Source organism: Pseudomonas sp. PA-5-4B (genome assembly GCF_021606215.1).
Lineage (GTDB): Bacteria > Pseudomonadota > Gammaproteobacteria > Pseudomonadales > Pseudomonadaceae > Aquipseudomonas > Aquipseudomonas edaphica.
The window spans coordinates 1-56619 of the sequence record NZ_WKDB01000013.1 but is presented as its reverse complement, the minus strand read 5'-3'; the positions used below and the strand labels follow the sequence as shown (position 1 = coordinate 56619).

Annotated in this window: 56 protein-coding genes and 1 tRNA gene (1 of these 57 only partly in view); 20 read left to right on the top strand and 37 right to left on the bottom strand. The window is 59.9% G+C overall.

Going from position 1 to position 56619, the window contains the following annotated elements; genetic code table 11:
* The 10 genes from GIW28_RS08925 to GIW28_RS08880 form a co-directional block, all read right to left on the bottom strand.
* Positions 1–494, bottom strand: partial view of an amino acid ABC transporter ATP-binding protein gene (locus GIW28_RS08925; protein ID WP_017135747.1) — the 5' portion only. 283 nt of this gene lie to the left of the window's left edge; only the first 494 of its 777 coding nucleotides appear in the window; the start codon lies at positions 492–494; the stop codon falls past the left edge of the window.
* The gene (locus GIW28_RS08920; protein WP_065930871.1) at positions 491–1150 is read right to left on the bottom strand and encodes an amino acid ABC transporter permease; all 660 of its coding nucleotides are present in this window, start codon (positions 1148–1150) and stop codon (positions 491–493) included. Before GIW28_RS08920 ends, GIW28_RS08925 begins: the two co-directional genes overlap by 4 nt.
* Positions 1131–1796 (bottom strand): amino acid ABC transporter permease, encoded by a 666-nt coding sequence (locus GIW28_RS08915; protein WP_003187615.1) that lies wholly within the window; start codon positions 1794–1796, stop codon positions 1131–1133. Before GIW28_RS08915 ends, GIW28_RS08920 begins: the two co-directional genes overlap by 20 nt.
* Before the next feature lie 532 nt (positions 1797–2328).
* A complete protein-coding gene (locus GIW28_RS08910; RefSeq protein WP_236447112.1) occupies positions 2329–3111 on the bottom strand; it encodes a MetQ/NlpA family ABC transporter substrate-binding protein in 783 nt (260 codons plus the stop codon).
* A 124-nt stretch (positions 3112–3235) separates the two neighbouring features.
* A complete protein-coding gene (locus GIW28_RS08905) occupies positions 3236–4174 on the bottom strand; it encodes a sigma 54-interacting transcriptional regulator (protein WP_069786395.1) in 939 nt (312 codons plus the stop codon).
* A 48-nt stretch (positions 4175–4222) separates the two neighbouring features.
* Positions 4223–4804, bottom strand: coding sequence for an alpha/beta hydrolase (locus tag GIW28_RS08900; protein WP_058422586.1), 582 nt, complete (start codon positions 4802–4804; stop codon positions 4223–4225).
* A 309-nt stretch (positions 4805–5113) separates the two neighbouring features.
* On the bottom strand, positions 5114–5515 hold the full coding sequence (locus GIW28_RS08895) for an ExbD/TolR family protein (RefSeq protein ID WP_169986689.1): 402 nt from the start codon (positions 5513–5515) through the stop codon (positions 5114–5116).
* A gap of 1 nt (position 5516) precedes the next feature.
* On the bottom strand, positions 5517–6239 hold the full coding sequence (locus GIW28_RS08890; protein WP_085985974.1) for a MotA/TolQ/ExbB proton channel family protein: 723 nt from the start codon (positions 6237–6239) through the stop codon (positions 5517–5519).
* A 51-nt stretch (positions 6240–6290) separates the two neighbouring features.
* A complete protein-coding gene (locus GIW28_RS08885) occupies positions 6291–7103 on the bottom strand; it encodes an energy transducer TonB (RefSeq protein WP_176991677.1) in 813 nt (270 codons plus the stop codon).
* Between the two features lie 284 nt (positions 7104–7387).
* Entirely contained in the window at positions 7388–8239 is an 852-nt protein-coding gene (locus GIW28_RS08880) for a LysR family transcriptional regulator (RefSeq protein ID WP_177032335.1), read from the bottom strand.
* A gap of 109 nt (positions 8240–8348) precedes the next feature.
* On the opposite strand from GIW28_RS08880, the gene GIW28_RS08875 reads away from it, so the two are divergent.
* Complete coding sequence (locus GIW28_RS08875; RefSeq protein ID WP_236446107.1) at positions 8349–9548, top strand: CynX/NimT family MFS transporter; 1200 nt, start codon at positions 8349–8351, stop codon at positions 9546–9548.
* On the opposite strand, the gene GIW28_RS08870 is transcribed toward GIW28_RS08875, so the two are convergent.
* Positions 9519–11834, bottom strand: a complete 2316-nt coding sequence (locus GIW28_RS08870; RefSeq protein WP_236446109.1) for a TonB-dependent receptor — start codon at positions 11832–11834, stop codon at positions 9519–9521. The genes GIW28_RS08875 and GIW28_RS08870 overlap by 30 nt on opposite strands.
* Before the next feature lie 155 nt (positions 11835–11989).
* Here GIW28_RS08870 and GIW28_RS08865 point away from each other — a divergent pair, with 155 nt between their 5' ends.
* Positions 11990–12934 carry a LysR family transcriptional regulator gene (locus GIW28_RS08865; protein WP_169986699.1) on the top strand — a complete coding sequence of 315 codons (945 nt, stop codon included), beginning with the start codon at positions 11990–11992 and terminating at the stop codon, positions 12932–12934.
* Positions 12935–13124: 190 nt separating this feature from the next.
* A complete protein-coding gene (locus GIW28_RS08860; protein WP_099549542.1) occupies positions 13125–14732 on the top strand; it encodes an alkaline phosphatase family protein in 1608 nt (535 codons plus the stop codon).
* A 139-nt stretch (positions 14733–14871) separates the two neighbouring features.
* On the opposite strand, the gene GIW28_RS08855 is transcribed toward GIW28_RS08860, so the two are convergent.
* On the bottom strand, positions 14872–15777 hold the full coding sequence (locus GIW28_RS08855) for a TauD/TfdA dioxygenase family protein (protein WP_236446187.1): 906 nt from the start codon (positions 15775–15777) through the stop codon (positions 14872–14874).
* A 181-nt stretch (positions 15778–15958) separates the two neighbouring features.
* Here GIW28_RS08855 and GIW28_RS08850 point away from each other — a divergent pair, with 181 nt between their 5' ends.
* Complete coding sequence (locus GIW28_RS08850) at positions 15959–16879, top strand: LysR family transcriptional regulator (protein ID WP_236459097.1); 921 nt, start codon at positions 15959–15961, stop codon at positions 16877–16879.
* Positions 16880–16977: 98 nt separating this feature from the next.
* On the opposite strand, the gene GIW28_RS08845 is transcribed toward GIW28_RS08850, so the two are convergent.
* Positions 16978–17979, bottom strand: a complete 1002-nt coding sequence (locus GIW28_RS08845; protein ID WP_236446148.1) for an ABC transporter substrate-binding protein — start codon at positions 17977–17979, stop codon at positions 16978–16980.
* 279 nt (positions 17980–18258) lie between these two features.
* On the opposite strand from GIW28_RS08845, the gene GIW28_RS08840 reads away from it, so the two are divergent.
* On the top strand, positions 18259–19845 hold the full coding sequence (locus GIW28_RS08840) for an ABC transporter permease (RefSeq protein ID WP_236446151.1): 1587 nt from the start codon (positions 18259–18261) through the stop codon (positions 19843–19845).
* A complete protein-coding gene (locus tag GIW28_RS08835) occupies positions 19842–20657 on the top strand; it encodes an ABC transporter ATP-binding protein (protein ID WP_017136703.1) in 816 nt (271 codons plus the stop codon). The genes GIW28_RS08840 and GIW28_RS08835 overlap by 4 nt, the downstream gene beginning before the upstream one ends.
* Here the strand turns inward: GIW28_RS08835 and GIW28_RS08830 are convergent.
* On the bottom strand, positions 20644–21714 hold the full coding sequence (locus GIW28_RS08830) for a fatty acid desaturase (RefSeq protein ID WP_026013676.1): 1071 nt from the start codon (positions 21712–21714) through the stop codon (positions 20644–20646). The two genes, GIW28_RS08835 and GIW28_RS08830, sit on opposite strands and share 14 nt — an antisense overlap.
* Positions 21715–21815: 101 nt before the next feature.
* Between GIW28_RS08830 and GIW28_RS08825 the strand changes: the two genes are divergently transcribed.
* Positions 21816–22820, top strand: coding sequence for an AraC family transcriptional regulator (locus GIW28_RS08825; RefSeq protein ID WP_099549546.1), 1005 nt, complete (start codon positions 21816–21818; stop codon positions 22818–22820).
* Positions 22821–22905: 85 nt separating this feature from the next.
* Here the strand turns inward: GIW28_RS08825 and GIW28_RS08820 are convergent, their stop codons facing one another.
* Both GIW28_RS08820 and GIW28_RS08815 read right to left on the bottom strand, forming a co-directional pair.
* Positions 22906–23265: a response regulator gene (locus GIW28_RS08820; RefSeq protein WP_017136700.1), complete on the bottom strand. Its 360-nt coding sequence runs from the start codon at positions 23263–23265 to the stop codon at positions 22906–22908.
* 38 nt (positions 23266–23303) lie between these two features.
* Positions 23304–23990: a Crp/Fnr family transcriptional regulator gene (locus GIW28_RS08815; protein ID WP_169986705.1), complete on the bottom strand. Its 687-nt coding sequence runs from the start codon at positions 23988–23990 to the stop codon at positions 23304–23306.
* Between the two features lie 83 nt (positions 23991–24073).
* Between GIW28_RS08815 and GIW28_RS08810 the strand changes: the two genes are divergently transcribed.
* A complete protein-coding gene (locus tag GIW28_RS08810; protein ID WP_017136698.1) occupies positions 24074–24601 on the top strand; it encodes an Mpo1 family 2-hydroxy fatty acid dioxygenase in 528 nt (175 codons plus the stop codon).
* A gap of 122 nt (positions 24602–24723) precedes the next feature.
* Here GIW28_RS08810 and GIW28_RS08805 read toward each other — a convergent pair whose 3' ends face one another.
* The 6 genes from GIW28_RS08805 to dibA form a co-directional block, all read right to left on the bottom strand.
* The gene (locus GIW28_RS08805) at positions 24724–25704 is read right to left on the bottom strand and encodes a sulfate/molybdate ABC transporter ATP-binding protein (RefSeq protein WP_017136697.1); all 981 of its coding nucleotides are present in this window, start codon (positions 25702–25704) and stop codon (positions 24724–24726) included.
* Positions 25705–25707: 3 nt separating this feature from the next.
* On the bottom strand, positions 25708–26580 hold the full coding sequence (gene cysW / locus GIW28_RS08800; RefSeq protein ID WP_138451201.1) for a sulfate ABC transporter permease subunit CysW: 873 nt from the start codon (positions 26578–26580) through the stop codon (positions 25708–25710).
* A gap of 13 nt (positions 26581–26593) precedes the next feature.
* On the bottom strand, positions 26594–27412 hold the full coding sequence (cysT, locus tag GIW28_RS08795) for a sulfate ABC transporter permease subunit CysT (protein ID WP_236446152.1): 819 nt from the start codon (positions 27410–27412) through the stop codon (positions 26594–26596).
* Between the two features lie 170 nt (positions 27413–27582).
* Positions 27583–28593, bottom strand: a complete 1011-nt coding sequence (locus GIW28_RS08790) for a sulfate ABC transporter substrate-binding protein (protein WP_003170959.1) — start codon at positions 28591–28593, stop codon at positions 27583–27585.
* Between the two features lie 75 nt (positions 28594–28668).
* On the bottom strand, positions 28669–28851 hold the full coding sequence (gene oscA, locus GIW28_RS08785) for a sulfur starvation response protein OscA (RefSeq protein ID WP_003170956.1): 183 nt from the start codon (positions 28849–28851) through the stop codon (positions 28669–28671).
* Positions 28852–29150: 299 nt separating this feature from the next.
* The gene (gene dibA / locus GIW28_RS08780) at positions 29151–31064 is read right to left on the bottom strand and encodes a phosphodiesterase DibA (RefSeq protein WP_236446154.1); all 1914 of its coding nucleotides are present in this window, start codon (positions 31062–31064) and stop codon (positions 29151–29153) included.
* Positions 31065–31230: 166 nt separating this feature from the next.
* Here dibA and desA point away from each other — a divergent pair, with 166 nt between their 5' ends.
* Together desA and GIW28_RS08770 are read left to right on the top strand one after the other, a co-directional pair.
* Positions 31231–32415: a delta-9 fatty acid desaturase DesA gene (gene desA, locus GIW28_RS08775; RefSeq protein WP_017136693.1), complete on the top strand. Its 1185-nt coding sequence runs from the start codon at positions 31231–31233 to the stop codon at positions 32413–32415.
* Between the two features lie 323 nt (positions 32416–32738).
* Entirely contained in the window at positions 32739–33740 is a 1002-nt protein-coding gene (locus tag GIW28_RS08770; RefSeq protein WP_236446156.1) for a sensor domain-containing diguanylate cyclase, read from the top strand.
* A 167-nt stretch (positions 33741–33907) separates the two neighbouring features.
* Here the strand turns inward: GIW28_RS08770 and GIW28_RS08765 are convergent, their stop codons facing one another.
* The 11 genes from GIW28_RS08765 to GIW28_RS08715 form a co-directional block, all read right to left on the bottom strand.
* Entirely contained in the window at positions 33908–35110 is a 1203-nt protein-coding gene (locus GIW28_RS08765) for an HDOD domain-containing protein (protein WP_099549553.1), read from the bottom strand.
* Between the two features lie 139 nt (positions 35111–35249).
* Complete coding sequence (gabT, locus tag GIW28_RS08760; RefSeq protein ID WP_012721619.1) at positions 35250–36527, bottom strand: 4-aminobutyrate--2-oxoglutarate transaminase; 1278 nt, start codon at positions 36525–36527, stop codon at positions 35250–35252.
* Positions 36528–36709: 182 nt separating this feature from the next.
* Positions 36710–38152, bottom strand: coding sequence for an NADP-dependent succinate-semialdehyde dehydrogenase (gene gabD, locus GIW28_RS08755; protein WP_169986709.1), 1443 nt, complete (start codon positions 38150–38152; stop codon positions 36710–36712).
* Positions 38153–38446: 294 nt separating this feature from the next.
* Positions 38447–38761, bottom strand: coding sequence for a RebB family R body protein (locus tag GIW28_RS08750; protein ID WP_003187551.1), 315 nt, complete (start codon positions 38759–38761; stop codon positions 38447–38449).
* 50 nt (positions 38762–38811) lie between these two features.
* The gene (locus GIW28_RS08745) at positions 38812–39126 is read right to left on the bottom strand and encodes a RebB family R body protein (protein WP_005783676.1); all 315 of its coding nucleotides are present in this window, start codon (positions 39124–39126) and stop codon (positions 38812–38814) included.
* A gap of 83 nt (positions 39127–39209) precedes the next feature.
* Entirely contained in the window at positions 39210–39533 is a 324-nt protein-coding gene (locus GIW28_RS08740) for a hypothetical protein (protein ID WP_099549554.1), read from the bottom strand.
* Between the two features lie 40 nt (positions 39534–39573).
* Positions 39574–40200, bottom strand: a complete 627-nt coding sequence (locus GIW28_RS08735) for a hypothetical protein (protein ID WP_169986711.1) — start codon at positions 40198–40200, stop codon at positions 39574–39576.
* 82 nt (positions 40201–40282) lie between these two features.
* Complete coding sequence (locus GIW28_RS08730) at positions 40283–40855, bottom strand: hypothetical protein (protein ID WP_099549556.1); 573 nt, start codon at positions 40853–40855, stop codon at positions 40283–40285.
* A gap of 18 nt (positions 40856–40873) precedes the next feature.
* Positions 40874–41101 (bottom strand): RebB family R body protein, encoded by a 228-nt coding sequence (locus tag GIW28_RS08725; RefSeq protein WP_003187543.1) that lies wholly within the window; start codon positions 41099–41101, stop codon positions 40874–40876.
* A gap of 103 nt (positions 41102–41204) precedes the next feature.
* A complete protein-coding gene (locus tag GIW28_RS08720) occupies positions 41205–41747 on the bottom strand; it encodes an RNA polymerase sigma factor (protein ID WP_017136685.1) in 543 nt (180 codons plus the stop codon).
* An 87-nt stretch (positions 41748–41834) separates the two neighbouring features.
* Positions 41835–42551 (bottom strand): Crp/Fnr family transcriptional regulator, encoded by a 717-nt coding sequence (locus tag GIW28_RS08715; protein WP_099549558.1) that lies wholly within the window; start codon positions 42549–42551, stop codon positions 41835–41837.
* Positions 42552–42746: 195 nt separating this feature from the next.
* Here GIW28_RS08715 and GIW28_RS08710 point away from each other — a divergent pair.
* The 10 genes from GIW28_RS08710 to GIW28_RS08665 all read left to right on the top strand — a co-directional run bounded on the left by GIW28_RS08710 (position 42747) and on the right by GIW28_RS08665 (position 50800).
* Positions 42747–42823, top strand: a tRNA-Arg gene (locus GIW28_RS08710).
* Between the two features lie 167 nt (positions 42824–42990).
* Positions 42991–44226: a tyrosine-type recombinase/integrase gene (locus GIW28_RS08705; protein ID WP_065895900.1), complete on the top strand. Its 1236-nt coding sequence runs from the start codon at positions 42991–42993 to the stop codon at positions 44224–44226.
* Positions 44227–44716: 490 nt separating this feature from the next.
* On the top strand, positions 44717–44965 hold the full coding sequence (locus tag GIW28_RS08700; protein WP_236446158.1) for a helix-turn-helix domain-containing protein: 249 nt from the start codon (positions 44717–44719) through the stop codon (positions 44963–44965).
* A 92-nt stretch (positions 44966–45057) separates the two neighbouring features.
* Positions 45058–45318, top strand: a complete 261-nt coding sequence (locus GIW28_RS08695) for a helix-turn-helix transcriptional regulator (RefSeq protein ID WP_236446159.1) — start codon at positions 45058–45060, stop codon at positions 45316–45318.
* A complete protein-coding gene (locus GIW28_RS08690) occupies positions 45315–45620 on the top strand; it encodes a hypothetical protein (protein ID WP_116079672.1) in 306 nt (101 codons plus the stop codon). Before GIW28_RS08695 ends, GIW28_RS08690 begins: the two co-directional genes overlap by 4 nt.
* A gap of 527 nt (positions 45621–46147) precedes the next feature.
* Positions 46148–46432 (top strand): hypothetical protein, encoded by a 285-nt coding sequence (locus GIW28_RS08685; RefSeq protein WP_236446163.1) that lies wholly within the window; start codon positions 46148–46150, stop codon positions 46430–46432.
* On the top strand, positions 46429–46701 hold the full coding sequence (locus GIW28_RS08680) for a DUF3077 domain-containing protein (protein WP_236446166.1): 273 nt from the start codon (positions 46429–46431) through the stop codon (positions 46699–46701). Before GIW28_RS08685 ends, GIW28_RS08680 begins: the two co-directional genes overlap by 4 nt.
* Positions 46698–49586, top strand: coding sequence for a DUF927 domain-containing protein (locus tag GIW28_RS08675; RefSeq protein WP_236446168.1), 2889 nt, complete (start codon positions 46698–46700; stop codon positions 49584–49586). The genes GIW28_RS08680 and GIW28_RS08675 overlap by 4 nt, the downstream gene beginning before the upstream one ends.
* 98 nt (positions 49587–49684) lie before the next feature.
* A complete protein-coding gene (locus tag GIW28_RS08670) occupies positions 49685–50527 on the top strand; it encodes a chromosome segregation protein SMC (RefSeq protein WP_236446169.1) in 843 nt (280 codons plus the stop codon).
* 27 nt (positions 50528–50554) lie between these two features.
* Positions 50555–50800, top strand: a complete 246-nt coding sequence (locus tag GIW28_RS08665) for a hypothetical protein (protein ID WP_236446171.1) — start codon at positions 50555–50557, stop codon at positions 50798–50800.
* Positions 50801–51203: 403 nt separating this feature from the next.
* Here GIW28_RS08665 and GIW28_RS08660 read toward each other — a convergent pair whose 3' ends face one another.
* The 4 genes from GIW28_RS08660 to GIW28_RS08645 form a co-directional block, all read right to left on the bottom strand.
* The gene (locus GIW28_RS08660; RefSeq protein ID WP_236446175.1) at positions 51204–51605 is read right to left on the bottom strand and encodes a hypothetical protein; all 402 of its coding nucleotides are present in this window, start codon (positions 51603–51605) and stop codon (positions 51204–51206) included.
* Positions 51592–52005, bottom strand: coding sequence for a hypothetical protein (locus tag GIW28_RS08655; protein WP_236446178.1), 414 nt, complete (start codon positions 52003–52005; stop codon positions 51592–51594). Before GIW28_RS08655 ends, GIW28_RS08660 begins: the two co-directional genes overlap by 14 nt.
* 116 nt (positions 52006–52121) lie before the next feature.
* Positions 52122–54434 carry a TonB-dependent siderophore receptor gene (locus GIW28_RS08650; RefSeq protein ID WP_236446180.1) on the bottom strand — a complete coding sequence of 771 codons (2313 nt, stop codon included), beginning with the start codon at positions 54432–54434 and terminating at the stop codon, positions 52122–52124.
* Between the two features lie 309 nt (positions 54435–54743).
* Positions 54744–55595 (bottom strand): AraC family transcriptional regulator, encoded by an 852-nt coding sequence (locus tag GIW28_RS08645; RefSeq protein WP_236446183.1) that lies wholly within the window; start codon positions 55593–55595, stop codon positions 54744–54746.
* Positions 55596–56619: the final 1024 nt, after the last annotated feature.

Genomic DNA, 56619 nt, shown 5'->3' with positions numbered 1-56619 from the left:
TCATCAAACAGCATGACCTGCGGGTTCATGCACAGCGAACGGACGATGGCGATGCGTTGCTGCTGGCCGCCGGAGAGCTGTCGCGGGAAGGCGTCGCGCTTGTCGGCAAGTCCCACACGCTCCAGCAGGTTCTCTGCTTGCTCACGGGCTTCACGCGGGTCGCGCTTTTGCACCTTCAGCGGGCCGAGCAGGATATTGTCGAGCACGCTCATGTGCGGGAACAGGTGGTAGCTCTGGAACACCATGCCCACGTCCTGACGCACCTGGCGCCAGTCGGTGTGTTTGTCCAGTAACTCCTTGCCGGCAAAACGCAGGCTGCCGCTGTGGGCGACTTCCAAGCCATTCAGGCAACGCAGCAACGTGCTTTTGCCGCAGCCGCTGGGGCCAAGGATCACCACCACTTCGCCACTCTGCACGCTCAGGTCGATGCCCTTGAGCACCTGCGCCTCGCCGAAGAATTTGTTGAAACCCTGGAACTCGATCAATGCGCTCATGCCTGGCCCCAGCGCCGTTCCAGCACCTTGGAGGCGGCCGACAACGGGTAGCAGATAAAGAAGAAAAACAGGAACAGCACGCCGTAGATCAATACCGACTCGTAGGTGCGCTCGATGATTTGCTGGCCGACCTTGATCACATCCACCACGCCGATCAGCACCGCCAGCGAGCTGGTCTTGATGATGCGCGTATAGACGTTGATGGTCGGCGGCGTCATGCGTTTGAGGGCTTGGGGCAGCAGTACGTAGCCGTACAGTTGCGGGTCGGATAAACCAATCGACAACCCCGCCTCGCGCTGGCCGCGTGGCAGCGAATGGAGCGCGCCACGCACCACTTCGCCCACCTCGCTGGCGCCCCATAGCGACAGCACCAGCACCGCGCACCAGAAGCTTGGAATGCTCAGGCCAAAGAAAATCGGCAGCCCGAAAAACAGCAGGTACAACCACACCAGCACCGGGATCGCGCGAAACAGCTCGAGATAAACCCGCAGCACCGCGTTAATCACCTTGTTATTCAAGGTGCGCAATACGCCATACAACACGCCGCCGACAGTGCTGAAGGCGATGCTCAAAAATGAAATCGACAGGGTTTGCGCCGCGCCCTTGCCCAATTGCGGCAACGACACCCACAACAACTCAAGACCCGAACTGGCCATGCTGGAGCCTCCTTTCCAGGCGGCTGAGCAGCAGCGACAGCGGCAAGAACAGCAACACGCAAATCAGCGTCAGCACGGCGAGCATTTCGTAGGTCTTGTAGTAGAGCGCGATGTAGCTCTTGGTGGTGTAGAGAATCTCCGGCACCGCCACGGCGGACACTACGGTGGTCTCTTTGAGCAAAAAGATGAAATTGGCAAACAGCGCCGGCAGGCTGAGGATACCGGCCTGGGGCAGGATCACATGACGCAGCAATTGCCAGTCCGACAGGCCGATGGACTTGCCCGACTCGATCTGCGCCAGCGGCACCGCTTCCACGCCGGCGCGCAGCACTTCGGTGAGGTAGGCGCCGCCGAGGAAGGTCATGGTGATGATCGCCGCCCAGAACCCGGAGATATTGAAGCCCAGGGCCGGCAGTGCGAAGTACACGAAAAACAGTTGGATCAGCAGCGGTGTATTACGCGCCAGTTCCACATACAGCGCCACCAGGCGCGACAGGTAGGGCGTGCGAAACACCAGCAGTGCGGCGTTGATCAGCGCCACCAGCAGGGAGGTGGCAATGGCGATCAAACCCACTTGCAGCGTGACCCCCACGGCTTTGAGAAACGCCGGCAAGGTGCTGAGGATAAAAGCAAAATCGAAGGTCATCTTGAGTCCATGACGCCGCAGGGGTAATGCGGCGGGCGCTGTCCGTTCCGGCATGGGTAACGCCGGGTAGCGCGAACTTTAAAGGCATAAAAAGTAAAATTTAAATACCCAAATAGCATATTGATATCACCCAAAAAGATAACCCGCGGATTCGCGGGTTTGGCGGGCTGCGGCTATGGTTGCTGGGTCTGTGTTTCGAGGGAATGAATAATGAACGAAGCGAAACCGATTGATCCGCAGGAACTGGTGAAGTGGCTGGTGGCGTTGCGTCGGGCGATCAATAGCCGCGAGCTCTGAGCCACTGAAAACCCAAATGTGATCGTTCCCACGCTCTGCGTGGGAATGCAGCACAGGACGCTCTGCGTCCGCTCGTGACGCGGAGCGTCACAGGAGGCATTCCCACGCGGAGCGTGGGAACGATCAATCGCAGGCAAGCCAGCTCCCACAGGATTTGATTTTGTTTCAGGCATAAAAAAACGCCGACGCTGCAGTAGCCGTCGGCGTTCAAACCTTGAAGGGGGTTTGGTTTACATCAGAACGCAGGCACTACCGCGCCGTTGTACTTCTTCTCGATGAAGGCTTTGACTTGCGGGCTGGTCAGGGCCTTGGCCAGTTTCTGGATGGCGCCGCTGTCCTTGTTGTCCGGGCGCGCCACCAGGAAGTTCACGTACGGCGACTTGGCGTCTTCGATGATCAGCGCGTCTTTGGCTGGGTTCAGGCCAGCTTCCAGGGCGTAGTTGGTGTTGATCACATCCAGGTCAACCTGGTCCAGCACGCGTGGCAGCAGCGCCGATTCCAGCTCTTTGAATTTCAGGTTTTTCGGGTTGCTGGCGATGTCTTTCGGCGTAGCCAGTGCATTGGTCGGGTCTTTTAGCGTAATCAGACCGTTCTTTTGCAGCAGCAACAGGGCGCGGCCAGCGTTGGAGCCTTCGTTAGGGATGGCCACGGTGGCGCCATCTTTGAGTTCAGAAATGTTCTTGATCTTTTTCGAGTAACCGCCGATGGGCTCAACGTGCACACCAATCACGGTGACCAGGTTGGTGCCCTTGCCCTTGTTGAAGTTTTCCAGGTACGGCAGGGTCTGGAAGTAGTTGGCATCCAGACGCTTCTCGGCAACCTGGGTATTGGGTTGCACATAGTCAGTGAAGACTTTGATTTCCAGGTCCACGCCTTCTTTAGCCAGGGTCGGCTTGACCAGTTCAAGGATCTCCGCGTGCGGGATCGGGGTAGCCGCTACCACCAGTTTCTCGTTGGCCTGGGCGAAGCTTGCAGTCAGGGCAGCCGCCAGTGCGGTAAACAACAGAACCTTTTTCATGCAGTGTCCTTATCGAAATTCCGGGGCGTCTCTGACGACCGTTTTTATGGTGTGCCAGCGAAGTGCTATCGCGGCGTGGGATGGACAATACCTAGATTTTTTATTCCCGAACAATATCTTTTATTCACGTTGATATTCCATTTTGTTCATGTTGCGGCTGCTCATTTAGAAAGCTGAGCAAGGTTTGCTGTTCCGCGGCGCTGGCACTCGCGAAGATCCGCCGCAGTTGTTCCAACGGAGAACCGGCGGCGGGCAGGTTCAAATGCTCGGGCAAAATCTCATCGCCACTGCTTACCAAGAGCGCAAAGTGAATAACGTTTTCCAGCTCGCGGGTATTGCCCGGCCAGCTGTGATGCTCGAGCACACGCTGGGCGGCATCACTGATCAGCGGCACCGGCAGGTCGAGGCGCTGGCTGTAGATGCCGAGGAAATATTCAGCCAGGGACAAAATGTCGCCCACCCGCTCACGCAGAGCCGGCAGGTCCAACTGGCCTTCGCTCAGGTAATGGAACAGGCGTTCATGAAACTTTCCGGCGGCCACGGCCTGGGCCAGGTCGATACTGGTGGCGGCGACCAGCCGCACATCCACCGGGCTTGGCTGATGAGCGCCGACACGGGTGACTTCGTGGTTTTCCAGGGCGGCGAGCAATTTCACCTGGATCGGCAGCGGCAAATCGCCGATCTCGTCCAGGTACAAGGTGCCGCCATTGGCCGAGCCAAACCAGCCGGCGCGGCTGCTGGCTGCTCCGCTATGGCTGCCGGCGGCATAGCCGAACAATTCGGCATCCGCGTAGGTAGGGCTGATGGCGCCGCAATTGACCGACACAAACAAACCCGTGCGGTCGCTGCCCCGGTGAATATGCCGCGCCAGCAGCTCTTTACCACTGCCGGTCTCACCGCGAATCAACACCGGCAACGCACGCGGTGCGAGGCTTTCCAGTTCTTCACGCAGCTGGCGTGAACGCGGGTCGACAAACACCAGCGCCTTGGCGCGGATGCTCAGCGGGCTTTTTTCAGCATCGGGAAAGGTCAGCAACGGCTGGCCGAAGGTGTCATGACTCATGGCAGGCTCCCGCCCCAAATCCGCTCAGGGACGGGGCGTTGAAAAAATTTATGCACGGCGCCGGGCGTGATGCTCAAGGCGGTTTTGCAGGCGATAGAGGTAGGCAAAACCCTGCTCCCAGCGTTGGTGGCCGGACTTCACATTGATATGCCCGGCTCCGGACAAAATGCCGGCCTCGGCGCCCCAGTTGCGGGCCAGCTCCAAGGCGCGGGTGGCGCTGACGGCACTGTCGTTGTCGGAACTGACCACTTGGCTGGGAAACGGCAACAGGTGCGTGGGAATCGGTGCAAAGTTACGCAGGGCGGGGGCACAGGCGGGGCGTTCGACATCCGCCGGCGCCACCAGCAAGGCGCCGCGCACCTGGCGTAGAAAATGCACCGGCGCCGTGGCCGCCCAATGGGCGACCGTGATGCAACCCAGGCTATGGGCAATGAGAATCACCGGCGTGCTGTCGGCGGCGATGGCCTCCGCCAGTGCCGCCACCCAGTCTTCGCGACGCGGGGTAAGCCAATCGGCCTGCTCCACACGCGCACTGTTGGGCAGGCTGTTCTGCCAATGACTTTGCCAATGATCTTCTGGCGATCCTTGCCAGCCCGGCACGATCAGATAACGAATCGACTCGCTGTGCATGGGTGTGCCCTCCTGCAGCGTTTAACGTTGCTGGTCAGTATAGGGACGAGGGTTATATTCGTTAAGGAATAAGAAGCTATTTATTAATAACCAAAATATCAATCACACGGATACTTAAAAATGTGGGAGCTGGCTTGCCTGCGATAGCGGTGGGTCAGTCGATACATCTGTAACTGAGAGACCGCTATCGCAGGCAAGCCAGCTCCCACATGGACCGGGTTGCACAGTGGAAATCAGGTAAATACCAGGCAAAAAAAAGGCCGCACCCTGCCAAGGAGACGGCCAAAAAATTGTCGAGGCTTTTGAAACTTAACGTGCAGTAATCACCGACAGCTTGGTGATGCCTGCGCGCTCGATAGACGCCATGGCTCGCGCCACTTCGCCGTAATTCACACCATCATCGGCCTGCAGTTGCACCCGCACTTGCGGGTCCTTGGCCTTGGCCGCCTGCAGGTTGAACTCGAGCAGGTCGGGCTGGATTTCGTCCTTGTTGATAAACAATTTGCCGGCGCCGTCGATGCTTACCACCAGCGGGTCTTTCTGCTCCACCGGGGCTACGGCCTGGGTCTTGGGCAGGTTGATCGGGATCGAATTGGTCAACAACGGCGCGGTGACGATAAACACCACCAGCAGCACCAGCATCACGTCCACCAGCGGCGTGACGTTGATCTCGCTCAGCACCTCATCACTGTCTTGCGTGGAGAAGGCCATTTCAGGACGCCTCCTTCACTTTTTGCGCGGTGCCTGCCGCGCTTTTGGTCAGCGTAGGGTGCAGCAGCACGCGGAAGGAATTCTTCTGCGCCAGGCTGTAGAAGTCGTGAGCGAAGTCATCCAGGTCCGCCGCCGTGAGCTTCAGGCGACGCAGGAAGTAGTTGTAGACCAGCACCGCCGGCACCGCGACCGCGATACCCACACCGGTGGCGACCAATGCCGCACCAATCGGGCCGGCCACGGTTTCCAGGCTGGCCGAGCCGGCAGCGCTGATGCCTTTGAGGGCTTCCATGATGCCCCACACGGTGCCGAACAGGCCGATAAACGGCGAGGTGCTGCCAATACTGGCGACCACGGCCAGGCCGGTTTCCAAAGAGCGGCGCTCACGCACGATCTGCTGGCGCAGGGCACGTTCAAGGCGGTCCTGGTGATTGATGGCCTGGCTCAAGTCTGCCGCGTGCGGGGCATCGCCGACCTGGATCGCGGCATAACCGGCCTGGGCTACACGGGCTGCGGCGCCGGGCTGGGTCTCGGTCAGCTCAGCGGCGGAATCGAGACTCGACGCCGCCCAGAACTGTTTGTGAAACTTGCGATCCTGCGCTTTGAGGCGCCCGAACTGCACGCCCTTCAACAACGCCAGGCCCCAGGTGGCGACCGAAAAGACCACCAGCAGCCAGATCACCGCGCTTTCGATGGATTCAAGTGGAGATGCTAATGCCATGATGTTTTCCCTCTGTGCAGGTGGCGGCGTGTCCAACACACCGCTGCCGAATAGTTAGTGAATCTTGAAATCGATCGGAACGCTGACCCAGCCGTCCTGGGCCACATCGCCCTGCTTGGCCGGCACGAAGCTCCAACGCTTCACGGCGGTCAATGCGGCGTCGTCGAGTTGCTGGCGACCGCTGCTTTTCTGGACCTGGACCTCACCCGGCTTGCCGCTGGCCAACACATGCACGCGCAACAACACCGTGCCTTCCCAGCCACGGCGCTGGGCCAGTGACGGGTACTCCGGCGCCGGGTTCTTCAAGTACGCGGCGTTGGCCGAAGCAGGTGTCACCGGCGCAGGTGAAGGTGCCGGTGGCGCTGCTGGCGCTGGAGGCGCAGGCTTCGGTGGCGCAGGCGGTTGCTCGACCGCTTTTGGCACAGGTTTGGGTTCAGGTTTTGGCACCGGCTTCGGCTTGGGTTTTGGAACAGGTTTGGGCGGCGCTGGTTTGGCGGCCAACTCATCGACCACCGGCGGTGGTGGCTCCACCACAGGCGGTGGCGGCGGTACAGGCGCAGGCGGCTCCACCACCGGCGGCGCGGGTTGGGAAAATTCGATCGTCATCGGCGGGATTTCCGGCGGCACAATCGGCAACACCGGCGTGGGCTTCTGGCTCACCCAATAAATCACCGCACCGTGCAGGGCCAACACCAGCAACCCCAGCAGAATCCCTTCACGACGACTCGAAAAACGCTTCGGGGTTTTCTGCAAACGCAATTGCCCCAACGGCGCGCGGTGCGGCCGGCCAAGGTCGACCAACTCACCACCCGGTGCCTGGCGCCACTGCGCCTCGGGTGCACTGGCGGCGGTCTGGACATTGCCCATTGATTCACTCCCTACGGTTTTCAAACCAAAAAACCGACAGGCCTGCCAAAGCGGCCGTCGAGGGCTGAATCATCGGGGTTAGACGCTTATCTCTTAAAGTAATCTTTAAAGTTATACATAGATCTAAATTGAATAAACGAAACACCCTGAAACGCCAAAGCCACGTTGGCCGTGGCCTGTGGCGAAGGGGTTGTTTTTGAATGCTTTAGAGGCATAAAAAATATTCAGTAAACGCATGGATTTTGGCGAGCCCGCTCGCCACAAAAAAACATTCGTCGAACGCTTCAAGATGGATTGTTGGCGCATAAATCGAGCAATTGCCGCTGCAACGTTTGCCCCGCTGCCCCCAGGCCGCTGCGGCCATACAGCGCAAGGCGCACGCCCTGGACCATGGGTAAACCACTGTCGTCACCCAGTACCACATGCCCAGGCTGCACCACCCGTCGCGGCAACAGGCTGATGCCCAGCCCCGCCGCCACCGCCGAACACACGCTGGCCAAACTGGCGCTGGAATAGCCGATACGCCAACGCCAACCGCCGACTTCCAGGTGGTGGAGCATTTCATTGCGGTACAAGCCGCCTACCGGAAACGCTACCAAGGGCAGCGGGTCGCGCCCAATCGACGGCATGCTGCGGCTGTCTACCCAACACAGCGGTTCCGGCCACGAGGCCAGGCAGTCATCGCTGTCGCCCATCTGCTTGACCAGCAACACGTCGAACTCACCGGCGCGGTATTGCCGCTGCAGTTCCGGACCGAGACCGCTGGTGACTTCCAGCCGCACTCGCGGATAGGCCACCACGAAGGCCGACAGCAACGGCATCAGGCGCTCGGCGGCAAAGTCCTCCGGCACGCCGAGGCGCAACACGCCGTCGCTTTGCTGGTTGATCAACACATCGGCGGCCTCCTCATGCAGCGCGAGGATGCGCCGCGCGTAGGCCAGCAAACGCTCGCCCTCGGCGGTGGGCACCACGTGGCGTTGATCGCGGTCGAGCAACTGGCATGCCACGGCGTCTTCCAGGCGACGAATCTGCTGGCTCACGGTGGATTGGGTCAGGTGCAAGCGCTCGGCAGCGCGAGTGAAATTGCCGCAATCCACCACGGCGATAAAACTGCGCAGCAACACGGGATCGAACATGTTTTTCACCATTGCGTTTGCCACTGGTTGGCATGGTTATATTTAATTTCAGAATACTCTGGCGGCTCGCCATACTTCACGCCTCTTTTGCGCAGACGACAGGCCGTGCATGACGCTCAACCATTCATTCGCAGGAAAATTGGCCGGCTGGGGCCTTTTGGTTGTACTGGGCCTGAACCTGCGCCCCATCCTCAGCTCCATCAGCCCCTTGCTCGGCGAAATTCGTCAGGCCACCGGGCTGAGCTTCCAAAGCAGCGCCCTGCTCACCAGCCTGCCAGTGGTGTGCATGGGCCTGGTGGCGCTGGTCGGCGTGCGCGTGGAAGCGCGTCTGGGCGAGCGGCGCGGCATTGCCCTTGGCTTGATGATGATTCTGCTGGCGTGCCTGGCGCGCTGGTTGATGGGCCAGGCGTCGGCGCTGCTGGTTACCGCGTTGCTGGGCGGTGCCGGTGTGGCGCTGATCCAGGCATTGGTGCCGGCAATGATCAAGCGCGAATTTCATCACCGCGTGCCGGTGGCGATGGGTGTGTACTCAGCCTCGTTGATGGCTGGCGGCGGGCTGGCAGCGTTGCTCAGCCCGCTGGTGGCCACGCATTTTCAGCAATGGCAGGCAGGGCTCGGCGTGTGGCTGTTACCCGCGCTGGGGGCGTTACTGTTGTGGGCCTGGCTGCCGTTGGGCGCGGCGAGAAACCTGCAAATCGCGCCTGCATTCAAGGGGCTGCGCAATCGTCGAGCCTGGCTGTTGGCGTTGTATTTCGGGCTGGTGAATTGCGGCTACATGAGCATGGTGGCGTGGCTGCCGGCCTACTACCAGCAACTGGGTTGGGGCGTGTTGCCGAGCGGTTCGTTGCTGGCGTTCATGACTATCTTCCAGGTGACCGCTGCGCTGTTGATGCCGGTGCTGGCCCAGCGCGGTATCGACCGTCGCCCACTGCTCGGCATCAGCCTGTTGGCACAGACAGTCGGCTACCTCGGCCTGATCCTCGCACCGCTGGAGTACCCGCACCTGTGGGTCGCCTTGTGCGGGTTTGGCCTGGGCGCGTGTTTCGCCCTGAGCCTGCTGCTGACCCTGGACCACCACCGCGACCCGCGCCAAGCCGGGCAACTGGCGGCTTTCGTGCAAGGCGTAGGTTTTTTGATCAACGCGATTTCGCCGTGGCTGACCGGCTGGCTGCGCGAACTTACCGGCAACTTCGTCAGCGCCTGGGTGGTGCTGACGGTCACGGTGCTGGCGATGCTGGTGGTGACGCGGGTGTTCAGCCCGGCCACCTATCGCATTGGCTCAGAAGTCGTAGCGCCCAGTCACGCCTAGGGTGCGCGGCGTGCCCAGCAAGCCTTCGTAGCCGCCATTGCCGCCCGTCCACAGGGTGGTGTAGTAGGTTTTGTCGAAGGCGTTTTTCAGCCACAACGACACATCCCACTGCCCTTGCTGGTAGTTGCCGCGCAGGCCGGTAGAGAGGTTGACCACCGCGTAGGCCGGAATCTGCCCATAGTCGGAATCCTCCACCGTGCCCACCGCTTTGGAGCGGAATGCGTAGCTGGCGGTCACGTAAGGTTCGAAGCCGTTATCCAGGTTCCACTTGTACTCGCCGTTGGCGTTGGCGATCCACTTGGACGCGCCCACCACTTGGTGGCCGCTCAGGTCGCAGGAGGCCGGCGCACCCGGACGCAAGCTGACCTCCGGTGGGCACGGCGCATCTTTGTAAGACAGGTAACTCACATCGTTGAACGAGCCATTAATGTTCAACGTCAGGCCTTGGATCGGCACCAGCGTGCTTTCCACTTCCACGCCGCGTGAGCGCACCGAACCTGCGTTGGTCAGGTATTGCACGCGGTTTTCCTGGTCGTAGGCGTTGGTCTGGTAGCCGTTGACCTGGGTCCAGAACAGGTTGGCATTAAGTTGCAGGCGGCGGTCCCACAGCGTGCTTTTAAACCCCAACTCGGCGTTGTTGGCGCGCTCGGTGCCCACCAGCAGTGAATCGGCCCCAGCCGTCGGCGCAGAACCCACCACCAAATTCACCCCGCCGGACTTCTCGCCATGGGACAACGTCGCATAGCCCAACAAATTATCGTTGAAGTGATAACTCAGGTTGAGCAGCCCCGACGGCGTAGCGCTGTACTGGTTGAGATCGCCGGAGTCATACGCGCCGGTGCGCCCGCGCCGCGCCGTGGCAGCGGCGCCGGTGACCGCAGCGCCACCCACGGGTGCATTGCGGCTGACCCAGGCGCTTTTTTCTTCGTAGGTGCCGCGCACACCGGCGGTGAAATCCAGGCGTTCCGTGAGGTGCCAGGTGCCTTGGGCGAACAGGGCAAAGCTGTCGGTGCGAATATGCCCGTTGCCGACAGTGCTCACATCATTCAGCGCGCCGGTCGGCGTGCCATTCCAGATATCCGCCTTGGGCCCGTAATAGGCGAAGGATTTGTTATCCAGCGAGTTGCCGAAGTAATAGGCGCCCAGCACATAGTCGAAGAAACCGCCGGTGGGCGAGGCCAGGCGGAATTCCTGGGACCACTGCTTATCCTCTACCGACACGCCAGCGTTATACGACGCCGGCACGTTGAGGCCGTCGTCATTGCGCGGGGTGAAATTCCACCAGCGATAGGAGCTGACCGAGGTCAGGGTGAAGTCACTCGGCAACGTCCAGTTGGCTTCCAATGAAGTGCCGCCCTGGAACACGGTGACATGCTGGTCGTTGTCCAGGTTGACCTTGCGATGGGTGCCATCCACCAGGGTCGCGCCCGCCGCTGCGGCCCGGGATTGATAGAGGTTGGTGCCATTGATGGTCGGCCCCGTGCTGTACAGCACGCGGGTGCCGGCGCTGGAATCTTCTTCGTTGTAGTCGCCGATCCAGCGCAGGTTGAAGGTGTCGCTGGGCTTGTACAGCAACTGCCCGCGAAAGCCCTGGCGTGAGCCGCCGTTAAGATCATGGCCGTCGTATTCGTTCTTGATGTCGCCATCGCTGCGTGTGCGATAGGCCGAAAAACGCCCCGCCAACTCGTCGGTGAGCGGGCCGGAAATCGTGCCCTTGGTCTGGAAATAACCGTCCTCGCCCAACGAGGTTTCGATGCTGCGCTCCGGGGTAAAACTCGGCGCGCGCGTGCTGATATTGATCACGCCCGCCGTGGTGTTCTTGCCGAACAAGGTGCCTTGCGGGCCGCGCAAGACTTCGAGCTGCTCGATGTCCATCAAGTCGAACACCGCCATGCCCGGCCGCCCAAGATAAACGTTGTCGATATACAGCCCCACGCTGCCTTCCAGACCGTCGCTGGCCGGGTTGTTGCCCAACCCGCGAATCGACACGCTGGACTGACGCGCATGCATATAAGCGACGTTGACGCTGGGCACCAGTTGCTGCAAATCCTGAATGCGGTAGACCCGCTGGCTCTCCAGCGCCTGGCCGCCGATGACGCTCATGGGCGTCGGCACTTCCTGCGCGCTTTCGGTACGCCGCCGTGCGGTCACAGTGACGGTCTCAAGCTGGCCGCTGGCGTTTTCGCCCTTGCCGGCAGGCGCAGGTGTTTCGGCGGCCTGGGTCGGCGACCAACTGGTGCTGCCGGCCACCAACATGGCCAGGGGCAAGGACTTCAACAGACTCATAAGCGGCTCCGAAACCTGGAAATATTGTTCATCCAATATTCCAATAGGTTATTTATTTATGTTTTTACGAACATTTACTGCATAAGAGATAGCCTTTATAAGGAGTCGACCTAATGCATAGCCAATGCATTTCCCGGATATTTTTGATGTGAAAAATGCATATCGACTTGCGCCAACTTCGCCACTTCATTGCCCTTGCCGAACAACGCAGTTTTGTCGCGGCGGCGTTGGCCGTGAACCTGTCGCAGTCGGCGTTCAGTCGCAGCATCCAGGCGCTGGAACACAGTGCCGGTTGCCAGTTGGTGGACCGTGGCCGCAAGGACCTGGCGCCGACCAAACAAGGCCAGGTGCTGCTCGAACATGCACGGCGCCTGGTCAGCGGCGCCCAACAACTGGCCAACGAGATCAGCCAGTTCAATGGCCTGGAAGCCGGTGAACTGCGCTTCGGCTGTGGCCCGGCGCCCGCTGCCGGGTTGATCCCGCGTGCCATCGGCAGTTTTATCGGGCGCTACCCCAAGGCCCGCGTGCAGTTCCAGGTGGATGACTGGCAAAGTTTGAGCAAGCGCCTGCTCAGCGAAGAGTTCGAATTTTTCGTCGCCGACACCCGCCACTTCGAAGCCAACCCGGACTACCACACCCACCGCCTGCGTGCGCGGCGCTGGTACTTCTGCTGTCGCGCCGGGCACCCGCTGGCCAAGCGCGAAAGCGTCAGCGCCGGCGAGCTGATGAGCTACCCGCTGGCGGTGACGATTCGCCCGCCGAACCTGCGCAAGGTCATCGTCGACCTCAGCGGCCGGCCGGATTACCTGCCCAATGTGGAATGCGAAAACGGCTACAGCCTGATGGGCGTGGTGCTGCGCTCGGATGCGATCGGCATCGTCAGCGCCAACAGCGATGTGCTGCACATGGCGCGGGGTGAGTTGGTGTGTTTGAAGATTGATGGGCTGGCGGAGGACTTGGAGGAGCGCTATACGCGCTACGGGATTGTCAGTCGGGCGGGGTATCGGCTGTCGCCGTTGGCGGAGGCGATGATTGAGCAGATCAAGCAGATCGATGAGCTGGATGAGGATGTGTGTGCCCTGGAAAATCTCGCTGTCTGAGCGGGCGTTATCGCAGGCAAGCCAGCTCCCACAGGGGTACGCATTTCAAGTGTGGGAGCTGGCTTGCCTGCGATAGCGCCAGTAGCAACACCCATGCATTCCCTGCATAAAACCCAGTCCTCAAATGCACTTGCCAGCCCACCACCCGAACAGCGAAAACCTTCACCTGTCCTCAGTCCGGTGAAGCCTCATGTCCAACTCCCAACCCGTGCGCAACGTGCTCTACATCATGTGCGATCAACTGCGCCGCGATTACCTGTCGTGCTACGGCCACGCGCATTTGCACACGCCCAATATCGACCGTCTCGCCGCCGCTGGCGTGCGCTTCAGCCGCGCCTACACCCAAGGCACCATTTGCGGGCCGTCGCGGATGTCGGCGTACACCGGGCGCTATGTCAGCAGCCATCAGGTGGCCTGGAACGCGGTGCCGTTGCCCTTGGAAGAGCTGACCATCGGCGACTACCTGCGCCCCCATGGCATCCGCACCGCGCTGGTGGGCAAGACCCACGCCACGCCGAACCTTGAGGCCTTGCAGCGCCTGAATATCGACCCCGACAGCCAGCAGGCCGAGCCTTTCAATGAGGTGGGTTTCGACGCTTATTTGCGCCATGACGGCATCTACCCCGACAGCCCCCTGTTCGCGGAAAAACGCGAGTCCGCGCCCTACACTCAGTACCTGCGCGAGCACGGCTACGACGGCACAAACCCGTGGCATGAATGGGCCAACGCTGCAGCCGGTGAAAACGGCGAAGTGCTCAGCGGCTGGCATATGCGCAACGCGGGGCTACCCGCACGCGTCGCCGAGGAGCATTCGGAAACCGTCTACACCACCGACCGCGCCATCGACTTTATCGCTGAACAAGGCGAGCAGCCGTGGTGTTTGCACCTGTCTTACATCAAGCCGCACTGGCCCTACATCGCTCCGGCGCCGTACCACGCGCTGTATGGCGCCGAGCATATCCAGGCGCCGATTCAGCCTGCGCAAACCAGTGATCATCCGGTCTACCAGGCTTTCCGTCAGCATCAGGAAAGCGTGAATTTTTCCCGTGATGAAGTGCGGCTCACAGTGGTTCCGACCTACATGGGCCTGATCAAACAAGTCGATGATCAACTCGGGCGTCTGTTCGATTTTCTGCAAAGCAACGGCCGCTGGGATGACACATTGATCGTGTTCACCAGTGACCATGGCGACTTCCTCGGCGACCACTTCCTCGGCGAAAAAGAGTTTCTGCTGGAGCCTGCGGTGGGTATTCCACTGATCGTGCGCGACCCGCGTGCCAGTGCCGATATCAGCCGTGGCGCGGTGGATGAGCGCCTGGTAGAAACCATCGACGCCCTGCCAACGTTCCTCGATGCCCTGGGCTTGCCGGCCGCAGACCATCGCCTTGAAGGCCGCTCGCTGATCCCGCTGCTGCACGGCGAACCCATCACCTGGCGCAACTACGCCATCGCTGAATACGACTATGCCTTCCAGGCCCCAGCCCGTGAGCGTTTGGCGCAGCCCATCGACCGCTGCCGCATGACCATGGTGCGCAGTGAGCGTTGGAAATACCTGGCCTATGACGGCTTTCGTCCACAGCTGTTTGACCTGGAAAATGACCCGCAGGAAGTACACGACTTGGGCGAGGACCCGGCGTATGCGGCGGTGCGCGAGACGCACTTGGGGTATTTGTTCGAATGGCTGCGTGGGTTGAAGCGGCGTACGACCATCAGCCATGCGGAGGTTGATTCGCGTGGCCAGTGGTTCCGGTACGGTGAGCCTGAGGCGGAAAAGGTAGTGAAAATCGGCGTCTGGTAAACACACAAAAAACTAATGTGGGAGCTGGCTTGTCGAATCGTCGCACCGCTGCGATAGCATCGCCTCGGTGTGACTCATACACCGAGGTGCCTGCATCGCAGGCAAGCCAGCTCCCACATTGTTTAATCTCCAACCTGGCTTAGAGGCCTTTGGTGGTCTGGCTGCGCTGCCCTTGCACACTCACCGGCACATCGCCCTTGAGCGTCACTCGACGCACGATGCGTTCCTGGGTGCCGTAGTCGTCCACCGCGTAATGCTGAGTGGCGCGGTTGTCCCAAATCGCCACGTCGCCGGTGTTCCAGCGCCAGCGCACGGTGTTTTCCAGGCGGGTGACGTGGCCCTGCAGCAGGTTGAACAGCTGCGCCGATTCGGTCTGGGAATAGCCTTTGAGCCGTTTGACGAAGTGCCCCAGCAGCAAGGTTTTTTCACCGCTGACCGGATGTACACGCACCACTGGGTGCTCGGTTTCATACACGGTGGAAGTAAAGATTTTGCGGTACTCCTCAAGCTTTTCCAGCGACACATCCGGCTTGCGCCCGGCGTAGTCGTACTCGTTGCTGTGCACGGCCCACAGGTTGTCGGCGAGTGCGCGCAGGTCGGCGCTGAGGTCGTTGTAGGCGGCGGCCGTGTTGGCCCACACCGTGTCGCCACCGGATTTTGGCGCCAGTACCGACCGCAGGATCGATGCCTTCGGGTAGGCGTCGACGAAGGTCACGTCGGTGTGCCAGGAACTGGCGCGCTGGCCACGGGCACCGTCCAGCTCCAACAGGAAGCGCGTGCCGTCGCGCACCGGCACCGTCGGGTGTGCGATCGGCTCGCCGAGCAGGTGCGCGAAGGCTTCCTGGCTCTGGTCATCGAGGTGGGTTTGCTCGCGGAAAAAGATCACTTTGTACTGCACCAGTGCGTGCTGGATGGCCTCGACGGTGGCGGCATCCAGGTCACCGGAGAGTTTGATGCCACGGATCTCGGCGCCGATGCGGCCAGCCACCGGGTGGATGTCGAGCGCCTGGGCGACGGGTTGAACAGCTAATGCGGCGTTGCTCATTGTGATGACCCTCATGTGCCTGCTGATGGTGGGATGCTTTCCTGCAACGCTCTATTCATATGCAATTTAGATCTAGCAAATGAATCAATGCTTCGTTGACGGAATAAGAGCTTGCATTTAAAACCTCAGCTCCCACGGTCGCAAATGCCTTCGACCTATTTTTCAAATGCCGGGAAAGCATATGGATCTTCGCCAACTTCGGTACTTCATCGCCCTCAACGAACACCGCAGTTTCGTGCGCGCAGCCGACGCCATGGGCATCACCCAACCGGCGTTCAGCCGCAGCATCCAGGGGCTCGAACAGGAGTTCGGCTGCGTACTGGTCGACCGTGGCCACAAGGACTTGCGCCCTACGCCAGAAGGCCAGGTGGTGCTGCAACATGCCTTGACCCTGGTACACGGCGCTGCGCTGCTGAGCAGTGAAGTCACGCGCATGACCAAGCTCGACGCCGGCGACCTGCGCTTTGGTTGCGGCCCGGCGCCAGCAGTAAAACTGGTGCCGGACGCGGTGGCGCGTTTTATTGGCGCGCACCCGAAAATCCGCACCAGCTTCCAGGTGGATAACTGGGAGAAACTCAGCCGCGCCTTGAGTCGTGAAGAGATCGAATTCTTTATCGCCGATATCCGCCAGTTCGAGGCCGACCCGAACTTCCAGACCCGCGCATTGACGCCCAAGCGCGGCGTGTTTTTCTGCCGCCCAGGCCACCCGTTACTGGCCAAGGACAGCCTGTCGACCAACGACATGTTCGACTACCCGCTGGCCTCGCCGCTGATCTCTCAGGGCATTCGTAAACTGCTGGCGAACCTGAGTGGGCGCATGGACTTTTCACCCAGCATTCAGACTGAACACTTCCCGGCGCTGGTAAAAATCGTGCTGCAATCGAACGCCATCGGCGTGGGCACCGAGGAAGCTTTTGCCGAGGACATCGCACAGGGTTCGCTGGTGCTGCTGCACTGGCGCAACCTGCCGCAGAACATGGAGACCATGAGCGCGCGTTGTGGGATTGTCAGCCGCACGGGAGCGAGGTTGTCGCCGGCGGCCAAGGCGATGATCGAGACATTGGTGGAGGTCGACAGGCAGGAGGTGAGTGTGGCGGTTTGACGGGCCTCATCGCAGGCAAGCCAGCTCCCACAGTTGGAATGCATTCCCCTGTGGGAGCTGGCTTGCCTGCGATAGCAATATCCCAGCCACCAAAAACCTCAGAGCCCCGCCGCCGCCAGGTTCGGCGCCACCCAGTCACTCACCTGAAACGACTTGCGAATCAGCCGCTCCTTGGACGCCAAATCCACCGCGCCCTGCAACTTGCCGAGGAACACCGGGTCCAGCGTCGCCGGGAAAATCTCGCTGAGCTGCTGGTCTTTCAAGTCGTTGGTCAGGATCACCGGTGGGTAACTGGCTCGCCCCGACACTAGCTCGATATAGGCCTGCTTGTTGCTGTCGGTGGTCAACCACTGCACCGCTTGCCGCTGGGCCTTGAGCAACTTGGCTACCGCGTCGGGGTGTTCTTCGACGAACTGTTTGCTGCCCACCAGCACCGCCTGGACGCTGCCGGCGCCGCCGAGGTCCTTGGTGGTGAGCGGTATTTCCGCCAGCCCTTTGGCCTGCAACGCCGTCAGGTTCGAACCGCCCCAGGTCGCATCAATCTGCTTGGCGGCCAATGCCGCGCCCGCCGCGTTGAAATCCAGGTTGATGACCTTCAGGTCCTTTTCATTCAAGCCCTGGCTGGCCAATGCACTGTCGAACGACAACTGGCTGGCCGTGCCACGGAACACCGCCACACGTTTGCCCTTGAGGTCTTGCAGGGTCTTGATCCCCGAGCCCGGCACCACGCCCAGGTACTGCTTGACGTCACGTGCCGTGGCGCTGAGCAAACGCGTGTCCAGCCCATTGGAGCGACCGATGATCGCCGCCAGATCGCCCAGGTAGGCCAGGTCCACCTGGCCATTGGCGAAGGCTTCATTGATCACAGGACCTGCGCCCTTGAAGTAATTCCACTGAATCTTGATGCCTTGGTCGGCAAAGGCCTTTTCGAAGATCTGCTGCTCGCGCAATACATCCGTTATACCGCCGCCGCTGTGCTGGCTGCCGGCACTCAGGTCGGGCACGGCGATGCGGATTTCCTTGAGGTCGGCAGCGTGTACCAACCCGGCCAGCGCGGTGCCCGCGAACAGGCTGATCAGACGTTTGAAGGGCAGTTTCATAAGCGCAGCTCCTGGTGGGCGACGGTCGCCTGGGGAGCAGAAAGTAGGCACAGCCCGAGCAAAACTTTAAATACTATAAATTCACAATTTAATAGCTTTTTGGACTATGCGAGCAGAAACGCTGGCTCCAGCGGCGTATGCATAAACAGCATCAAAAATATTCTTCGAATGCATTGGATGCGTGCCAGGCAGAGGCTTTAAATGATTTTTCTTATCTCACAATCATCTTGATTCCGTTTTTATAAGATCGAAATCACATAACGCCGAGGGAGGTCCGCTATGGCCCGCACTTCACAGTTGAGCCTGCCTCTTTCAGCCCCCGCTCCGCGCTGGCCCTTGCTCGGTGAGCGTCTGCTGCCCTGGCTGTTGCCGCTGGCACTGTTTGCGCTGTGGTGGTTGGCCAGCCGTAATCAGTGGATGAGCGAACAAATTTTGCCCGCGCCGTCGCTGGTGTGGAGCAGCGCCGTAGAGCTGGCCGGCGGCGAGCTATGGAGCAACCTGGCGATCAGCTTGCAGCGCTTGTTCTGGGGGCTGTTGGCCGGTATCGGCGCGGGAGCCGTATTGGGTGCGCTATTAGGTTTCAGCGCGCGCGCCGAACGCCTGGTGTTCCCCACGTTCAGCGCGTTGTCGCAAGTGCCGACCCTGGCCTGGATCCCATTGTTCATGGTGTTTTTCGGCATCGGCGAGACCTTGAAACTGGTGGTGCTGGTGAAGGCGATTGTGGTGCCCGTTACCTTGCACACACTGGTCGGTGTGCGTGACGCGCAACCCAACCTGCGTGAAGCCGCCCGCGTGCTGCGCCTGCCCACGCACCTGCTGATTCGTCGGCTGATCCTGCCCGCTGCGTTGCCAGCCTTCATGGCCGGTGTGCGCCTGGCGCTGGCGGCGGGCTGGACCTCGTTGCTGACCGTGGAACTGCTGGCCTCCAGCGAAGGCATCGGCTACCTGATGGTCTGGGCACGCCAGTTGTTCATGCTCGATATTGTCTTCGTGTGCATCGTGGTCATCGGTGTGCTGGGCGTGGTGATGGATCGCGGCATCGGCTGGCTGGACCGCAAATGGGCGCACTGGCCGCACCCGGCCACTGCGCAGATTCGCCGCGGCCCGCGTTATGAGGGGTGGCAACGCCTGCAACCGTGGTTGTTGCCGCTGCTCTTGCTGGCGTTGTGGCAGGTGGCGACGGATCTCGCTTGGGTGGACCCGAATATTCTGGTCAGCCCATGGGCCGTGCTGCAAACCACCGGCGCGGGTGTGCTGGATGGCAGCCTGTCCGGCGCCTTGGGCAAAAGCCTCGGCCGCACGCTGGGAGGCTTGTTGCTCGGCGCCAGCCTGGGGTTTGCCATGGGTTTGTGGCTGGGTTTGTCGCGACGCAGCGAGCGAGTGCTCGGGCCGACGCTGGCCGCGCTGCGCCAGATCGCGATTTTCGCCTGGGTGCCATTACTCACCGCCTGGTTCGGCCTGGGTGAATTGGCCAAGTCGGTGTTTATCGCCCTGGCGGCGTTTTTTCCGCTGTTTATCGCCACCCAACGCAGCGTGTTGAACCTGTCTCCACAGCTGCGCGAAGCCGCGCAAGTGCTACGCCTGAACCTGTTCCAGCGCCTGCGCCGTCTGGTGCTGCCGGGCGCGGCGGCGGGGATCTTCGCCGGCCTGCGCCTGAGCCTGATCTATGCCTGGCTGGGCACCATCGGCGCGGAATATTTCATGCCATCCAACGGCGGCATCGGCAGCCTGATGATCGGCGCCCAACAGCTGCTGCGAATGGATTTGATCATGAGCGGCATGCTGCTGGTGGGCCTCACCGGCGCCACGCTCAACCTTATCGGCCAACGCATCGAAACCCGCGCCACGCGCTGGAGACACGCATGAACGCACCTATCGTCAGCTTCAACCATGTGGGCAAGACCTTTGACGTCGACGGCTTTGAGCTGGAGGCGATTCGCGAATTCAACCTGGACATTGCCGAAGGCGAGTTCGTGGCGATTGTGGGTTCCAGTGGCTGCGGCAAATCTACGCTACTGCGCCTGCTGGTGGGGCTGGATACGCAGTTTCGTGGCGAGATCCGGGTGGACGGCCATGCCGTAAAGGGCATCGGCGGCGAACGCGGCATCGTGTTCCAGGAGCACCGGTTATTCCCCTGGCTGACCGTCGCGGAAAACATCGGCCTGGGCCTGGTCAACGAGCCGTTGAGCGAGGCCGAGCGCAACCGGCGCATCGGTGACTTTATCGAATTGGTGGGCCTTACCGACTTTACCCGCGCTTATCCGCATCAGCTGTCCGGCGGCATGGCGCAACGTGTGGCAATCGCCCGTGGCCTGGTGGCCAGCCCGCGCATTCTATTGCTCGACGAGCCGTTCGGCGCCCTCGATGCGTTGACCCGCCAGCAGATGCAGGACGAGCTGTTGGCAATTCGCGCCCGCGCCAAAATCACCACGGTGCTGGTGACCCACGATGTGGAAGAAGCGATTTTCCTAGCCGACCGCGTGGTGGTGATGGAGCCGCGGCCAGGGCGCATCAAACAGGTGGTGGACATCGCCCTGCCCCACCCACGCCAACGCAGCAGCTTCGAGTTCCACCAACTGCGCGAAGAGCTGCTGCATGAACTGATCAGCGACGGCCACTATCAGCCGCCGCTGCGCGAACAGATTCGCGACCTGCCGCTGGCGTTTATTGCTTGCTGAATGCCAGCTCAGCGTCCGGCCGTTCCTGGCGCTCAAGCCGATTGGCGCGGGTAAACGTGCCGATATCATTGAAGCGCACGCCCATCTCGCGCATCACCTTGTGGGCCACCTTGGCGGTCATCTGACGGATGTAGAACGGCTCCTTCACCACAAAATGGTGGATGCCGTGAGTGCTGCCGAAGTTGAAGCAAAACGCCTGCAACGGCCACATCCACCACGGGTTGAGCACCTGGGTTTGCTGGATCACGTTGCCCAGTTCCACATCGCCGTAATAGTGCATGTTGGAGCTGACAAAGTGCAGGCAAAAGGTGCGCAGCACGTTAGGACCGATGATCACCACGGCGGCGATATCAATCACCTGCATCATCTGCAAGGTACCGGCGGACCACTGGATTGGCGCGCCCATCAGGCTGGCGATGCCATTGGCGGCATGAAAGCCCAGGAACACATACCACGCGCCCCAATGCAGCAGCGCCAGCGGTGCGTACACCAGCAGCGAGCGTTTGAGGATCTTGAGTTTGTGGCTCCAGGTCTTGGCCCGCAGCATGCGGATAAACGCCGACATCACGTTATCGCCCACCATCAGCAACCGCGCGAACCCCCACGGCTCGCCATTGGTAATGGCGCGCTCTTCCATATCGGTTTCGGTGCCGGACACCTTGTGGTGGTTAAGGTGCAAATGCCGGCGTATCCACGGGTTGATGGTGCTCGGCCGCGCCAGCCACACCAGGCCCATCATCAGGTTGTGTGGCACACGTTGCTTGCGAAAGTACATGCTGTGGATCAGGTCGTGTTCCAGCTCGTGGGTCAGCGAAGCGAGGAAAGCGTTGAGCAGCAAACATGCCCACCAAGCCATATGGCCGGTGATATAGAGCGCCGCCGAGCCGAGCATGCCGAGCAAGGCAAAGGCCAGGATGCCCGCGCCCAACGCATCCTGATGCAGCAGCCAGGGGTGCTGTTGGCGCAACCGCACGCCCTCGGCGAGCACCACTTCGCGGATTTTTGCCGAGCGCTGTTGCGCATTCATCTGTTGGGGACTTGCAGAAGTACCGTCCATGCTCCCATCCTCTTGTTAAGTGATACGTCCATCCTGCCCCAAGCGATCGGGCGGGACGCTAGCCCCGGACGCCAACCTGTTGACCGCAAGCGCCAATCACCATGACTGAACCCACGTCTCTCGCCAGTTGGACCCGCGCCCTGCGCAAGCAGCTCGACGCCCTCAACCTGGACAGCGCCGCGCTGTGCATCGAGGCCGGGCTCGACCCGCAGCAGATGGACGACCCCAACGCACGCTACCCGCTGTCGGCCACCACACGCCTGTGGGCGCTGGCAGTGCAGGCCAGTGGCGACCCGGCGATCGGCTTGCGCGTGTCGCGGTTTGTGAGCCCGACCACCTTTCATGCGCTGGGTTATGCGCTGGTGGCCAGCGGCAGTTTGCGTGAGGTGTTCGAGCGCATCGTGCGGTATCACCAAGTGGTCAGCGATGCCCTGACGCTGGAGCTTAGCCGAGAGGGTGAGCGTTACCGCTTTCGTCTGCTGCAACCTGCGGACAGTCCGGCACCGGCGCCAGAAGCGATTGATGCGTTTGCAGCGATCTATGTGCGCACCTGCCGTAATCGCCTGGGCCGTGATTACGCGCCGTTGGCGGTGTACCTGCGGCGGCCGGAACCGGTGGATCCAAAACCCTGGCACACGGTGTTTCGCGCACCGGTGTTTTTCGATGCCGAGGAAGACCGACTTGAATTTTCCGCCCAGGACTTCGACAGCCACCTGGACGACGCCAACCCCGAGTTGGCCGAGCACAATGAAACCGTGCTCAAGCGCACCCTGGCCCAGCTGCAACCGCTGACCTGGGAACGCAAGGTGCGCAGGGCGATCGAGGAACAATTGCCGGAGGGCGAGCCGAGTGCCGAGCGCATCGCCCAGGCGTTGCACCTGAGTCTGCGTAGCTTGCAGCGGCATTTGGCGGATGAAGGCTGTCGGTTTGATGCGTTGCTCAATGAGTGCCGCGAGAACCTGGCGCTGCTGCACCTGCGCGATCCGCACTGCTCATTGGCCGAGATCAGTTATTTGCTTGGGTTTGCCGATACCAGCAGTTTCAGCCGAGCGTTCAAGCGCTGGACGGGGATGACGCCGGGGCAGTTTCGCGATGGGTTGCGTTAGGTAGGGCCTCATCGCGGGCAAGCCCGGCTCCCACAGGGCAATGCATTCCAACTGTGGGAGCTGGCTTGCCTGCGATAGCGGTGGCTCAGCGACCACGCCGCAAGAGTTTTTTCACCCGCGCCACCAGCACCTTGGCATCAAACGGCTTGAGCAAATAATCATCCTCATGCAGTTCCAACCCACGCAAGCGGTCTTCAATGCCACCGGGCGTGGTCAGGAACAGCACGGGTGTCTCACCCTTCAACCGAATCGCCTGCTGCAACTTCCAGGCATTCAGGCCCGGCAGCATCACATCCAGGATCACCAGGTCGTACTCGGTGCTTTCCACGAAACGCAACGCCGCCATGCCATTGGCCGCGACTTCGACGCTGTAACTGGCCTCGTTCAAGCCCTGGGCCATCCGCTGTGCCTCTTCGGATTCATGTTCCACTAACAGCACGCGCATAACACACCTCGATTAATCAGGCTTGCAGGCTAACACCCTCAGGTGTGCGCCGCCTCACGCAGTCGCCGGGCGTCGAGGATTTCGATCTCGCCGTAGCCCAGGCGCACGATGCCTTGGGCCTGCAGGTCCTTGAGCAAGGCGTTGGTGGTCTGGCGTGACAGGCTCAGCATGGCGGCCAGGTCTTCCTGGGGCAGTTGCAGCACGCTTTTTGAAGACTCGGCCTCGCCGTAACCCTCGACGATCATCAACAGACGATGGGCCAGGCGCACCGACGCCGGCATCAGGCTCAATTGCTCGATATTGATAAAACTCAGGCGCAGCTTCTGGCTCATCAACAACGCCAGGTCGCGCCAGTACTGCGGGCTTTCATTGAGGATACTGAGCAACGCCTGTTGTGGCACCTGCAGCAGCGTGCACGGCCCGACGGCGCAGGCGTCGTGGGTGCGTGGCAGGCCGTCGAACAGGCAAATCTCACCCAGCCAGAAGGGTGACTCCACCAGGCTCAACAGTGCTTCCTTGCCGTGCTCATTCACCGCGCTGATGCGCAAGGCGCCGTCGAGCACCGCGTACAGGCCACAGGGTGGGTCGCCACGCTTGAACAGGTACTGCCCCGCCGCCAGCTGCCGCTGCCGGGCGTGGGCCAGCAGGCTATGCTGAAAAGGCTCAGGCAGGTGGCTGAACCAGTGGCCAGAGGCCAAGCGAGTACGCCATTTCTCTGTGTCCATGAGCACTCCGAAGATTGTCGCCCAGCTGACAGTCAGTCACAGGCGGACAGGGCATGATCAAGCATCCTACAGGAGGAACAACAATGAAAAGCCTCGTCGACCACCTCAGCCAATACGCCGCCTACCACCGCGACCCCCGCAATATCGCCAGCCACTTTATCGGCATCCCGTTGATTGTGGTCGCCGTGGCGGTGCTGCTGTCGCGCCCTGAATGGGCAATCGGCAGCCTGTGGATATCTCCGGCAGTGCTACTCGCGCTGTTTTCGGCATGGTTCTACTTGCGCCTGGAACTGGCGCTGGGCCTGCTGATGACGCTGTTGATGGGCTTGTCGGTATGGGCCGGGCATGCGCTGGCGGCACAGAGCACGCTGGTATGGCTGAGCAGCGGCATCGGTATGTTTGTGGTGGGCTGGGTGATTCAGTTTGTCGGGCACTATTACGAAGGCAGGAAGCCGGCGTTTGTGGATGATGTGTCGGGATTGATTGTGGGGCCGTTGTTTGTGGTGGCGGAGCTGGCGTTTTTGCTGGGGTTGCGGCAGGAACTTAAAGAGCAGATTGAGGCGCGGTCCGGCCCGGTAGAACGCCGCGATCTGAAGCCAAGCAAGGTCTGAATGTGGGAGCTGGCTTGCCTGCGATACAGGCACCTCGGTGTATCAGTCACACCGTAGTGATGCTATCGCAGGCAAGCCAGCTCCCACATGATCGTTCCCACGCAGAGTGAACGATCTGAGGGTCAGGCTTTTTGCCAGACCTTGGGCTTGAAGAACAAGGTCTCGCCACGCGCCAAACCGGTCAGGCTGTCGTGGTCTTTGACCACTTCGGCCTCGATCAACTCGCTTTGGCCTTCGACCTTGAGCGTCACCCGTGTGGTGGCGCCGAGCGGGCGAATATCGCGCACTTGCGCGGCGTGGTGATCTTCCAGCTCATGGCGCGACAGCGACACTTCATGCGGGCGGAACAGCACGTGCTTGTCTTCGCCCAAGTGCAGACGGTTGGAATCACCGAGGAAGTGATACACAAAATCGCTGGCCGGGTTTTCGTAGACTTCGCCCGGTGAGCCGATCTGCTCGATCACGCCCTTGTTCATCACCACGATACGGTCGGCGACTTCCATGGCCTCTTCCTGGTCGTGGGTCACGAACACCGAGGTGAGGTTGATATCTTCGTGCAGGCGCGCCAGCCAGCGGCGCAGCTCTTTACGCACCTTGGCGTCGAGGGCACCGAAGGGTTCATCCAGCAGCAGCACCTTGGGTTCTACCGCCAGGGCGCGCGCCAGGGCGATACGCTGACGCTGGCCACCGGAGAGTTGTTCCGGGTAGCGATCCGACAGCCAATCAAGCTGCACCATATTCAGCAGTTCATGCACTTTGACCGCAATCTGGCTTTCGCTCGGGCGCTGGTTTTTCGGCTTCATGCGCAGGCCGAAGGCAACGTTGTCGAACACGGTCATGTGGCGGAACAGCGCGTAGTGCTGGAACACAAAGCCGACGTTGCGATCACGCACGTCGTGGCCGGACACGTCTTCGCCGTGGAACACGATGCTGCCGGCGTCCGGGGTTTCCAGGCCTGCAATGATGCGCAGCAAGGTGGTCTTGCCGCAGCCGGACGGGCCCAGCAACGCCACCAGCTCGCCACTCTGGATGTCCAGATTGATGCTGTTCAGGGCCTTGAAGGCGTTGAAGTTCTTGCTGACATTACGGACTTCGATCGACATGACTTATTCCTCACCGGCGCTGTTGCGCAGGCGGTTGATACGGTTCTCGCTCCACTGCTTGAGCAGCAGGATGAAGAGCGCCAGGATCAGCAACAGGCTCGCGACGGCAAACGCGGCGACATGGTTGTATTCGTTGTAGAGGATCTCGACGTGCAGCGGCAAGGTGTTGGTCACGCCGCGAATGTGGCCGGACACCACCGACACCGCGCCGAATTCACCCATCGCCCGCGCGGTACACAACACCACGCCGTAGATCAGGCCCCACTTGATGTTCGGCACGGTCACGTGCCAGAACATCTGCCAGCCATTGGCGCCCAACAGGCGTGCGGCTTCTTCTTCCTGGGTGCCCTGCTCCTGCATCAACGGGATCAGTTCACGGGCCACGAACGGCACCGTCACGAAGATGGTCGCCAGCACAATGCCCGGCAAGGCGAACACGATCTGGATGTCATGGTCTTGCAGCCACGGGCCGAAGAAGCCCTGGGCGCCGAACATCAGCACGTAGACCAGGCCCGCGATCACCGGCGACACCGAGAACGGCAGGTCGATCAGCGTGACCAGAATGCTCTTGCCACGGAACGAGTACTTGCTCACACACCACGCGGCACTGACGCCGAACACCAGGTTGAGCGGCACCGAAATCACCACGGCGATCACCGTGAGCTTGAGCGCCGACAGCGCGTCCGGCTCAAGGATCGCCGTGAAGAACGCGCCGAGGCCATTCTTCAAACCCTGGGACACCACGATAAACAGCGGCAGCAGCAGGAACAGGAAGAACACCAGCCAGCCCAGGCCGATCAGGATGCGTCGCGACACCGCGCTGCCACGCCGGGCAGCATTGGCCGAGGCTGCAGCGGAAATAGACGATTGGGACATGCTCCGCGCCTCCTTATGGACGTTCGATGCGCCGCTGCAACAAGTTGATCAGCAGCAGCAAGACAAAGGAAACCACCAGCATCAACACGCCAATGGAGGTGGCACCGCGGTAGTCGTATTGGTCGAGCTTGACCATGATCAGCAACGGCAGGATCTCGGTTTTCATCGGCATGTTGCCGGCGATGAAGATCACCGAACCGTACTCACCCACGCCACGGGCGAAGGCCAGCGCGAAGCCGGTCAGCCAGGCGGGCAGCAATGCGGGTACGAGGATGTAGCGGAACACCTGCAAGGGCTTGGCGCCCAGGCAGGCGGCGGCTTCTTCGATTTCACGCGGGATATCGGCCAGTACCGGCTGCACCGTACGCACCACAAAGGGCAAGGTGACGAAGGTCAAAGCCAGGGTGATGCCGACTGGGGTGTAGGCGATTTTAAAGCCCAGGTCGGTTGCGAATTGCCCGACCAGGCCTGCCGGTGCGTACAGCGCAGTGAGGGCAATACCGGCCACTGCGGTGGGCAGGGCAAACGGCAAGTCGATCATCGCATCGATGACCTTGCGGCCAGGGAAGGTGTAACGCACCAGCACCCAGGCCAGCAGTGTGCCGATCACGCCGTTGATGATCGCCGCGACGAACGCGGTGCCGAAGCTCAGTTTTAACGCCGCCAGCACCCGCGGTGCGGTAATGATGGCCCAGAACTGATCCCAAGTGAGTTGAGCGGCATGTACAAACATCGCCGCCAGGGGGATGAGTACGATCAGGCTGAGGTACACCACGGTGTAGCCCAGCGTCAGCCCGAAGCCGGGTATGACGGGGGAAATACGACGCGACATAAGAGTCCTTGGTTAAAGGGTAAACACCACTGCCTTTCTGTGGGAGCTGGCTTGCCTGCGATGCAGGCACCTCGGTGTGTCAGTCACACCTTGGTGATGCTATCGCAGGCAAGCCAGCTCCCACACAAGCCGGCCCCCGCCGAAAGGCGGGCTCCTACAGGTAATTTGGCTTACTGCGCCGTGTAGATCTGGTCGAACACGCCACCGTCGTTAAAGAATTTCGGTTGGGCAGTTTTCCAGCCACCGAAGTCTTTGTCGATAGTCACCAGGTCCAGTTTCGGGAACTGCTGGGCGTATTTGGCGGCCACTTTTGCATCGCGTGGGCGGTAGAAGTTCTTCGCCGCAATCTCCTGGCCAGCCGGGCTGTACAGGTGCTTGAGGTATTCGGTGGCGATCTCGGTATTGCCCTTTTTCTCGGCGTTTTTGTCGACCACGGCCACTGGCGGCTCCGCGAGGATCGACAGGGACGGCACGACGATATCGAACTTGTCGGCGCCGCCGTCTTCTTTGAGTGCCAGGAACGCCTCGTTTTCCCACGCCAGCAACACGTCACCCTGACCGTTGTTGACGAAGGTGATGGTCGAACCGCGAGCGCCGGTGTCGAGGATCGGCACGTGCTTGAACAGCTCTTTTACGTATTCCTGGGCCTTGGCTTCGCTGCCGCCGGATTTAAGGCCGTAGGCCCACGCGGCGAGGAAGTTCCAGCGCGCACCGCCGGAGGTTTTCGGGTTAGGCGTGATAACGGAAACGTCTTTCTTGATCAGGTCGCCCCAGTCCTTGATGCCTTTAGGGTTGCCCTTGCGCACCAGGAACACGATGGTCGAGGTGTACGGAGTGCTCGCATCCGGCAGGCGGGTTTGCCAGTTTTCCGGCAGGGTCTTGCCCAGTTTGGCGATTTCATCGATGTCGCCAGCCAGGGCCAGGGTCACTACGTCGGCGCGCAAGCCGTCGATCACCGCACGGCCTTGCTTGCCCGAGCCACCGTGGGATTGCTGGATCTTCACGTTGTCGCCAGGGTGGGACTGTTTCCAGTAGCTGGTGAATTCAGCGTTGTAGTCCTGGTACAGCTCACGGGTCGGGTCATACGAGACGTTGAGCAACTCGTAGTCCTTGGCAACGGCGGAACCGGCAAACACGGCGCTGGCCAGTGCGGCCAGGGCGTAACGGCGAATCGACGACATAGAAGCTCCTGATAATTCTTGGGTGTTGGCTTTTTCTTATAGTTGCGGGTCTAGCATGCGAATCGCCGTTGTTGCTTAGCTCGGTTTGTTACCGGGGTTCTGCAAACGGAATTTTTCCTTGCGTTCGATCTGTACCACTTGGGCGTTGTGCACAGTGATTTCCACCGCGCCAAACCGCAGGTCGCGCAAGGCGCTCTGGATCTCACGCAAAATGGCTGCTTCGTCCTGGCCGTCGACGCTACGTAGAGATGCGCTCATGGTCTCGCTCCTGAAATGAATAGTGCCTGGCAGTGGCGGCACTGCTTGCGGCGTGAGGGCGATAGTAGATAAGCGCGGATATTCTTAAAAATACTATTTAAGAATGTTTATATAACCAGAAAGAATTTTCTGACAGGACGTGGGGTTGCGAAGGTTTTGGCCTGGAAAATACTGCTACCCAAGCACCGCTAAACCCTGTGGGAGCCGGGCTTGCCCGCGATCGCGGTGTGTCAGGCACTGATGTTTCGACTGATACTGCCTCATCGCGGGCAAGCCCGGCTCCCACATTGGCCTGCATTTCACATGCGGATAGAGGGTGCCCTGGCCCAATCCATTTCTTGCGCTGGCACCGGCCGGCCAAACCAGTACCCTTGGCCCAGATCACATTCCTGCGCCAACAAGAACCTTGCCTGCTCCACCTGCTCAATGCCTTCAGCATGCACCTGCATGCCCATGCTTTTTGCCAACGCGATCACCACGCGCACAATCGCCGCGTCGTCTTCATCCCACGGCAAGCCGGCGACAAAGCCCTGGTCGATCTTGAGCTTCTGCACCGGCAAGCGCTTGAGGCGCAGCAATGACGAATAACCGGTGCCAAAGTCGTCGATCGCAAGGCGCAGGCCCAGCTCGCGCAGGCGGTGCAATTGCTCAAGGGCGACTTCGGGGTCTTCCATCACAGCGCTTTCGGTGACCTCCAGCTCCAGGTAAGCCGGGTCAAGGCCGGTGGTGTGCAGCACCTGGGCGACTTGCTCATACAGTTCACGCCGGGCAAACAAACGGCTTGAAACATTCACCGCAATAAAGCTCAACGGCGCGCCATCGGCCAGCCATTGGCCCATCTGGCGGCAGGCCTGGTCCATCACCCAGGCGTCGATATCGGCAATCAGCCCGGTGCGCTCGGCAATCGGGATAAATTCACCCGGCGGCACCAGGCCGCGCTCAGGGTGTTGCCAGCGCACCAGGGCTTCGACGCCGACCAGGCGGCTGTCTTGCAGGTCGTGCACGGGCTGGTAGTACACACGCAGCTCTTGCTGATCGAGGGCGCGGCGCAGTTCGCTGGCGATTTCCACGCGGTGCTGGGCGTGGGCCGTCAGTTCTTCGGTGTACAGCGCATAACCTTCGCGGCCGGCGCTCTTGGCTTTGAACAGCGCGGAGTCGGCATTGCGCAGCAGTTGTTCGGCGCTCAGGGCATCACTGGGAAACAGACTGATTCCGATGCTGGCGCTGATAAACAACTGGTTGCCGTCGAACACAAACGGCTCTTTCATCGCATCGAGCATGCGCTGTGCCAGCGCGGCAGCCTGCACCACCTGTGGACAACTTTCGGCCAGCACGGCGAACTCATCGCCACCGAGGCGCGCCAGGGTCACGCCGGGGCCGAACAGGCCCTTTAACCGCTCGCCAACGGCCTTGAGCAGCTGGTCACCGACATTATGGCCGAGGCTGTCGTTGATGATCTTGAAGTGGTCCAGGTCCATCAACAGCAACGCGCAGCCGCGTTTGTGCACTTGCGCCGAGGCCAGCGCCTGCTCGGCGCGGTCGGTGAACAGCAGGCGGTTGGGCAAGTCGGTGAGCGGGTCGTGGTGGGCCAGGTGCGCCAGTTCGTGCTCGGAGTCCTTGATGGCGCTGATGTCGGAAAACACCGCGACGTAATGGCTGACCTTGCCCTGGTCATTGTGGATAACTCGGATGGTTTGCCACTGTGGATAAATCTCACCGCTCTTACGCCGGTTCCAGATTTCGCCGCTCCACTCGCCGGTGCGTTCGAGGGTCTGGAACATCTGTTGATAAAAATTCGACGAATGGCGTCCGGACTTGAACAGGCTCGGCCGTTCGCCCATCACGTCCTCACGGCTGTAACCGGTGATCTCCATAAATGCACGGTTCACATGCACGATCAGCCCTTGGGCGTCGGTGACCAGTACGCCTTCACGGGTGCAATCGAACACGGCGGCAGCCTGTTGCAGGCGTTCATGGTTTTCTTTCAAAGGTTGCTGCAATCGATGGGTGCGGGCAAAACGGGCACAGATCAGGTAAATGGCCAACGCGCTGAGGGCCACCCACACATAACCGCGCACCTGCAACCAACGTCCTAACTGCCTCGGGTCATCGAGAAAGTTGATCAATAGGTGGTTGCTGAGCTGGAGCCACACAATTGAAACCAGCAGGTATACCAGCCCCACCCGCAGGGCACCTCGGTACGAAAACAGCATATGGTCAGTAATCCTTACCCAAAAAACAAAATCGCCCTACAAACGCTGCGGATTATAGAATAAGAAACATCCAGTCACTCCTATCTGAAAGGGCGGCTGGTTTTCTCTGTAGGCTTAGTGATAATGCGTGAGCTGTTTTTTTCTTTATCTGAGGGCCATACAGCCTATGTGGTACAACGGTTTTCTTGACCTGTCAGCCTGGCAACTGGTGGCAGTCACGCTGTTGATGACCCACGTGACCATTGTTGGGGTCACGGTCTATCTGCACCGTTATTCAGCCCATCGCTCCCTGGAGCTCAATGCCGGCCTGAAACACTTCTTCCGCTTCTGGCTGTGGCTGACCACGGCGCAGAACACCCGCGAGTGGACCGCCATCCACCGCAAGCACCACGCCAAGTGCGAAACCGTCGACGACCCGCACAGCCCGGTCATCAAGGGTTTGTCCACCGTGCTGCGCAAAGGCGCCGAGCTGTACCGCGCCGAGGCCGAGAACCCCGAGACCCTGCGCATCTACGGCAAAAACTGCCCGGACGACTGGATCGAACGCAAAATCTATACGCCATACCCGCTGCTGGGCGTGGCGATCATGGGGGTCATCGACCTGCTGCTGTTCGGCACCATTGGCATCACCATCTGGGCGATCCAGATGATGTGGATCCCGTTCTGGGCCGCCGGTGTGATCAACGGCCTTGGCCATGCGGTCGGTTATCGCAACTTTGAGTGCCGTGACGCCGCCACCAACCTGGTGCCGTGGGGCATCATTGTCGGCGGCGAAGAGCTGCACAATAACCACCACACTTACCCGAACTCGGCCAAGCTGTCGGTGAAGAAGTGGGAGTTCGACCTGGGTTGGGCGTGGATCAAAGTGTTCAGCTTCCTGCGGCTGGCCAAGGTGCAGCGCGTCGCGCCGATCGCGCACCGCGTGGAAGGCAAAGGCCACCTGGACATGGACACCGCCATGGCGATCCTCAACAACCGCTTCCAGATCATGGCCCAGTACCGCAAGTTGGTGATTGGCCCACTGGTCAAGCAGGAGCTGGAAAAGGTCGATCATTCGGTACGCCACCAGTTCCACCGCGCCAAGCGCCTGTTGTCACGTGAAACCAGCCTGCTGGATGACCGCCACCACGTGCGCATCCAGAGCATGCTCGAACACAGCCACGCGCTGACCGTGATCTACGAGAAGCGCCTGGCGCTGCAGCAGATCTGGCTGAAGACCAGCACCAATGGCCATGACATGTTGGCCGCGATCAAGGAATGGGTGCATGAGGCTGAGGCCAGCGGTATTCAGTCCCTGCGCGATTTTGCCCACCAACTGAAGACCTACTCGCTGCGCCCTGCAGCGGTCTGACACGGTCTCGTGGTGAGCGGGCTTGCTGTGGCGAGCAGGCTTGCCCTGCGTTGGGCTGCGAAGCAGCCCTGAAACCAAACACCGCGCCCTGCCTGGCAGAACGCGGTGTTTTTATTGGGGCCGCTGCGCGCCCCAACGCAGGGCAAGCCTGCTCGCCACAGTAAGCCCGCGCTCTGCATACTGGTTTCTGACGCCATTTCTTAGTCAGCCCGTTCACGGAACTTCACCGCAAATCCCCTCTCTCAAGGAACACTTCGCCATCATGGTGGCCCTTGCACTGACCGCTGCTCCATCCTGCGGCGAGCCCAGAGAGAGTTGTGCCGATGGTTCCCGAAAAGCCTTATTCAACCGATGCGCCCGTCGCTGAGCACCCACGCCCGGCTGCGGCGGCCACTCTGCTGGCGCTGATGCATGCCCAAGGTGAAGTCGAACGGCTGAGTGAGCGTGAACAACTGCTCAGTTCACTGCTGGTCAGCGTGAATGCCGTGCTGTGGGCCATCGATTGGGAAACCCGGCGTGTGTTGTACGTGAGCCCGGCCTACGAGCGGGTGTTTGGCCGATCCGCAGGTTTACTGCTCGCCGACCACCGCGAATGGCGCAACAGCATTCACCCCGAAGACCTCGACTACGCCGAACACAGCCTGGCCCGCGTGCTGGAAGACGGCGCCGTGGAGGACCGCGAGTACCGCATCATCACCGCCGACGGGCAGATTCGCTGGCTGAGCGACAAGTGCTATATCAACCAACAAGTCGAACCCGGCAAGCCGTTGATTGTGGTGGGCATGGCCGAAGACATCACCGAAAAAAAGCACATGGAGTTGGAGCTGCACCGACTCGCCACCACTGATGTGCTGACCCAAAGCAGCAACCGCAGGCACTTTTTCGAATGCGCCAACCAGGCGTTCGACAGCGCCTGCGCCCAAGGCGCCCCGCTGGCGTTCCTGCTGCTGGACATCGATGACTTCAAAGACGTCAACGACAGCTACGGCCACCTGGAAGGCGACCAGGTGCTGCGGCGTATCGCCGAGAGCGGTCGCGGCGTGCTGCGCCGTGGCGACCTGTTCGGGCGCATTGGCGGCGAAGAGTTCGCTGCGGTACTGCCTGGCTGTGCGCCGCACATGGCGTTGCAGGTAGCCGAACGGCTCGGCAAGGAAATCCAGGCCCTGAGTTTCAGCTATGAAGGCCGGGAGTTTACCGTGACCGTCAGCCAAGGCCTGGCCAACCTGCGTGAAGACGACTCAACCCTGGACAGCCTGTTCGCACGGGCCGATGCCGCGATGTACGAGGCCAAGCGCCAAGGCAAAAACCGCGTCATAGAGGGCTAGAACTCGATCAAGCAATGGGAACCGGCCTGGTTGGGAGCTGGCTTGTGTGGGAGCTGGCTTGCCTGCGATGCCGGCACCTCGGTCTATCAGGGGTACCGAGTTGATGCTATCGCGGGCAAGCCCGGCTCCCACACAAGCCCGCTCCCAGACCTGAACTTCGTTGCCAGCTAGGTTTTGCGCACCCGCGTCAGCTCCGACAAGCCCACCTTGAGTAACCTGGCCGTCTTGCTCTTGGCCAGCGCTTCCAACCCTTCATGCTCGGTCAGACGCGCCATTTGCGCCGCCAGGTTCACCACCAGCGCGTCGCGCGAATACACCCCACCCTCGAGTGAATAGGTCGCCGCAATCAACTGCCGCAACTCCAGCGGCAAGCGCCAGCGCGTGCGCAACGCCGAGCCATAGGCGGCGCCAAAGGTGTCGAGGGACTCACCGATTGCCTCGTCATCCAGCGCCCCGCCACCCAGGCGCCAGTCTTCCAGGCAGCGTAACAACGCCAAGTCACCCAGCCGATGCAGAATGCCCGCGCAGTAGCAACGTTCGTGGTCCAGTTCGAGCATGCGCGCCAGGCGGCGGCCGTAGTCGGCGGTGTCCTGGGACAGCTGCCAGTGGCGCTCGGCGTAGGCCACCAACGCCGGGTCACCCAGCACCACGTTGTGCTTGAGCGCCAGGCCCAGGATCAGGTTCATGCTCTGCCCGGCGGCGAGCTTTTGCAGTGCAGCGGCCAGGGTCTGTACCGGCGTGCCGTGATGGCCGGCGCTGTTGGCGGCGGCGATCAGCACAGCGGTGATTTGCGGGTCGGTTTTTACCTGATCTTCCAGTTGCTTGAGGTCCAGGCCGTCCGGCGCCAGGCTGTGTTGCACGGCGGCTTTCACATCGACCCGCAGCGGCGCACCATCACAGACGTCGCGGCGGCGTTCCAGGAACACTGGCAAGGCCATACCGGGCGCCAGCGGCGGTATCTCGCAATACACACTTTCGCCTTCATCGAGCAGCAGGTCTTGCAGGCGCTGGGTCAGGCCTTCCATGTTCAGGGGTTTGGTCAGATACGCCGTGGGCGCCAGGGGCAAGGCTTCGCGCACGCTGGCGCTGTCATTGCGACTGCTCAGCAGAATAAACGGCAGCGAACGGCGCTTCTGGCGCACGCTGCGCAGCAGGCTCAGGCCATCGACGCCCGGCAGCTCCCAATCCGCCAGGATCAGGTCATAGGTTTTGTCTCGCAACAGCGTGGCCGCTTCCTGGCCATCGGCACACACATCCAGCCGCGCGTCGCAGCGCACATTCAACAACACTTGCTTGAGCAGGTCCCGCGACCAAGGGTCCGCCTCGGCAATCAACACGCGGGGTACAGCGGGTAAATCAACAGCAGTCATCCAGCACGCTCCATCGGCAATACTTGCACCTTAGACAATCACGCCGCCTGCGTACAATGAACATGGCCTGAATGTGCTGCAGCGGGCACAAAAAAACCCGCCGAGGCGGGTTTTTTCTGTCGATCACGTCAGCCTCCGCTTACAGCTCGGAGAAGCACTCTTCGATGATCGCCAAGCCTTTGTCCAACTGCTCGTCCGGCGAGGTCAGCGGGACCAGTACGCGCAACACGTTGCCGTAGGTGCCGCAAGACAGCAGGATCAGGCCCTTGTCACGCGCCTTGGCCACCACGGAAGCCACGGCAGCGGCGTTTGGCTTGTGGCTGTCGCCGTCTTCGAACAGCTCCACCGCGATCATCGCGCCCAGGGCACGCACTTCGCCGATCACCGGGTACTTGGCTTGAATGGCTTTGAGGCCCGTCACCAAGCGCTCGCCAACCGCCTTGCAGCGGTCCAGCAGGTGCTCTTCTTCGAACACTTCCATCACCGCCAGCGCAGCAGCGCAAGCAATCGGGCTACCGGCATAAGTGCCGCCCAGGCCGCCTGGCGCAATGGCGTCCATGTATTCAGCCTTGCCGCACACACCGGCCAGCGGGAAGCCGCCAGCGATGGATTTGGCGAAGGTGGTCAGGTCGGCAGCCACGCCCATCTGTTCCATGGCGAAGAACGTACCGGTACGGCCGGCACCGGTTTGCACTTCGTCGGCGATCAGCAGGATGCCGTGCTTGTCGCACAGTTCGCGCAGGCGCTTCATGAAGGATTTAGGCGCGACGTAGAAACCGCCTTCGCCCTGCACCGGCTCGATGATGATGGCAGCGATATCACGCGGCTCGGCATCGTTTTTGAAGATGCGTTCGATGCTGGCGATGGCATCGTCATCGCTCACGCCGTGCAGTTCGTTCGGGAACAGTGCGCGGAACACCCCGCCTGGCATCAGGCCCATGCCGGCCGAGTACGGCACGACTTTACCAGTGAGGCCCAAGGTCATCATGGTGCGGCCGTGGTAAGCGCCGGTAAACGCGATTACGCCAGCACGGCCAGTGGCGGCGCGGGCGATTTTCACGGCGTTTTCGACCGCTTCGGAACCGGTGGTGACCAGCAGGGTTTTCTTGGCGAAATCACCTGGCACCTTGGCGTTGATCTTTTCGCACAGCTCCACGTAAGGCTCATAAGCCAGCACCTGGAAGCAGGTGTGAGTCAGCTTGTTCAGTTGCTCGGTCACGGCGGCGATGATTTTCGGGTGCACGTGGCCGGTGTTCAGCACGGCGATACCGCCGGCGAAGTCGATGAACTCGCGACCTTCAACGTCGGTCACGGTGGCGTTCTTCGCGGATTCGGCGAAGATCGGGTGAATCTGGCCAACACCACGCGGTACAGCGGCTTCGCGGCGTTTCATCAGGGATGCGTTGGTCTTGCTCATAAAGTCCTCATTCGCCACTCATCGGGTGGCGTGGTCCAAGGAATACGTGGCGGGGAGGCAACTACGGCAGCATGCGATGATCGACTGCCACAGCTTTCCCGGCCACTACGAATAACGTCTTGAAACACGCAAAGGGTCAGCGCTCTCGTGCCCTCTGCGTTTACTGCAATCCCGTGCCGAGCTTAGATGCCCAGGCAGAGGTATTTGATTTCCAGGTAATCCTCGATCCCGTACTTGGAGCCTTCACGGCCCAGGCCCGAAGCCTTGATGCCGCCGAACGGCGCCACTTCGTTGGAGATCAACCCGGTGTTGACGCCAACCATGCCGTATTCCAGGGCTTCGGCCACACGGAACACACGGCCCAGGTCGCGGGCGTAGAAGTAGGAAGCCAGGCCGAACTCGGTGTCGTTGGACATCGCGATCACTTCGGCTTCGTCTTTGAAGCGGAACAGCGGCGCCAGTGGGCCGAAGGTTTCTTCCTTGGCGACAGCGGCGTCTTTGGGCACGTTGACCAGAATGGTCGGCTCAAAGAAGTTGCCTTCCATCACCTTGCCACCGGCCAACAGCTTGGCACCTTTGCTCAGGGCATCAGCGATGTGCTCTTGAACCTTGGCCACGGCTTTTTCGTCGATCAGCGGGCCAGTGGTGGTGCCTTCTTCCAGACCGTTGCCGATCTTGAGTTTGGCCACGGCGACTTTGAGTTTTTCGGCGAACGCGTCGTACACCGAATCCTGGATGTACAGGCGGTTGGCACACACGCAGGTCTGGCCGTTGTTGCGGTACTTGGAGATGATCGCGCCTTCGACGGCCTTATCGAGGTCGGCGTCGTCGAACACGATAAACGGCGCGTTGCCGCCCAGCTCCAGCGAGACTTTCTTGATGTCCTTGGCGCATTCGGCCATCAGCTGGCGACCGATTTCGGTGGAGCCGGTGAAGGACAATTTACGCACGATCGGGTTGCTGGTCAGCTCGCTGCCGATATCACCGGCGCTGCCGGAAACCACGCTGAACACGCCTTTTGGAATGCCCGCGCGCTGGGCCAGTTCAGCCAGGGCGAACGCCGAGTACGGGGTTTGCGAAGCCGGCTTGAGCACCATGGTGCAACCGGCGGCCAGCGCTGGGCCGGCTTTACGGGTGATCATCGCGGCCGGGAAGTTCCACGGCGTGATGGCCGCGGTAACGCCGATCGGTTGTTTGATCACGATCAGGCGCTTGTCCGGCTGGTGGCCAGGAATCACATCACCGTAGATGCGCTTGGCCTCTTCGGCAAACCACTCGATAAACGAAGCGGCGTAGACGATTTCGCCTTTGGCTTCGGCCAGCGGCTTGCCCTGCTCCAGGGTCATCAGGCGCGCCAGGTCGTCCTGGTTCTCGATGATCAGCTCAAACCAGCGACGCAGCTTGTTGGCGCGGTCCTTGGCGGTGAGTGCACGCCAGGCCGGCAGGGCCTTGTCGGCGGCTTCGATGGCGCGGCGGGTTTCAGCCGCGCCCATCTTCGGCACGGTGCCGAGAATTTCGCCCGTGGCCGGGTTGTTGACCTTGATGGTTTGACCGTTGTCCGCATCGACCCAAGCGCCATCGATAAAGGCTTGTTGGCGGAACAACTGGGTATCTTTGAGCTGCATGTCGGCTTTCCTTAACAGCACCGCGCGCACGCGGAGCGAATTAGAGTTGTTGAAAGGCGCCTTGTGGGCTGCCGTCAGGGAAATCAGCCCCAGCACGCGAGATAAGTGAAATAGCGCACGGGAGACAGAGCGTTTGAAATCTCAAACGAATCCTAGGATCAATGGGGGTACAGGGCAATAGTCTGTTCGAAAAAAAGAACGAAAACGGCGCATTTGATGCATCTTTCAGATCAAGCGCACAAACGACAACAGCCCCGGTGCCTTGTGGGCGCCGGGGCTGTTGGGCCTTGCAACTTACGGTTGGAACGACTTGAGCACGGCCAACAGGCTGGTCAAGTTGTCGGCCACGCCACCTTGGGCGACTTTTTCGGTGGCCGCAGCGCCAGCGGTGGTGTCGACGCTGTAGATCTGCATCACGCCTTGGTTGGTGGCGGCCTGGGCCAGGGTGTTTTGTTGCTGTTGGGCCGAGACCGAGTTCTGGAACAGGATCGCCGTGGCCTGGCCCATGGATTGATAGATCGTGCTCATGGCCATCGCTGGCGATTCGGCAACGACCTTGACGTTGGTCTGGGTGACGGCATCGGTGATTTGCGGGCTGACTGTGCTCATGGTTGAAACTCCTGGTGTGAGAAAGAACAACATCCGTTATCGCTGAGTGCTTAAGGCTGGAAGGACTTGAGCACAGTCAACAGGCTGGTGAGGTTATCCGAGACGCCGCCTTGGGCGACTTTTTCGGTGGCCGCCGCACCGGCGGTGGTATCGACGCTGTAGATCTGCATGACGCCCTGGTTGGTGGCCGCCTGGGCCAGGGTGTTTTGCTGCTGCTGGGCCGACACAGCGTTCTGGAACAGAATCGCCGTGGCCTGCGCCATGGATTGATAGATAGTGCTCATCGCCATCGCCGGCGATTCGGCCACCACTTTGACGTTGGTCTGGGTGACCGCGTCGGTAATTTGCTCGTTAACAAATGCCATGATCAATTTCCTTATAGGGGTACACGGTGCATTCCGTGTTCATGAATGAACGTTGCCAAACAGGCGCTGTGAAACGCGCGAGCTCAAGGTTTCGCAGTTGGGCCCAGCGCCGCTTCAATCTGCGTAATCAAACCCTGGATCAGGGCCTGCACTTCCTTGCGTTGCGCGTCCTTGTCCGGGGCCGCGCCGTCCAACACTTGGCGTAGCGCCGCCTCACGCTGCTCGGCGGCAGCCTTGAGCGCTTGCTCATTGGCCTTGGACTGCTCAAGCACCTGGCTGGCGCGCTTGAGGGTTTCGTCGACGATGGCCTGGGGCGCTCCGGCGAAGATCTGCGGGTTGCGCAGCATCGCTTCCAGCCGCAGGCGATCATCGCTGGACAGCACTGAGGGTGTGGCTGGGTGAGCCATGACGGCCTCCTTGGGTACTACGTTGCTGGCTGAAGGGCCGCTAAAGCCGCACCTCGACGTTGTCCTGCCAGAAGCCCGAGAAGTAGAAATACGCCGAGGCATCACAGAACGTCGCCAACTCCGCAGGGGTAATGGCGCTGGGTTGGTTGCCGAAAATCGCCGGCGGCGGCGGCAGCAGGTTGGCCGAGTTATAGAGGTTGCCGACTTCATAGCAGTTGGCCGCGAACTGGGAACAGAACGAGCTGCTGCCAATCGCCACCGACTCGTTGATGCGCTCGACCAGGCTGGTGTTGGAGGTCCAGCGCCGGAATGCAGAAATCATCGCGTTCCACACGCTGTAACGGCCACGGATATCGCCGCTGATCTTGTCGAAATAGAACTGCTTGGCCGCCACGACTGCCGCTTCGCCCAACTCACTGCTCATGCAAGAGAAGACCATCGCCGAACGCGGGGGCTTTTCAAGGCTGAGGTCAGTCAGCGACAGCCCCTCACCCACGCTTTCAATCACCTGGGTGTCGCTCACCGCAATCGCCGGATGAACCACATTCAGGAACGTCGTGTCCTGGGAAAACACCTTGGCCTTGACCAACTGGCCCGCGCGAATGAACGCGCGCGTCGCGCTGTCGTCTTCTTGCTTCACCGAAAAAATAATATCTCCAGGCTGCATGATGTCGCTCCTCACTTAAGAAAAGTTGCTTTCAAGTTGCTGTTGCACCGTTCCAGAAGAACCCTGGAACGTTGTGCTCGATTCAGGCCGCTGGCGCAGCCCGATTGGCCAAGGTGTCGGCGTACTTGGCGATGCTCTGGTCGATCTTGTCGATGGCCACGCTGGCGGCTTCGGCTTCCATGGCACCCGCGGCGGCGGCCACGGCGGCAGCGGCGCCCACCAGCAAGTCGGTGGCCAAGGCGCCCAAGGCGTCTTCGGCAGCGGCCGGCAGGTTGTCCTTGACGATGTTCTCGGTCATTTGCTGGAGCAGCACGGCCTGGGCCGCCAGGGCGATCTTGCTGACCCCGTCGAAATACCCCGCCGCCGCCTGCGCCACCAGGCCGGCCGCCTGGCTGATCATCATGTCGGCCGGCACCGCAATCTGCGCCGGCGCATAGGCAAAGTTCTGCGAGTTGGTGAACTGCACCGCCTGCACGATCTGGCTGTTGAGGGCCGCGGTGCTGTCGGGCGACGGCGTGCTCGCCTGGTTGAGCAGGTGCTCGTTCATGCGCGCCATGATCGAGCGCGAGGCCGGTGCGGCGGGCGCTGGCGCAGGTGGGTCGGCGGCGGGCGTTGCTTGCGGGGCGGCGGGTTTCTTTCTACTGAACCACGACATAATCGATCTCCCGAGGGCTTAGCCCTTCTCGCCAATCTGCATGATCAGCGCCACGGCCTTGGAGATCACGGCATTCGAAATCTGGTTCATCGCCTGTTGGCTGTTGACCGCGTTCTGCAACGACAGGCCCGCCGCACTGCTCGCCACCTGATACAGCGACGCGATGGCCTGGGCCGGCGCTTCTGCCACCACTTTGACGTTGGTTTGGGTGACCGCGTCGGTGATCTGGCTGTTGACCTCTGTCATACATCTCTCCTTGATGGCATTCACCCAGGGTTGGGCGTGGGTAGTGGCGGCAGGACGCGCTCATACAACTAGAACGCCCCGCGCCGGCGTGTGTGAATCAAATTCAGCGCAAGGCGTTGCGCAGCAGTTGCACACGCTTGCGCACAAGTGGCAGCGTGACCTGCAACGCGGCAGCGATCTGCGGATACGGCAGGTCATCCACAAAGCGCATCTCAAACAAGCGCTGCTGCAACACCGGCAACCGCGCCACCTGCGCCTCGATCAGCTCGAGGCGCTCGTAACACTCCACCCGTTCCAGCACCGAAGCGCAGGGCGCGGCGAGTGCGGCCAGGTGATCGTGCTCGAGGTCCACCGAATCATCGAGCAGCCGCTCCTCGCGCTTGCTGCGTCGCAAGCTGTCGAGAAACACATGGTCGAGTACCAGAAACAGAAACCCCTGAGGGTCGCGAATGCGCTCTGGCGAGCGCCGAAAGAACAGCAGGGCCTTGATCGCCGTGGCCGACAACCATTCCTGGCCCTGATCCAGATTGCCCTTGGCCCGCCGCAGCGCGCGCCGCTTGAGTTCGCCCTGCACGGCGCGCCAACTCGCTTCGAACAAACGGTCATCGGCGGCCCATTGATCCTTGAACTGAACAGTCATCCCCATCGCCAGCACTCCTGTGCATCCTTGATGAAGGGCCAGTCTGCAAGCGCGGGACAGGGGTGCGCTGTTACCTGCGGAACACTGCAACGACTAATTCAAGGCAAATGCCTTGCGCCGCAAATGCTCGAGATCGTTGATCACCATGCGTTCCAGATTGCCGCTGATCAGCCCACTGCGGCGCCACAATTGCAGCTGCACATTGAGCTTGGGACGGCTGGTGTTAAGCATCGACGCCAACACCCCCTGGCTGGCGGGCAAAGAGACACTCGGCATGGCCAGCGCCAGGTCGATATCGCCCAGGTTGGCCAACAGAAACCGCGCCAACCGCGACTCCAACCGATGCAGGCACACCAACTCCAGCAACTCGATGGCCTGCAGCAAGCGCAGCATCATCAGCATCAACAAGCGCCGCAAAAACACAGGCTCCTCAAACAGCACACCAAAATGCCGGCTACCCAGTTGCAACAGCCGCGTGGGGCCACTGGCAAAGGTGGAAGACTCGCGCCCATGATCCTTGATCAACGCCGTCTCCCCCACCACCTGCCCGGCCCCGGTACTGCCGATAATCTGCTCCCGGCCGTCCGGCCCATGCACCACCGAATAAATCCGGCCCTCAACCACCAAAGCAATAAATTCGAGGCTGTCGTCCTTGAAATACAGCAGTTCACGATCATCCAGCAGGCGCTCCACCATATGGGTGGCAACGTAGCGCAAGAGGTGCTCCGGCATACCTCGAAACAAATCGGAGCGGGCCAACAGGGTTTGTCTCAACGGGAGATCGAGCATCACGGTTCCTTTGGAATGCATGCGTTCACCTGGGGAATTGCGGCTTGGAAGCGGCTTAAAGCCACAAGAGCAAAGCAAACAAAGGGACGTGCGGCGCGGGGAGTTGTGAATGAGAGTGGCGATTAGCCATTTTTGGTGGGAAACGGCCGACAGTTACCGGCGAAAACGCTGGAATGGACGCATCAGGGCGACATGGGTATGATGTCGCCCGCACAAGCATCCGTAGCTCAGCTGGATAGAGTACTGCCCTCCGAAGGCAGGGGTCGTGGGTTCGAATCCCGCCGGGTGCACCATATAGCAGTATCGGGCTGTCTCAGACAGTCTACGAAACACCCCAAGAAGCCCGCCCTGTGCGGGCTTTCTTGTTTCTGGCTATCCGTCCCTGTCTACCCCTATAACTTCCCGCCGTGTATGCCCACGTGTATGCTTTGAGATTCCTATAACTGGAGGCATACAGGAAGTGAAGCGCACTGAAATCAAACGCCGCCCCTTAGCAGACACCACGCTTGCAGGCCTGGAGCCTGAGCAAACAACGTATCGGGAGCAGGACGGGAATGGCCTGTACTTCCGGGTGAAACCTAACGGGCAGAAATCATGGGAGCTGCGCTACAAAAAGCCAGACGGAAAATGGTCTTGGCTGGGTCTCGGCGGCTACCCGGAAATCAGTGGCTCATTGGCGAGGCAGAAAGCAGCTCAACTGCGTGAAGACGCATCGACGGGCAAAAATCCGTTGGTGAGCAAGCAGGCTCGGAAGGTTGCAGACCAGGTTGCTGCCAACAACACCTTTGAAGCGTTAGGGCGCGAGTGGTTTGAGGCCAGACGCACAAGCTGGGAATCAGGTACGTCTCGACGGGTACTTGGCGCACTTGAGCTTCATGTGTTCCCCGTCTTCGGAAAACGCGTGTACACAGAAATATTGCCCCTGGAATGGATGGAGTTTCTACGCGGCATGGAGCAGAAGGGGATCATTGAACAAATGGGTCGAGTTCGTGCCTTTTGCAAAGAGATCTATGACCTGGCCCGCGTAACAGGACGAGCCGTCCACAACCCCCTTGAAGGTCTCAGCAAATTCCTGCAATCACGTAGCGCTGAAAACTATGCACACGTTTCGATTGAAGAACTGCCTGCGCTACTTCGAGCGATCAACTCCTACCCTCACGCAAAGGACGTTCGTATAGGGCTTCGCTTGCTTTCCTTATTAGCATCGCGCCCGAGCGAAATCCGAGAAGCACGCTGGTCAGAAATCGATCTCTCCAAAAAGCTATGGACGATCCCAGCCGAGCGTATGAAACGTCGTCGCGAACATGTGGTGCCTCTCTCTCGGCAGGCAATTGAAGCGCTCACTGAGTTACGAACACTTACAGGTGCGTACCCTCTCCTATTTCCAGGCAGGAAAGACAGGACAATCCCCCGTAGCAACACCGTCTTTCTAATGGCGCTCCGCAGACTGGGATATGCCGGTCGGCAAACAGGCCACGGCTTTCGTCACATCGCGAGCACCATACTCAATGAGCAGGGTTTCGATGAGAATCACATTGAGGCACAGCTCTCTCACGCAAAGGAAGGAATAGCAGGGGTGTACAACAAAGCGGTTTACCTGCCTCAGCGCAGAGTGATGATGCAGTGGTATGCAGATCATCTGGATGAGCTAGTAGATGGCAACATTATTCAGGGACAGTTTGGAAAGGCGGGCTGAATACGCCAACCCCACACCCATCAAAAATCGGTGTTACTGGTGTTACGCACGTTACGCATCCGACCAACAAATTGATTTTATTGAATATTTATTGCGTAACACGTATTAAAAGAGATCCCTACACCATGTGTTACGCGTCAAAAGCGTGTTACGCCTAAGGCGCCCAAAACCTCTGGCGGCCATCTCTTATTGGTCGCCCCACGCTGAGGAAGGGCCGCTGTTATCGGACTACCAGAAGGGGCTCAGGGGACTACCGTTCGTCGGGACTTCACTGGGTTTCATTTCTCACTTTCCGATTTTTAACTGTATAGAAAACCAGTAGGGCAAGGTAGGACAGCCACGGAAAAAACTGAAAATTTGCTGCGATCTTGCTCAATTAAATTGCCTTATCCACAAAAACCGCGTCGAAAACTATAAAAATAAAACTTTTAAAAAATAGAAAATCGTTTACATAGCTGGGGCCTGTACGAACTACGACAGGAAACGCGCTATGCAGCCTCACGACACTTCACACCACTCCAACACCTCTCTCACCCCTGCTTGTTTGCTCACTACCGACCAAGTAGCGAATGCACTAGGTCTGTCCAGCCGAACGCTTGCCGCCTGGCGAAGTTCTCGCAGCAACTCACTTCCCTATATCAAAACCGGGTCTCGGGTTCGTTATCGCTCCCAAGACGTGGTCGCGTGGCTTGAAACCCAACTGCGCTCACCTGCAAAAACCGCTGGAGACAGGACCTGATGAGCGCCCCAAAGCAATCTGCAAAAGTTGTGGGGCTTGCCCCCTCCACTCCACGAGAAAGTCACCAAAAGGCCCCTAGCGGATCCGCATGCTTGCTGATCAGCGCGCCTCATACGGAACTGGGACAGTTCGATCCGGCCGCCACGCTGATACGCATCAATCAAGTCATAGCCCTGACAGGTATCGGCCGCGCAACGGTTTACAAACTTATGAGCCAGCCAGAGAGCGGCTTTCCGCAAGCGGTGAAGCTCACCGACAGCAATGCGCGTGGGGCTCCGGTCGCTTGGGTATTAGCCGAAATTTTGAATTGGACACGGGCGCGTATCGCGGCCCGCGACCGGGTGGCGGCATGACGAATCGTGTCGCTAACAAGGCCATTTTGCAGCCCTTCTCTGTACTCAGAAAAGTCGGTTTCTCGTCGCGGTGGATGCAACGTTTTGAGCGTCACAGAACGCAACAAAAACGCCTGAATCGAGTAGTTCTAGTCATGCGATGGGCTGACGGCACCTGGTGCGCACTGTCAGTACCCAACGAAGCCCCGCGTGCAGTGATCGTAGATGAAGGGCAACAAATCGACGCCTACGAAGATGCACGATCTTGCCTCGACGGCGACTTCCTCCCACTGCTCTCCCTGCGCTGGGAAGCAAATGCCTGAAACGAAAACGCCCCCGGCGGCAACCGGAGGCGTTGAGGTAAATCTACATGCCTGATCAATTTATGCCGCATCGAAAAAATCCGCAAGCCATATGCACAGTTGCACTTTCAAAAAACGGACGTTACCCTCTGCTCGTCGCTGCAAATTCAGCGACCGGGTTTGGCGACCCGAGTTACTTGGCGCACAGGCGCCCCATCCGACAGCAGGCGCTTTTTTTGTGCGTGCCGTTTCGTGTTATGGCAGCTGTGCGTGGGAGACCTTCGGGTCTGCCGGGTTCCAAGTTCCCGGTTCGCCAACCTGCGCACAGCTGCCACCCTAATTCGTTTGGCGACGATCAGTGGCAGCTCCATCTTCAAACTTGGAGTGTCACCTATGCCTGCCCTCAATCCGTCCAAAATTCGCGCCGCCGCTCATCGAGCAATGGCTCTCGCCGCTTTACACGCCAACTCCAGCCTCGCTACACGCCTTTCCCGTTACAACGCCCATATGTCCAAGGCTCGCGCCCTGGAAGCCGCAGGGGGTGCCCAATGAGCATGCTCCCAGGCTTCTCACTTCCCGAGGATCTGCTCTGCGTCAGCCAGGACGCTGAAGCCGGTCTGCCTATCGACGCGATCACCTGTGCGCTCGACCGTGCCAATTCAGTTCTTATGCTGTTGGAAGATCACTTAGACGGCGATAAACCCTTGCTTTCCAACCGCGTACTGTCGTCCGTTATTTGGGACGTGCGTGGCACCTTGGGCTTGATCAAAACACTCACCATGTACGGTGATGCCTCCTCTGTGCCGATTGGCCAGAAAGGCGGTGCTCTGTGAACCACTACAGCACGCTTGGACGCTCCGAGTTTTCCCCTGCCAACGGTAACGGCCAGAACCTATTTCGGGTGAATGCCGGTATCCCGCTGGAAGACGCACTTGAAGCCGTCTCCCAGATTCTGCACCACGCCAATCAACTGATCCTCGATGCCGCCATCAGCGATGCGGGCGAGCGTTTTAGTTGGCCTGCGTTCTACCTCGGCGAGATGGCTAAGGCGCTAATCGACGACGTGAACGAAGCGTTGCTTGAGTCGAGGACCACACCATGACTCAGCGCACTGGCAACAACTCAAAACGTCCTAGCTTTGCCGACGTAAAAATCGCTGCCCTGAAGAACATCAACCGCGTCCTTACTCACTGGCTGCCGAACGGCAAACGCGTCGACGGCGGCAAGGAATACACCGCACCAAACCCGACACGCACGGACAAACATGCAGGCTCACTCAAGGTCAATTTGAGCAAAGGCACCTGGGCGGATTTTGCCACCGGCGATAAGGGCGGAGACCTGATCGATTTGGTGCGCTATATCGGCGGTGGCACAGATGTTGAAGCCTGCAAAAAACTGGCGGATCTGCTCAACGTCTCCGCTGGTTCCGCGACCACCAAAAGCGCACCGGCCAAAAGCGCAACGCCGGAGTGGATCGCGATTCAACCGATCCCGGCCGAGGCCATGAACAAGTGTCCAACCAAACACCGGCAACACGGTGTTCCGTGCAAAGTCTGGATCTATCGCGATGCTCAGGGCCAGCCGGTCATGGCGCTGTATCGTTTCGACCTGAGTCCCGATGAAGACGGCAAGCCGCGAAAGGTTTTCGCACCGTTGACCTGGTGCAAGCGCTCCGATGGGCAAACCACGCAATGGCGCTGGCAAGGATTGCTGGAGCCTCGGCCACTGCTGCGCCTGGATGAGCTGGCACAGCGGGCCGATGCGCCTGTGGTACTGTGTGAAGGCGAGAAGGCTGCTGATGCCGCCGCTGAACTGATGCCCGACCATGTAGCCACGTGCTGGCTGAACGGCTCCAACTCTTGGCACAAGGCCGACCTGACGCCACTCAAAGGGCGCACGGTGGTGCTATGGCCGGATAACGATGCCAGCGGCAAGACCTGCATGGACGCCATCGAGCTCAAGTTGATTGAGCTGGGCGTCGCATCGGTACAACGAATCTCGCTCGACGTATTCAAGCTCAAGCCAAGCAGCAAAGGCGGCAAGCCGACACTCATCAAAGGTGGAAAATGGTCTGACGGCGACGATGCAGCGGACGCATTAGCCAAAGGCTGGACCGCTGGGCACGTCGCCGAGCTGGTGCGCAGCGGTGAGTTTTTCGGCAGTGCCGCTGAGCCAACTGAACCCCGAGAACAGGCGGGCAAGGCGCCCGCCAAACGCCCCGCGAAATCGAAAAATGATCTATTGCCAGGCGGCTTTCGCCTGACGCCTGAAGGGGTGTTTTATTCCGGTGATGATGGCGAGGCGCGCCCCGTGTGTTCGCCTCTGGAAATCATCGCTCGCACTCGCGACGACAAGGGCCACAACTGGGGCTTGTTGGTTGAGTTCCACGACCCGGACGGCGCCAAAAAACGCTGGAACATTCCGGCACGAACTATGACCGGCGACTTCGGCAAAGACGTACTCGGCCCCTTGGTAGATATGGGCCTGCGCCTCGCGGGAAGCCGGTCTGGACGTAACGCACGCAATGACCTGCAGAGTTACCTCGGCGGCTTCGATAGCGCCCAGCGCGCACGCTTGGTGACGCGCCTGGGCTGGCACGACAACGCCTTCCTTTTGCCTGAACAGCAAATCGGCTCGCACGCCGAACACCTGCATTTTTATGAGGCCGGTGCCCAGCTGCCACCGATCAGCGAGGCGGGTTCTCTGGAGCAGTGGCAGCAGCAAATCGGCGCGCTGTGCGTTGGCAATCACCGCTTGGCGTTTGTCGTTTCTGTGGCCTTTGCGGGGCCTCTGCTTAACCTGCTTGGGCATGAGTCGGGCGGCTTTCACCTCTATGGCGACAGCTCCGGCGGCAAGACCACTCACTTGCAGGTCGCTGCCTCGGTCTATGGCGGGCCGCGCCTGGTGCGTTCGTGGCGCTCCACGGATAACGCCCTGGAGTCCATCGCCGCCGCACACTCAGACGGCCTCCTGGTGCTTGATGAAATCGGTATGTGTGACCCGCGCATCATTGGCGAGACGGTGTACATGCTCGGCAATGGCACTGGCAAGGCCCGGGCGAATGATCGAGGACAAGCGGGCCGACAGGTGCAGGAGTGGCGCTTGCTGTTTCTCTCGACCGGCGAGAAGACATTGGCGCAGCACATGGCGGATGCCAACAAGGAGCTGAAAGCCGGTATGGAGGTGCGCATGCTCGCCGTGCCAGCGGATGCCAGCAAAGGCCTCGGCATGTTCGATGTGCTGAATGGTTTTGAGGACGCTGCCGCCCTCTCTGATGCGCTCAAGGCCCGCGTAGCCAAATACTACGGCACACCCCTCACCGCCTTCCTACACGCACTGTGCGCGCCAGGAGAAATGCTCAGATGGGCAGTGATCGTTCGTCGCACGGTAGAACAGTTCATCACCCAAAACCTGCCTGCCTCGGCCAGTGGTCAAGCCCAGCGTGCAGCCCTTCGCTTCGGTCTGGCCGCAGCAGCGGGAGAGTTGGCCACCGCCTTCGGCGTCACTGGCTGGCCCGATGGCACGGCCACGACCGCCGCACGGGTGTGTCTGCATGCGTGGCTTGCAGAGCGTGGCGGCGCCGGAAACTTCGAGGGCGATGCGATTTTGGCGAGACTGAGACAGGTCATCGAGCGCTTTGGTGAAAGCCGCTTTACCCGCTGGGAATCTGCCGCCGCCAAGATCGATGAGCACGGCCCACGCACGATTGATCGGTTGGGCTTTCGCAAGACGATGGAACACGGCATGGGCGACGCCCTGCACACCACCAACACCTACTACGTTCTGCCTGAAGCCTGGAGGGCCGAAATCTTCAAGGGCATGAACATCAGTGCGGTGAACAAGGAACTACTGCAACGAGGCGTACTTGAGCCGGGAAGTGACGGCAAGGCTTACAGCTTGATCCGGCTGCCCGGGTTAGGGCCCCAGCGCTGCTATGTGGTGAAGACCGTTCCAGGAACGGACGAAGGCGAGGCCAAGGCAGCCTGACGGAGAGCCTGCTGATCGAGGTAGCGCCGGCTCATGACCGGCCTTGCCAGCCATTCGACAACCATCCCTATCAACCGCAGTACCCAGAGAAAATACAGATGAATACTATCCAAGAACTGAAAGACCGCCGCGACCAACTGACCCTCGAAGTGGAGAGCATTCAGGGTGACCTGGCTCCCTTCGAAGAGGCACTGGAAAGCCCAGAGGTCATCCAGCAGGGCCGTCAACGAGCCGTACAAGATGAAATCAACGATCACAAAAGACGCATCGACTCGCGAAATCTGGAGATCAGCAACCTGAATCAAAAGATTCATCGCCTTGAGAGATTGGCGAACCGTGAGAGCTTGGCTGCGGGATATCTCAGCGATATGGCGAACTGGAAAGCCGACGAGATGGAACTCAACGAAAAGCGCAGCAGCATCGAGACCCGGTTGCAGCAGGTCCGCCAGAGCGATCAGGAAGACATGGCAAAAGCTCGACAAGCTGAAACGGACGCCGCCACCGCTTATGCACAGGCTGTCGCCTGGGGCGATGTAGAGGGCGAGAAAGCGGCTAACGCAGAAGCTCAAAAGGCAGCAAAAAACCTCACGGCTGCGGCTGAGCATCACCGCCGCCAACAACTGCTCATCACCGCCCTGGAGCAGGAGCTGGTGACGATTGATCTGCATATCACAGAGGCACAAAAACAACGCGCCAAGATCGAGAAACAAGCGGCACATCTGGCGAACACAGTGCTAGAAGAAAAATGGAACGAGGCTGCGAAAGAGCTGCTCGAAACCGGCGGCAAGCTGTGGGCCGCACGAAGCCTGATTAGCCGTGACCCTGTTGCACTGATGAAGCTGGATATCCCTGAACAGGGCGAGCACCTTGGAAGCTGGACCTGGCGCGAACTCCTGGAACGCTCACACCAACACAGCCTGATTGACCTACTGGCAGCCTAACCCAAACCTACCCCGAAGCAACCGGCGATGGCCGGTTACTTCGGGCCTACCATCGGTCAAACCATGAACCAAACACCACAGAACAGCGCTCAAATGCCGGATTACCTAAAGGCCCGAAAGCTGCATTTGAACGGAATAATTGTCGGTATGGCGGGCGTGAAAAGGCTCAATGCAAAAGCAAACAAAAACACCAAGGTTGAGACGCTCACGATTGTTGCAATCATGGCGGAGCTCGATTTCATTGACGTCCAACTCAAAAGAAAGGGAGGGTGATGAAGAAGCGGAAGCCTAAGCTTCCGCCTCGCTGTATCCTTGCATTACAAACATACCCAGATTTTTCGGCTTTCAGTCTGTGGCGGCTGCGAGCTTATGGCCGCTTCCGGCCGACTTCTGCCGTTCGCGACCGGCGGCTTTCGGCCAGTAATCGGTCGTCACGGCCCTACAAAACTGGAGCAATTCACTGCCCCCCCAATATCGCTCTATAAATAAAGAAATTCGAGAACTGAGAAGGGTGGGCGGCGCGTAGCCGGCATCTAATGGCTTTGCGTCATGTTCTGACAGTGGGTCTAGGATTCTCGCTGGTGTGGTGGACGCCGGCGATCAAGTAACCGGCAGCAGCTCGCCGCGACAGTGCGCGGCGGCAGAGTTTCATGGAGGTCGGAGCCAGCATGGGCCATCAGTGAGATGACTTTCCATCCTTTGGGAGCAGTTCTCTTGCCATCTCCATTGCCTGCTCACGTGAAGCAGCAAGAAGCAGAGGGTAGCCCCAGAACTTGGCAAACACGACCGCAAATGCCTTGAACCCAAGACGTTTTGCCGAGTTGGGTTCTATCATGATCATTGCCAGCACCCACTTTCGCAATTCAACCTTGTGCTTTTTCATCCAGAGCGCGGTACGTTTTTTTTCTTCCGGCGAGTGCTCATGGTCTTCGGTGGGTACGGTATCGGTCAAGAATACGAAGGGCTCCCCGCGCTGCAAATTGGCCTCTAATTCGGCGAAGTCCTTTTGATGATCGTGTCCGGGTTCTTGACTAAGATTCATCCAGACCAAAGGGAAGTCAGAACTATTCACCGACATGGCCGTTTCCTTTATTTTTAATGCAACGCCAGGTGGCCACAATGGCGAACACGCCGGGCAACGTAATGAAGAACACTGCCGAAAAGGCAACGTGCCAACCGTCGCGCAATCCGTCGGAGATTCCCCCGAGGGTATTCAGTGCGACAAGCAGGCTGCCGAGAACCAGGGCACCCCACTGAGCTTTACGGGTTCCTATCAGTGCGATAAGCACCGTTAAGATCCAAGAACCATAGAACGCGGAAAACATCCACAGTACATCGGGCTCAAACGTAATCGCCGGTGTCGCTCCGTGCGCTCTAACAAAATCGTTTACGTAAAAAAATAACTGAAAGGTGACAAAAAGTACGGCACCGACGGCTGTCGTCAACCAGAACAAGGCCACTTTGTTTGCGTTGTTCATGGCCGTGTCTTGGGCGGGGTTTAGGGTAGGCTTAATGGGCATAAGAGCTTTCTCGATAATCAACGGATGTTGTATGTCTGCGATTTACAACGGGTGAAATGTTCGCCTCCGGGAAATCAATACCTATAGTCCAGCGTCACTATCAAGTTGCGTGGTGCGCCATAACCTACAGTGTCAAAATCTCCCTTCTCCAACGCGTACTTCTTGTCGAGCACATTGTTGACGTTGACCGCCGCGGTGATCTGCTTCGTGACGGCGTAGCGCCCCAACAGTGATACCAGCGCATAAGAACCTTGTTCCCCACCCAACGAACTGGTGCCTGTGTTGGGCGCCTGGTAGAAGCGGCTTTGCCATTTGACGCCTCCGCCCAGCGTCAACTTGCTCCACCCTCCAGGCAACTGGTAGGTGCTGAAAAGCTGGGCAGTGGTGCGCGGTATTTGCGAATTCAAGCGGACGCCATCGCCATCTTGTGCCGTGAAATGGGCGATGCCTGAATAGATGTTCCAGCCACGCGCCAGCTCGCCCTGCAAGTCCAACTCGATCCCGCGCGACTTCGTCCCATCCGAGCCCGTATAGGCTTGGGCACCACTTGGCGTACGGGTTCCTGCGACCATCTGTGCAGCGTTGTCCAACTCGGTCTGGAACAAGGCCACCGACGCATTCAGACGCCCGTCCATGTAAGCGCCTTTGAGGCCGATTTCCTTGGTTTTTCCCTTTGTCGGCGTGAGCACGTTGCCCTTGCTGTCGCGATAGTCGGTTTGCGGGTTGAATATGCCCGTGTAACTCACGTAGGCCGAATAGGTCTTGTCGATGTCGTAGATCAAGCCGGCATACGGGGTGAATTCACTGCTCTTCTTGTAGTGCAACGACGAGGCGCCGACGGCGTCGTCGATTTCGTAGTTGCTGAAGCGGCCGCCGACAATGAGTTTCAGAGGATCGGCCAGCGAGAACCGGGCTGCGCTATAGACACCGCTCTGTTTGATCAGGGTGCGGGTCGGTATCGAAGCCATCGCATCGAAGTTGGGGCGGGGAAAGGCTGGGCTCAGTTCATAGACATTGACCGGCGTAAAGCCTGCATAGAACGGAGCGATATCTTCCTGGCTGGCGGTGCGGCGCGAACTCGTCGCCCCCACCACCAAGTCATGCTGGCGGCCAAGCAGTTCGAAGGGGCCGCTCGCCATCACGTCGAAGGTGTTTTGACGGCTGCGACCTTCGGACGCCAGTGCCACCGGAAAAGCCCCGTTAGGAAAGGAGCCCAGTCCCGTGGCGCGATCAGGGCGGCCGACCAGGCCGAGCAGTTCGGCATCGAATTCCGTGCGGTATTGATTAGCGACGGCCCGCAGGTTCCAGCCGTTGTCGAAGCGGTGCTCGATCTCGGCAAACGCCGTCTTAAGGGTGTTGTCCCAATGGCTCCAGTTCTGTGCGTAGTTCTTGGAGCGTGAATACTCCGCCTGCGTGCCGTCGCTGAACCATAGTGGTAACCCCCCCCAGGTGGAGCCCTTCGGCGTGCTGTCCTGGTAGTCATAGCCCAGACTCACCGTCGTGTCTGGTGTCAGATCTGCCTCGATGATGCCGTAGAACGCCTGCCTCTGGGGCTTGTAGCCATCAATGTACGAGTTTCCTTCTTGGGATGTCCCGACCATGCGCGCGCGGATACGGCCGTCCTCGGTTAACGGAGTCGATACGTCGGCCATTTCCCGGTGGGTATCCCAGCTCCCCGCACCGAGCGAGGCGGACGCAGAGAATTCGCGGGTCGGTCGTTTACGCACCAGGTTGACGGCGGCCGAGGGATTGCCGGTGCCGGTCAGCAAGCCGGAGGCGCCGCGCACGACCTCTACACGATCATAGAACGCGGTATCGAGGGAGCCGATGCCGCTCCCGTTGACAATGTCGCCGACGACGGTGGGTATGCCGTCGTACTGAACGTTGTTGATCAAGAAACCACGCGAATAGAAACTCGTCCGCTCGCTGTCGGATTGGTACGACGAGACGCCCGTGGTGTTATCCAGCACGCCCTGCACCGAGTTCAATTGCTGGTCGTCCATGCGTTGGCGGGTGATCACCGTCAGCGACTGCGGTGTTTCCCGCAGCGACAGCGGCAGGTGCGTCGCCACCGACGTCTGGCCCGTAGTGTAGGAACCAGTACCTTCGGTGGTCGCCGTATCCATAGGGCCCGTTACGGTGATGGCGGGCAAGGCTATCTCCTCTTGAGGCTTTCCACCGGCCTTGGTTTGAATCTGCCCCGGCTCGGCCGCGAATGCGCCCTGCGCACTAATGAGAACTGCCGCCGCGACTGCCGAGCCCAGCACGGTGCGGGGCGCGCTCCTGATTTCGCTCTTGTACGGCCCATCCAGATGAGGATAGCCAGTGGGCTGTGCACGCATATCAAGTGGCCAACGGAACTTCCCAAAAGTTGCGATGATGAACATCAACAATACTCATTTGTATTTGGATGTTGCATTTAACAATAGAGACAGCTGGGAGTGATGGCGAAACTAGGCCAGATTGCTATTCAGTTAGGCCAATTGCGATGTCATGTAGGCGCTCGGATGGTTTTAGTTGAAGACTTGGCGGTGCCCGAACACTTGCAATCGCTGGTATCCGAGAAAGGCTTTGCTCTCGACGAGGAGCCAGCCTTTAGCATCACCACGACGTTGCGAAATGTCGGCTACTTCGCAAGGAAGGACAACAGGCGCCGGTGGGCGGCCGGTGGTCCAGAACCAAGATAGTCTGATGCATCAGGGGGTAATTTCATTGGGAAGCATGATGCCAGGCACGGAAGCGAGCGCTGCGCCGCTGATGCGATCCGATAGGTATCGTGCCGGAGGTTTGCCCACGGCCTTGCGGAACATGGTTATGAAACCGCTGGCATTTTCGTACCCCAACTCTAATGCCACCGCTTGCACGCTTTCGCCCTTGGTCAAACGTTGAAGTGCAAGGATCACATGCAGCTGTCGACGCCAGCCCCCAAAGCTCATTCCAATTTCATGCAGCAAAAGACGGCTCATGCTTCGCTCGCTCATGCCAATTCGAGTAGCCCAATCGGCCTTCGAAGTTTTGTCCGTGGGGTCGGCCAGCATCATTTCCACGAGGCGGCGCAATCGGGAATCACGCGGCATGGGCAGATGCAAGTCTTCCACCGGTGCCGCCACCAACTCATCGAGCAACGCGGCAATCAACCGGTCTTCTCGTCCCCCCTGCGCGTATAACTCAGGAAACCCGGCCACCTTCAGTAGCAACTCGCGTAGCAATGGCGACACCGAAATCGTGCAACAGGTTTTCGGGAGGTCCGGTGCTGCGTCTGGCTCAACGAACAGGCAATAGCATTCCGTTTCACCCGCCCCCCGCGCTGCGTGCGGCAAGTCTCCCGGTATCCATATGGCGCACTGCGGCGGCACGATCCAGACACCGTCTTCAATTTCACAGTTGAGGATGCCGCGTAGGGAGTAGATCAACTGCGCCTTGCGGTGCTGATGCCTCGCATTTTCCCAATCCTTTGTTACCGATGTGGCACTTAATGCCACAACGGGTCGCGAGACGCTGTCGACGTCCCAAGGCACTGTTAGATCGGAGATTGCGATGCTAGACATGTTGTCTCGTAGCCCCTCGGATGGAAGATGAGGCTTTGGCCTAATCGGAAAATACTATGACCAACCTGCTCAATAACGTCTAGCCATTCCTTACGCCCGGGGCCTGGCCCCTCCTGAGGGGAGAGGCAAATTTTCTTGGCGACGGGCAACCCGTTCCGAGGTCCTCGCGCCCTCGATCTTGTTCCACCAATGTTTGGGTCAAATAGCGGGCTCCAGCGGCAAATTCAACCTGAGCACCATCGAATTGCTCAAGTAGTACGTTCACGAGGCCTGGATTAGACCCAGCGACAGGAACGATCTATTGAAAGTGCTTGGACAGTGACTGCTTCTTGGCCGATAGCAGTCGGTCGCGACTGACCGCTACCGGCCAGAAGGAGCCAATCAGGTGCACCCAGCCAGGGTCAAGCTCTGATATTGGCAGAGCCATATCCTTAGCGCTTGAGGCAGAGGGGCGGGGTCGGTTTGCTATGACTCTCACGCCCGGATGCAAAACCTGGTCGCTACGACGAAGAAATCGATCTTGACACAAATGCATTGACAATCAAGCGAGGTGGCAATGCCAACTTCGCTCTTGCGGACGCGGGTTTGACAGCAGATGTCCGAGTTTTTGTAACCAAGCAGTAGGACACTTCGGCCGTTTAGGCATCATGGCGAATAATGATGGCGTCTTCACTGGCGTGAAGACAATCCGGGAGGGGAACGAGACAGGAATCGAACCATTCGATCCTAGCCCAGCGAAAACGGTAATACTTTTAGATACACCTATGAAAAAGGCGCTCATTTGGGCACTCAGCGTAGCCCAGGTAGTACCCTTGGGCTGCTGTTCCATATGCCTGTCGATCCTTGTTCCGCACGCTGCCTCTTTCCGTTAGGAAGGTAAGGCCGCGCGCCGCAGCAAGGTGCTTGCTCGGCGCGCGGAGCGGCAGATCACCAGTTGAAGTTCACCGAGGTCAGCAGGGTGCGCTCGTCACCGTAGAGACAGGTGGAGAAACTGCACTGCGCGTAGCGCTTGTCGGTCAGGTTG

Excerpts from the sequence above, each read along its gene's own strand:
- GIW28_RS08910 (WP_236447112.1), bottom strand. The coding sequence starts at position 3,111 with ATGAAAAAGGTTCTGTTGTTTACCGCACTGGCGGCTGCCCTGACTGCA.
- GIW28_RS08865 (WP_169986699.1), top strand. The coding sequence starts at position 11,990 with ATGCATATCGACTTGCGCCAACTTCGCCACTTCATTGCCCTTGCCGAA.
- GIW28_RS08665 (WP_236446171.1), top strand. The coding sequence starts at position 50,555 with ATGGCCGGTTACTTCGGGCCTACCATCGGTCAAACCATGAACCAAACA.
- GIW28_RS08725 (WP_003187543.1), bottom strand. The coding sequence starts at position 41,101 with ATGACAGAGGTCAACAGCCAGATCACCGACGCGGTCACCCAAACCAAC.
- gabD (WP_169986709.1), bottom strand. The coding sequence starts at position 38,152 with ATGCAGCTCAAAGATACCCAGTTGTTCCGCCAACAAGCCTTTATCGAT.
- GIW28_RS08915 (WP_003187615.1), bottom strand. The coding sequence starts at position 1,796 with ATGACCTTCGATTTTGCTTTTATCCTCAGCACCTTGCCGGCGTTTCTC.
- GIW28_RS08860 (WP_099549542.1), top strand. The coding sequence starts at position 13,125 with ATGTCCAACTCCCAACCCGTGCGCAACGTGCTCTACATCATGTGCGAT.
- GIW28_RS08905 (WP_069786395.1), bottom strand. The coding sequence starts at position 4,174 with ATGAGTCATGACACCTTCGGCCAGCCGTTGCTGACCTTTCCCGATGCT.
- dibA (WP_236446154.1), bottom strand. The coding sequence starts at position 31,064 with ATGCTGTTTTCGTACCGAGGTGCCCTGCGGGTGGGGCTGGTATACCTG.
- GIW28_RS08900 (WP_058422586.1), bottom strand. The coding sequence starts at position 4,804 with ATGCACAGCGAGTCGATTCGTTATCTGATCGTGCCGGGCTGGCAAGGA.
- GIW28_RS08685 (WP_236446163.1), top strand. The coding sequence starts at position 46,148 with ATGAGCATGCTCCCAGGCTTCTCACTTCCCGAGGATCTGCTCTGCGTC.
- GIW28_RS08820 (WP_017136700.1), bottom strand. The coding sequence starts at position 23,265 with ATGCGCGTGCTGTTAGTGGAACATGAATCCGAAGAGGCACAGCGGATG.
- GIW28_RS08850 (WP_236459097.1), top strand. The coding sequence starts at position 15,959 with ATGGATCTTCGCCAACTTCGGTACTTCATCGCCCTCAACGAACACCGC.
- GIW28_RS08715 (WP_099549558.1), bottom strand. The coding sequence starts at position 42,551 with ATGCATTCCAAAGGAACCGTGATGCTCGATCTCCCGTTGAGACAAACC.
- GIW28_RS08885 (WP_176991677.1), bottom strand. The coding sequence starts at position 7,103 with ATGGGCAATGTCCAGACCGCCGCCAGTGCACCCGAGGCGCAGTGGCGC.
- GIW28_RS08845 (WP_236446148.1), bottom strand. The coding sequence starts at position 17,979 with ATGAAACTGCCCTTCAAACGTCTGATCAGCCTGTTCGCGGGCACCGCG.
- GIW28_RS08750 (WP_003187551.1), bottom strand. The coding sequence starts at position 38,761 with ATGAGCACAGTCAGCCCGCAAATCACCGATGCCGTCACCCAGACCAAC.
- GIW28_RS08810 (WP_017136698.1), top strand. The coding sequence starts at position 24,074 with ATGAAAAGCCTCGTCGACCACCTCAGCCAATACGCCGCCTACCACCGC.
- GIW28_RS08745 (WP_005783676.1), bottom strand. The coding sequence starts at position 39,126 with ATGGCATTTGTTAACGAGCAAATTACCGACGCGGTCACCCAGACCAAC.
- GIW28_RS08920 (WP_065930871.1), bottom strand. The coding sequence starts at position 1,150 with ATGGCCAGTTCGGGTCTTGAGTTGTTGTGGGTGTCGTTGCCGCAATTG.
- GIW28_RS08815 (WP_169986705.1), bottom strand. The coding sequence starts at position 23,990 with ATGGACACAGAGAAATGGCGTACTCGCTTGGCCTCTGGCCACTGGTTC.
- GIW28_RS08670 (WP_236446169.1), top strand. The coding sequence starts at position 49,685 with ATGAATACTATCCAAGAACTGAAAGACCGCCGCGACCAACTGACCCTC.
- GIW28_RS08840 (WP_236446151.1), top strand. The coding sequence starts at position 18,259 with ATGGCCCGCACTTCACAGTTGAGCCTGCCTCTTTCAGCCCCCGCTCCG.
- desA (WP_017136693.1), top strand. The coding sequence starts at position 31,231 with ATGTGGTACAACGGTTTTCTTGACCTGTCAGCCTGGCAACTGGTGGCA.
- GIW28_RS08875 (WP_236446107.1), top strand. The coding sequence starts at position 8,349 with ATGACGCTCAACCATTCATTCGCAGGAAAATTGGCCGGCTGGGGCCTT.
- GIW28_RS08690 (WP_116079672.1), top strand. The coding sequence starts at position 45,315 with ATGACGAATCGTGTCGCTAACAAGGCCATTTTGCAGCCCTTCTCTGTA.
- GIW28_RS08835 (WP_017136703.1), top strand. The coding sequence starts at position 19,842 with ATGAACGCACCTATCGTCAGCTTCAACCATGTGGGCAAGACCTTTGAC.
- GIW28_RS08830 (WP_026013676.1), bottom strand. The coding sequence starts at position 21,714 with ATGGACGGTACTTCTGCAAGTCCCCAACAGATGAATGCGCAACAGCGC.
- GIW28_RS08650 (WP_236446180.1), bottom strand. The coding sequence starts at position 54,434 with ATGTTCATCATCGCAACTTTTGGGAAGTTCCGTTGGCCACTTGATATG.
- GIW28_RS08825 (WP_099549546.1), top strand. The coding sequence starts at position 21,816 with ATGACTGAACCCACGTCTCTCGCCAGTTGGACCCGCGCCCTGCGCAAG.
- gabT (WP_012721619.1), bottom strand. The coding sequence starts at position 36,527 with ATGAGCAAGACCAACGCATCCCTGATGAAACGCCGCGAAGCCGCTGTA.
- GIW28_RS08735 (WP_169986711.1), bottom strand. The coding sequence starts at position 40,200 with ATGCAGCCTGGAGATATTATTTTTTCGGTGAAGCAAGAAGACGACAGC.
- cysT (WP_236446152.1), bottom strand. The coding sequence starts at position 27,412 with ATGTCGCGTCGTATTTCCCCCGTCATACCCGGCTTCGGGCTGACGCTG.
- GIW28_RS08770 (WP_236446156.1), top strand. The coding sequence starts at position 32,739 with ATGGTTCCCGAAAAGCCTTATTCAACCGATGCGCCCGTCGCTGAGCAC.
- GIW28_RS08720 (WP_017136685.1), bottom strand. The coding sequence starts at position 41,747 with ATGGGGATGACTGTTCAGTTCAAGGATCAATGGGCCGCCGATGACCGT.
- GIW28_RS08700 (WP_236446158.1), top strand. The coding sequence starts at position 44,717 with ATGCAGCCTCACGACACTTCACACCACTCCAACACCTCTCTCACCCCT.
- GIW28_RS08880 (WP_177032335.1), bottom strand. The coding sequence starts at position 8,239 with ATGTTCGATCCCGTGTTGCTGCGCAGTTTTATCGCCGTGGTGGATTGC.
- GIW28_RS08655 (WP_236446178.1), bottom strand. The coding sequence starts at position 52,005 with ATGAACAACGCAAACAAAGTGGCCTTGTTCTGGTTGACGACAGCCGTC.
- GIW28_RS08730 (WP_099549556.1), bottom strand. The coding sequence starts at position 40,855 with ATGTCGTGGTTCAGTAGAAAGAAACCCGCCGCCCCGCAAGCAACGCCC.
- GIW28_RS08805 (WP_017136697.1), bottom strand. The coding sequence starts at position 25,704 with ATGTCGATCGAAGTCCGTAATGTCAGCAAGAACTTCAACGCCTTCAAG.
- GIW28_RS08870 (WP_236446109.1), bottom strand. The coding sequence starts at position 11,834 with ATGAGTCTGTTGAAGTCCTTGCCCCTGGCCATGTTGGTGGCCGGCAGC.
- GIW28_RS08790 (WP_003170959.1), bottom strand. The coding sequence starts at position 28,593 with ATGTCGTCGATTCGCCGTTACGCCCTGGCCGCACTGGCCAGCGCCGTG.
- GIW28_RS08675 (WP_236446168.1), top strand. The coding sequence starts at position 46,698 with ATGACTCAGCGCACTGGCAACAACTCAAAACGTCCTAGCTTTGCCGAC.
- GIW28_RS08645 (WP_236446183.1), bottom strand. The coding sequence starts at position 55,595 with ATGTCTAGCATCGCAATCTCCGATCTAACAGTGCCTTGGGACGTCGAC.
- oscA (WP_003170956.1), bottom strand. The coding sequence starts at position 28,851 with ATGAGCGCATCTCTACGTAGCGTCGACGGCCAGGACGAAGCAGCCATT.
- GIW28_RS08895 (WP_169986689.1), bottom strand. The coding sequence starts at position 5,515 with ATGGCCTTCTCCACGCAAGACAGTGATGAGGTGCTGAGCGAGATCAAC.
- cysW (WP_138451201.1), bottom strand. The coding sequence starts at position 26,580 with ATGTCCCAATCGTCTATTTCCGCTGCAGCCTCGGCCAATGCTGCCCGG.
- GIW28_RS08855 (WP_236446187.1), bottom strand. The coding sequence starts at position 15,777 with ATGAGCAACGCCGCATTAGCTGTTCAACCCGTCGCCCAGGCGCTCGAC.
- GIW28_RS08660 (WP_236446175.1), bottom strand. The coding sequence starts at position 51,605 with ATGTCGGTGAATAGTTCTGACTTCCCTTTGGTCTGGATGAATCTTAGT.
- GIW28_RS08765 (WP_099549553.1), bottom strand. The coding sequence starts at position 35,110 with ATGACTGCTGTTGATTTACCCGCTGTACCCCGCGTGTTGATTGCCGAG.
- GIW28_RS08740 (WP_099549554.1), bottom strand. The coding sequence starts at position 39,533 with ATGGCTCACCCAGCCACACCCTCAGTGCTGTCCAGCGATGATCGCCTG.